General features: G+C 68.8%; 34 protein-coding genes and 1 pseudogene (1 of these 35 cut by a window edge). 14 read left to right on the top strand and 21 right to left on the bottom strand.

The features are described 5' to 3' along the window. The 5 genes and pseudogenes from AB0K28_RS44215 to AB0K28_RS44235 form a co-directional block, all read left to right on the top strand. Positions 1-718: the 3' portion of a hypothetical protein gene (locus AB0K28_RS44215; protein ID WP_364382561.1), read on the top strand. The gene continues 542 nt to the left of window position 1, outside the view; only the last 718 of its 1,260 coding nucleotides appear in the window; its start codon lies off the left edge, out of view; it ends in the stop codon at positions 716-718. Between the two features lie 20 nt (positions 719-738). Continuing rightward, positions 739-930, top strand: a pseudogene (locus AB0K28_RS44220) (hypothetical protein); the annotation flags it as partial. Positions 931-1,046: 116 nt separating this feature from the next. After that, positions 1,047-2,039, top strand: coding sequence for a hypothetical protein (locus AB0K28_RS44225; protein ID WP_364382564.1), 993 nt, complete (start codon positions 1,047-1,049; stop codon positions 2,037-2,039). A 71-nt stretch (positions 2,040-2,110) separates the two neighbouring features. After that, entirely contained in the window at positions 2,111-2,968 is an 858-nt protein-coding gene (locus AB0K28_RS44230; protein WP_364382567.1) for a maleylpyruvate isomerase N-terminal domain-containing protein, read from the top strand. 766 nt (positions 2,969-3,734) lie between these two features. Further along, on the top strand, positions 3,735-4,508 hold the full coding sequence (locus tag AB0K28_RS44235; RefSeq protein ID WP_345408298.1) for an AraC family transcriptional regulator: 774 nt from the start codon (positions 3,735-3,737) through the stop codon (positions 4,506-4,508). A gap of 181 nt (positions 4,509-4,689) precedes the next feature. Here AB0K28_RS44235 and AB0K28_RS44240 read toward each other — a convergent pair whose 3' ends face one another. The 9 genes from AB0K28_RS44240 to AB0K28_RS44280 form a co-directional block, all read right to left on the bottom strand. Further along, positions 4,690-5,415, bottom strand: a complete 726-nt coding sequence (locus tag AB0K28_RS44240; RefSeq protein WP_345408296.1) for an SDR family NAD(P)-dependent oxidoreductase — start codon at positions 5,413-5,415, stop codon at positions 4,690-4,692. Between the two features lie 291 nt (positions 5,416-5,706). Next, complete coding sequence (locus AB0K28_RS44245) at positions 5,707-6,117, bottom strand: SgcJ/EcaC family oxidoreductase (protein WP_345408294.1); 411 nt, start codon at positions 6,115-6,117, stop codon at positions 5,707-5,709. Between the two features lie 146 nt (positions 6,118-6,263). Next, positions 6,264-7,697: an MFS transporter gene (locus tag AB0K28_RS44250; RefSeq protein ID WP_364382572.1), complete on the bottom strand. Its 1,434-nt coding sequence runs from the start codon at positions 7,695-7,697 to the stop codon at positions 6,264-6,266. Between the two features lie 184 nt (positions 7,698-7,881). Beyond that, positions 7,882-8,520, bottom strand: a complete 639-nt coding sequence (locus AB0K28_RS44255; protein WP_364382575.1) for a helix-turn-helix domain-containing protein — start codon at positions 8,518-8,520, stop codon at positions 7,882-7,884. Between the two features lie 108 nt (positions 8,521-8,628). Next, positions 8,629-9,885 (bottom strand): styrene monooxygenase/indole monooxygenase family protein, encoded by a 1,257-nt coding sequence (locus tag AB0K28_RS44260; RefSeq protein WP_364382578.1) that lies wholly within the window; start codon positions 9,883-9,885, stop codon positions 8,629-8,631. 93 nt (positions 9,886-9,978) lie between these two features. After that, complete coding sequence (locus tag AB0K28_RS44265; protein WP_364382581.1) at positions 9,979-10,860, bottom strand: SDR family NAD(P)-dependent oxidoreductase; 882 nt, start codon at positions 10,858-10,860, stop codon at positions 9,979-9,981. Between the two features lie 14 nt (positions 10,861-10,874). Beyond that, a complete protein-coding gene (locus AB0K28_RS44270) occupies positions 10,875-11,501 on the bottom strand; it encodes a peroxidase-related enzyme (RefSeq protein WP_345408284.1) in 627 nt (208 codons plus the stop codon). Between the two features lie 46 nt (positions 11,502-11,547). After that, the gene (locus AB0K28_RS44275; RefSeq protein WP_364382584.1) at positions 11,548-13,101 is read right to left on the bottom strand and encodes a GMC family oxidoreductase N-terminal domain-containing protein; all 1,554 of its coding nucleotides are present in this window, start codon (positions 13,099-13,101) and stop codon (positions 11,548-11,550) included. 9 nt (positions 13,102-13,110) lie between these two features. Next, complete coding sequence (locus AB0K28_RS44280) at positions 13,111-13,950, bottom strand: SAM-dependent methyltransferase (RefSeq protein ID WP_364382587.1); 840 nt, start codon at positions 13,948-13,950, stop codon at positions 13,111-13,113. 246 nt (positions 13,951-14,196) lie between these two features. Here AB0K28_RS44280 and AB0K28_RS44285 point away from each other — a divergent pair, with 246 nt between their 5' ends. After that, the gene (locus AB0K28_RS44285; protein ID WP_345408277.1) at positions 14,197-15,741 is read left to right on the top strand and encodes a GMC family oxidoreductase N-terminal domain-containing protein; all 1,545 of its coding nucleotides are present in this window, start codon (positions 14,197-14,199) and stop codon (positions 15,739-15,741) included. 64 nt (positions 15,742-15,805) lie between these two features. Here AB0K28_RS44285 and AB0K28_RS44290 read toward each other — a convergent pair whose 3' ends face one another. Genes AB0K28_RS44290 through AB0K28_RS44300 form a run of 3 tightly spaced genes read right to left on the bottom strand, consistent with a single transcriptional unit; the run spans position 15,806 to position 19,016 of the window. Next, positions 15,806-17,164: a cytochrome P450 gene (locus AB0K28_RS44290; protein WP_364382591.1), complete on the bottom strand. Its 1,359-nt coding sequence runs from the start codon at positions 17,162-17,164 to the stop codon at positions 15,806-15,808. Continuing rightward, positions 17,161-18,141 (bottom strand): DUF1702 family protein, encoded by a 981-nt coding sequence (locus AB0K28_RS44295; protein ID WP_364382594.1) that lies wholly within the window; start codon positions 18,139-18,141, stop codon positions 17,161-17,163. Before AB0K28_RS44295 ends, AB0K28_RS44290 begins: the two co-directional genes overlap by 4 nt. After that, positions 18,102-19,016, bottom strand: a complete 915-nt coding sequence (locus tag AB0K28_RS44300; RefSeq protein ID WP_364382597.1) for a helix-turn-helix transcriptional regulator — start codon at positions 19,014-19,016, stop codon at positions 18,102-18,104. Before AB0K28_RS44300 ends, AB0K28_RS44295 begins: the two co-directional genes overlap by 40 nt. A 647-nt stretch (positions 19,017-19,663) precedes the next feature. On the opposite strand from AB0K28_RS44300, the gene AB0K28_RS44305 reads away from it, so the two are divergent. The 4 genes from AB0K28_RS44305 (at position 19,664) to AB0K28_RS44320 (ending at position 25,916) form a co-directional block, all read left to right on the top strand. Beyond that, entirely contained in the window at positions 19,664-21,448 is a 1,785-nt protein-coding gene (locus AB0K28_RS44305) for a tryptophan 7-halogenase (RefSeq protein WP_364382600.1), read from the top strand. Positions 21,449-21,534: 86 nt separating this feature from the next. Continuing rightward, positions 21,535-23,517: an ASPIC/UnbV domain-containing protein gene (locus tag AB0K28_RS44310; RefSeq protein ID WP_364382603.1), complete on the top strand. Its 1,983-nt coding sequence runs from the start codon at positions 21,535-21,537 to the stop codon at positions 23,515-23,517. Beyond that, entirely contained in the window at positions 23,514-24,569 is a 1,056-nt protein-coding gene (locus AB0K28_RS44315) for an enediyne biosynthesis protein (protein ID WP_364382606.1), read from the top strand. Before AB0K28_RS44310 ends, AB0K28_RS44315 begins: the two co-directional genes overlap by 4 nt. Positions 24,570-24,602: 33 nt before the next feature. After that, positions 24,603-25,916 (top strand): cation:proton antiporter, encoded by a 1,314-nt coding sequence (locus tag AB0K28_RS44320; RefSeq protein WP_364382609.1) that lies wholly within the window; start codon positions 24,603-24,605, stop codon positions 25,914-25,916. 17 nt (positions 25,917-25,933) lie between these two features. Here AB0K28_RS44320 and AB0K28_RS44325 read toward each other — a convergent pair whose 3' ends face one another. The 5 genes from AB0K28_RS44325 to asnB form a co-directional block, all read right to left on the bottom strand. After that, positions 25,934-26,644 (bottom strand): alpha/beta hydrolase family protein, encoded by a 711-nt coding sequence (locus AB0K28_RS44325; RefSeq protein ID WP_364382612.1) that lies wholly within the window; start codon positions 26,642-26,644, stop codon positions 25,934-25,936. Positions 26,645-26,924: 280 nt separating this feature from the next. After that, positions 26,925-27,365, bottom strand: coding sequence for an acyl-CoA thioesterase (locus AB0K28_RS44330; RefSeq protein WP_345408255.1), 441 nt, complete (start codon positions 27,363-27,365; stop codon positions 26,925-26,927). Positions 27,366-27,371: 6 nt separating this feature from the next. After that, positions 27,372-33,308 (bottom strand): type I polyketide synthase, encoded by a 5,937-nt coding sequence (locus tag AB0K28_RS44335; protein WP_364382616.1) that lies wholly within the window; start codon positions 33,306-33,308, stop codon positions 27,372-27,374. Between the two features lie 129 nt (positions 33,309-33,437). Next, the gene (locus tag AB0K28_RS44340) at positions 33,438-34,133 is read right to left on the bottom strand and encodes a TetR/AcrR family transcriptional regulator (RefSeq protein WP_364382619.1); all 696 of its coding nucleotides are present in this window, start codon (positions 34,131-34,133) and stop codon (positions 33,438-33,440) included. Positions 34,134-34,277: 144 nt separating this feature from the next. Further along, positions 34,278-36,113, bottom strand: a complete 1,836-nt coding sequence (asnB, locus tag AB0K28_RS44345) for an asparagine synthase (glutamine-hydrolyzing) (RefSeq protein ID WP_364382622.1) — start codon at positions 36,111-36,113, stop codon at positions 34,278-34,280. 299 nt (positions 36,114-36,412) lie between these two features. Here asnB and AB0K28_RS44350 point away from each other — a divergent pair, with 299 nt between their 5' ends. From AB0K28_RS44350 to AB0K28_RS44360, 3 genes are all read left to right on the top strand, one after another. Next, positions 36,413-38,131, top strand: coding sequence for an acyl-CoA carboxylase subunit beta (locus AB0K28_RS44350; protein WP_364382625.1), 1,719 nt, complete (start codon positions 36,413-36,415; stop codon positions 38,129-38,131). A gap of 133 nt (positions 38,132-38,264) precedes the next feature. Continuing rightward, positions 38,265-38,825 carry a hypothetical protein gene (locus AB0K28_RS44355; protein ID WP_364382628.1) on the top strand — a complete coding sequence of 187 codons (561 nt, stop codon included), beginning with the start codon at positions 38,265-38,267 and terminating at the stop codon, positions 38,823-38,825. Then, positions 38,822-39,307, top strand: a complete 486-nt coding sequence (locus tag AB0K28_RS44360) for a hypothetical protein (RefSeq protein WP_364382631.1) — start codon at positions 38,822-38,824, stop codon at positions 39,305-39,307. The genes AB0K28_RS44355 and AB0K28_RS44360 overlap by 4 nt, the downstream gene beginning before the upstream one ends. A 105-nt stretch (positions 39,308-39,412) precedes the next feature. On the opposite strand, the gene AB0K28_RS44365 is transcribed toward AB0K28_RS44360, so the two are convergent. The 4 genes from AB0K28_RS44365 to AB0K28_RS44380 all read right to left on the bottom strand — a co-directional run bounded on the left by AB0K28_RS44365 (position 39,413) and on the right by AB0K28_RS44380 (position 44,121). After that, the gene (locus AB0K28_RS44365) at positions 39,413-41,068 is read right to left on the bottom strand and encodes an FAD-binding oxidoreductase (protein ID WP_364382634.1); all 1,656 of its coding nucleotides are present in this window, start codon (positions 41,066-41,068) and stop codon (positions 39,413-39,415) included. Between the two features lie 400 nt (positions 41,069-41,468). Further along, positions 41,469-42,803 carry an AarF/UbiB family protein gene (locus AB0K28_RS44370; RefSeq protein ID WP_364382637.1) on the bottom strand — a complete coding sequence of 445 codons (1,335 nt, stop codon included), beginning with the start codon at positions 42,801-42,803 and terminating at the stop codon, positions 41,469-41,471. Positions 42,804-42,855: 52 nt separating this feature from the next. Further along, positions 42,856-43,404 carry a flavin reductase family protein gene (locus tag AB0K28_RS44375; RefSeq protein WP_345408234.1) on the bottom strand — a complete coding sequence of 183 codons (549 nt, stop codon included), beginning with the start codon at positions 43,402-43,404 and terminating at the stop codon, positions 42,856-42,858. 207 nt (positions 43,405-43,611) lie between these two features. Beyond that, positions 43,612-44,121 (bottom strand): hypothetical protein, encoded by a 510-nt coding sequence (locus AB0K28_RS44380; RefSeq protein ID WP_364382640.1) that lies wholly within the window; start codon positions 44,119-44,121, stop codon positions 43,612-43,614. A gap of 134 nt (positions 44,122-44,255) precedes the next feature. Between AB0K28_RS44380 and AB0K28_RS44385 the strand changes: the two genes are divergently transcribed. Continuing rightward, positions 44,256-44,672 carry a VOC family protein gene (locus AB0K28_RS44385; RefSeq protein WP_364382643.1) on the top strand — a complete coding sequence of 139 codons (417 nt, stop codon included), beginning with the start codon at positions 44,256-44,258 and terminating at the stop codon, positions 44,670-44,672. The last annotated feature ends 91 nt before the right edge of the window (positions 44,673-44,763 follow it).

Genomic DNA, 44,763 nt, shown 5'->3' on the forward strand with positions numbered 1-44,763 from the left:
GTTCAACGTCATCGGCGTCGCCCTCGCCGCCTCCCCGCTCGGACCGTGGACCATCGTCGCGCAGCCCGTCGTCGACATCGACGAACCCGACTACAACGCCGCCGGCTACGGCGTGGGCCAGCCCAGCGTGACCAGCGTCGACCAGCAGGGGAACCTGCTGTTGTTCTACAGCGGCCTGGACTGCGCGGCCCTGGACGCACCCGACCCGTCCTGCGACGTCGCCGACCGCGGCACCGCCGTGCGCACGCTCGACCTCGGCGACGCCGGCGCGCCAGTGCTCGGCGAGAGGCGCTTCGTCACCACCGCCGGGCTGACGCCGGAGCCGTTCCTCCCCCATTCCGGACGTTTCCTGCACAACGCGTCGTGGGCCTACGATCCCAGCCGGGCCTCGTTCGTCGTCTCCCGCGACACCGGGCCGCTCGACGGCAACGAGATCCAGGCGAACGTGGAGGTCGACCGGATCGCGGGATCGAGCGTCTGGGAGGGCGGGGGCACCTGGACGGTCGTCGGCCAGATCACCGCCGGCCAGTCAGGCCACCGCTGGAACCACAACTCCGGCCTGGTCCGCGACTCCTACGGCGGCCTGGCCTTCCAGCGGCCGCTGGACTACTCGGGGGCCGACGTGTACTTCGCCACCGAGCCCGGCTCCGCGGGCACCGTGCCGCCCTGGGACGGCTACTTCACCTACCGCCTCCAGCACGGCACCGCCGCGCTGTGACGTGACACCGGGCGGCCGGCTTCGTCCCGGACGACCCGCGGCTGGCCGAGCTCCTTCGCGATCGCGCCGGGCGGAGCGCGGACTTCTCCCGGCTTTGGAACGCCCACACCGTGCAGGGTAAGACCCAGGACGCCAAGCAAGGGCCAGGGGCGCGCGTACGCGACCTCACCGCACTCGTGGCCGTTACAGGAACCGGCGCCCGCCGCGAGTAACAGAGCACTTTGAAAGAAGGTCTCGTGTTCCGCCTGCTTCAAGCTTGAGGAGGCGCTCTGGCGGGTCACTTCTGTCTCGGCGCCGTCCTGTGAGCCGGTTCCGAAGGGAGAGGCACATGACGCAAGCACGCAGCAGCGGACGAGCACGGCCTGCGGTCGCGGGGGAAGCGCCCGACACCAGCGCCTCGTCCATGTTCGTGACCGGAGCGATCCCGCGCCGGCGCGGACTGATCGTTCTGCTCGCGAGCCTCATCGGGTTCGTGCTCACGACGGTGTGGTCGGCGGAGTTCGTGGACCAGACGATCGGCGGCAACGTCGCCGGCACGCTGCTCGGGCATGAGCCTACGGAGGCGCCGATCGCCGGCATGGCGGCCGGGATCGTGTTCGCGTTCGTCAGCGGGCTCGCGGGGTCATTCACCGCGTGCAATATCGCCTGCTTCGGGGCGGTGGCGCCGATGATGGGCGGGGTCGGCAGCCGGTGGGGGCGGTTGCGGCAGTCGTTACGGCCACTGCGGTGGCTGGCGGTGGGCATGGTCACGGTCTCGGCGGTCTACGGCGCGATCGTCGGTTTCGTCGGGACGAGCATGCCGCAGTTCTCCACCGCGCCGACCGTGCCGGGAACGTTGTCCGCGCGCAGCGTGCAGTCGATGGTGGTGTTCGGGCTGATCGGGCTATGCATGCTGTACATGGGGCTGGCCGCACTGCGCCTGGTGCCCGATCCGTTCGGCCGGATCGCACGGCGGTTCCCGAACGCGCCGATGGTGTTCATGGGCGCGCTCATCGGCGGCTTCCTCGTCGGACGGCCCTATCCACTGTTCCGGCAGATGTTCCGGGACGCCGCCGAGAGCGGTAACCCGCTGTACGGGGCAGCGGCGTTCGTGCTGCAGTCGGTGGGGAACATCGTGATCATGGCGGTGCTGTTCATCGTGCTGTCCGTCGTGGCCGGCGGCCGGCTACAGCAGTGGCTCACGGCCAAGCCTGGCCGGATCGCGGCTCTGACCGCCGGATCGCTGATCATCGCCGGTGCGTTCACCTTCTTGTACTGGGACGTCCGCCTGCTCGCCCGCCGCGAGATCATTCCCTGGTATCCGACCGCGCCCTGGTCCTGACCGGCCGGCTTCGAGCGCCGGTTCACGGACTCAGCACATCGGGACGGCTCTTCGCCATGGGGGAGTAGGTCATGATCGTGCCCATCACTCCGGACAGCTGGATGCGGGTCCGCCGTGCCCTCGACGCCACGGCGGATCGGTTCGCCGAGCTGCTCGTGGCAGCTCGTGCTGTGCCGGCGAGGGCGACGGTGCACTGGTCGGTGGGGGAGACGGCGGCCCATGTGGCGACCCTGAGCAAGCTCCTGGTCGCCATGACCGACCCCGGGGCCGGCCCGTTTCCGTTCTCGGGCGGCAAGGAACTCGTACGCGAGACCGTCGTCGACTCGGTTGCCCAGCTGAACGAGGTGCTGCTGGGAGAGTTCACCGAGCGGGATCCCGCGGTGCTGGCCCGGTTGATCCGGGCCGACATCTCCAGAACCCTGGAGGCCACTGAGGCGGTCGATCCGGTCGCAGTCGTCCCCTGGCTGGGCGGAGCCCGGCTCCCGTATGCGGGTCTGCTCGCCCACATGGTGAACGAACTGCAGATTCACGGCTGGGACATCGCCAGAGGGGCGCGGCTGCCTTGGACGGTGCCGCCGCAGGAGGCCGGCCTGTTCTTCGACCTCTTCCTGCTCGGGGTGATCCATCACGGCTATGGCCGGCTGCTGGAAGGACATGGGCCCGTCCCGAAGGGCCGCATCACCGTGGAGTTCAGCTCTCCCTACACCGCCACCAGAGTCATGGCGCTGACCGGCGGTTCCGTCACGGTCGAGCCGCCCAATGGCAGGCCTGACGTGCGGCTGTCCTTCGACCCGGTCACGCTCAACCTGATGTTGTTCGGACGCATCAGCAAGTCCCGCGCGGCGCTGACGGGCAAGGTCGCCGTGCGGGGCGGGCGCCGCCCTTGGCGGCTCCCCGCGTTCATGCGGATCGTCCGCCTCCCTTCGTGATCAGTTGGGCCCAGGGAGGTCCGAGCCCGCGGCAGGCGAATGGGATCAGCCGCGCGGATTACCTGCGTTCGCGACGCAATCTGTGCCCGGTCTCCGGTGAATGACCGGAGGCGTTTCTTCAAACGTGCTCAGATCGCCGCCGGCTTGAGATGAGCGGGTCAGGGTCTTGTCGTACGCCGCCCGCACGCATTATCAAGGATGAGTCCGGAACGCAGGGACGCGGCTCGGCATGAAAGCACCGGAAAATGATCGCCTACGAACAGTCATGGAAGCTGTCCACGGGTAATGGATTGAATGGTCAATCATTAAGTCGATCTTCGCTGCCGCGCTTGAGAATGTCGGCGAGGGTCCTTTTCTTCGAGTTCCGGCTCATCACTTATCAGTATTGACGATGTCCTTGTGGCGGGGAAACCGCCGGCTGTCATGCCGCCGAGTTCGGCCTGGCGCCTCTCGGGCCATCGCCATCTGAGGTGTGCCCCCGGCGTGGTGGCCCAGCTCTTCATGCCGCTTGACCAGGGTGAATGTCGTCTATTTCGGGCGAGGTGTCGGCTGTGCCGCGCGCCGCCCGTGCCCCTCGCCCGCTTCGGCCTGTCAGCGGTTCGGCGACGCCCGCCGTTCGACGGAGCTGGCACAAAAAGGACATGGTTCAACACTTGCAGCGGACGGTTGCATAAATTAAGAAAGAGGGGGCGCGCGGCAATTCACTGGGGGAGTGGAGCCGGCAAGCCGCCGATCACCCACGACTAGTAGTTACGGGGGTTGCTCTGTGGGCAGCAGCATCGAGGACTCGATTGTGTGCGTCATCGCAGCCATGCAGGAGAACCTTGGCGAACGATTCACAATCGATGACATGGCGCGCATCGCCATGTTCAGCAAGTTCCACTTCTGCCGAGCCTTTCGCGCCTCCACCGGAATGTCCCCGGCGAGGTTCCTGGCGGCGCTGCGGCTCCAGGAAGCCAAGCATCTGCTCGTTTCGACGTCGGACGGTATCGCGGAGATCAGTAACAAGGTCGGCTATACCAGCGTCAGCACCTTCACCACCCGGTTCAGCGCCTCAGTAGGGGTGACTCCTGGAGTCTTCCGCGCCCAGCGCGGCCGGACCTCGCATCCCCGCACCTGCGATGAGCGGACGCCGGCCAAGGGGAGCGGCGCGGTCATACAGGGCAAGGTCTCGGCGAGTGCTCCGTACGATGATTCGACCGTGTATCTCGGCCTCTTCCGCCACGTCGTGCCGGAGGGCACGCCCATCCGGAGCTTAGCCCTCGACAAACCAGGGGTCTTCGAGATGGGGCATGTACCGGACGGCACATGGCACCTGCTGGCGTACACCGCGACACCCCCTCGGGTGCCCGGCTCGGACGGCGTCCGGCTGAGCGTGCCGCGATCCGCGATCGCCGCCCAGGGACCGTTCCATGTCAGCCAGGGATCGGTGCTCAGCTGCGTGGACCTGCGTCTGCGGTCCGCGCGCGCGACCGATCCGCCCGTCCTGGTCGCCCCGTTCGATCTTCGGTGGGAGCCGGCCATGGCGACGGTCGGCTGAATCGCCAGGACCGCGCTGGTCGGCGCGTCACTCGTTCTCCAGGGCGGCGGCTCCTCGGTGGCCGGCCCCCGCCATCACGCCTGATCGATCGCCCGCTGAGGGCCGTACACCCGGACCGCACGTGGCGATCCGGGTGTCGTGCCGGAGACCTGTTCCGGCCAGGGGCCGCTGCTCGTCAGGTTCAGGACGAGGCAGGCGCTTCCTGGACGAGGGCCGCGAACTGCTGCTCGAGGAGCTTGTCCGGGCTGTTGGCGTACAGTTCCGCCAGAGGCGCGACCGTGGCGTCGGGAAAGATGTCCTCCTCGCCCTTGGCGACCGCGTCGAAGATGGCCTGCGCGGCGGATTGCGGGGTGGCCTTGGGAACCTGCAGTTCCCGCACCATGTCGGTGTCGATGGGGCCGGCCAGGACCGCGTGGAACGTGACTCCCCGAGGCCCGTAGAAGGCGCGCAGCGTCTTGGTCAGCGAGTACGAAGCCGCCTTCGAGATCGAGTACGACGGGAAGGGCGGCAGCGGCGCCAGCGCGACCACGGACATCATGGTGATGACGGCCCCGCCCGCATTGACGAGCGCCGGCAGGAAGGCCTGGGTGACGGCGTTGGTGCCGTGGAAGTTGACCGCCATGTGGCGGTCGAGCACGGACGGGTCGAACGGAACGTCGGGCAGCATGATCCCGGCGTTGTTGATCAGGATGTCCAGCGACTCGATCTGACTGGCCGCCGCCTGGATCTGCGCGGGGTCGGTGATGTCGAGCGTCACCGGGGTGACGCGCTCGTCGGAGTGGTCGAGCGGCTTGCGGGTGCCGCAATAGACCTGCTTGGCGCCCCTGGCCAGAGCTTCGGTGACCAGCGCCTGGCCGATGCCGCGGTTGGCCCCTGTCACCAGCAAGGTCTTGCCTTCGATGCTCATGTTGCTGCTCCTTTTGATCGGTCAGGCGAGAATCACGTGCATTCGGCCATTGATGACGGCTCGGAAATCAGCAGAAACCGGTGAAACGGCTTTCTCGATATACCGCCGAGGCTAACAGCCGTCCGATAGTCGTGGCCACGGCTCGGATCGAACTCGGCAATATGGAAGAAGCGAAGATGTGGATGGCTGAACGCGGGGCCCCGGCGGCCCCGCATCATTGTTCGGATCGGGCCGCCGGCAGTGCGCCCCGTCCGTCGGATCAGGACGGGGCACGGTCGCGGCGGCAGGCGGTTACTGCGGGCCGGGTCCGATCATGGGGCTGTTGCAGTAGGCCGCGATCTTCCACCCGTCGTCCCGCTTGGCGAGCACCCAGGTCGCGTACGAGGTGCGCTGCGGTGGAGCCTCGCTTTCTCCAGGGAGCAGCACACCGGTCTCGGTGACGACCACCGCGGTCTCGTCGTTGACGAAGCGGACGCTCCGGACCTTCTCCGATGCCCCGGTGCCCTTCATCGGGCCGCTGAACAAGAAACCGATGGAGCCCTGGATCTCCCCGCGCGATTCCATGTAAGAACCGGGCAGGGTGGCGGAGGCGTCATCGAGGTAATCCGCGACGAAGAGATCCGCGTCGTTCTTGTTCCACGCATCGTGGACGCCCTTGACGACGGCGAGGACGGCAGTCTCGTCGCTCTTGTTTATGGCCATGCTTGACCTCATTCTGCTCGTGCACCGAGAACACCGCGGACGGCCGCTTCACAGATGCGGAATTCATCGGCGCTGGGAATGGACTTCGAAAGAATGGGGAAGTTTTTCAGCCCTCCTTCTGTCGTTGAGGTGCGGCCGTTCGCCGGTCACGACGACACGGACGGTTCTTCCGACAGGCGGTGCATCTGGTGCTGGACGGCGCTGTGCGCCGGATACGCCAGCGACATCAGCGCGCCCACCGCGGAAAGGCCCGCGCACAACCACATGGCGTCGCCGAAGCTGGAGATGAAGGTGGCGGGGGAGGTGTAGTTGCCCGGATGGGCGAAGACGCTCGCGGTGAGCGCGACCCCGAAGACGCCCCCCAGCTCTCGCAGCGTCGCGCTGGTTCCCGAGGCGATGCCGATCTGGTTCGGGCCGACCGAGGTCATCACGCCGTTGGCGACCGTCGGGAAGACGATGCCGATGCCCACGCCGGCGACCAGCAGCGGACCGAGGATCTCACCGAAGCTCATCCCCGGCTCGACCGTGAACGCCACCCAGCCGAACCCGATCGCCTGCAAGGCCATGCCCATCGCCATGAACACCCGGTTGCCGTACTTGTCGGCCAAGGGGCCGACGACGGGCCCGATGAACATGGAGACACCCGTCCAGGCCAGCAGATGAAGGCCGGCCATGAGCGGGGAGTCGCCAAGTCCGTCCTGGAAGAACTGGGCCATCAGGAACAAGGCCCCGAACAGCGGCGCGTACATGAAGAAGTTGACCCAGCTCGCGGCGTTGAACGCCTTGTTGCGGAAGAGGTCGAGGCGCACCATCGGTGTGCGTCTGCGGCCCTCGACCACCAGGAACACGGCCAGGACGACCCCGCCGGCGATCAGCGACGCGATCACCTGCACGTGTCCCCAGCCGACGCTGCTGACTCGCACCAGCCCCCAGGCCAGCAGGAAGGAGCCGGCGCTGCCCAGCGCCAGCCCGTACAGGTCGAGTGACTGGCGTGGCCCGTAGCTTTCTGTCAGCCGCGTGAGCGTCAGGACGGCGGCCACCAGGCCGATGGGGACGTTGACCCAGAAGATCCAGTGCCAGTCGAGGCCGGTGACGATGGCGCCGCCGAACACCGGCCCGATCGCGACCGCGAGACCCGAGACCGCGCCCCAGGTGCCGATGGCCGTGCCCCGCTTCTCGACTGGGAACGCGTCGCTGATCAGCGTGAGCGAGACGGGCATGAGGATGGCGCAGGAGAGCCCCTGCACGGCGCGGGCCGCGATGAGCACGCCGATGTTCGGTGACAGCGCCGCCACGACCGACGTCGCGGCGAAGATGACGAGCCCGATCGCATACACCTTGCGGCGGCCGAACCGGTCGGCCAGCGCGGCCATCAGCAGCAGGACGCAGGCGAAGGTGAGGACGTAGGCGTTGATGGTCCACTCGAGGGCGCTGAGGCTCGCCTGGAAGCTGGTCCGCAGCTCGGTCAGGGCGGTGGTCACCACAAGCGTGTCCAGGGCGGTCATGAAGACGCCGACCGAGCTGAGAACGAGGGTCCAGCCTTTGTGCGGCGCGGCTGCTCCGGTGTCAGCGGATGCCATGGCGTGCCAACTCCTCCGATGAAGGTTCTGCACTGCGGCGAAACTAGGTTCGCATTTTCAACTAGCTACTTCAATTTTTGCACCTGTGAGCCTACAGAGGGCCGCCGAACACGCGCAACAACGTCACGCCAATCGGTGTGGCGAACATGCCCCTTCGATGACCCGGCCCGGTGGGGCGACCGGACTACTTGATCACGGTCCTGATCAGCCGGTCGTCACCCTCGAGCCGCACGCGCCCCGCCGCGATGGCGTCGTCGAGCGTCTCGTCGCGATTGACGAGCGACTTCAGCGTGCGGGCGTCCATCTGCACGAGTGCGTCGGCCTCGTAGGCCGCAGCGCGCGCGATGGCCAGCCCCGCCTCGTCGAAGCGCAGGGTGAAACGGTCGTCGCCGACGCGCATGTCGCAGACACCGGTGACGGGCATGCCGCCGGGGAAGAAGAACTGAGCCTGCGAGCGCAACGACAGCAGCAGCGAGTCGACGGTCGAGGGGGCGTGCTTGTCCCACCACGGCGACATCACCGCCCAGTTGCCCAGAGCGAACAGGACCGGCTCCAAGGACCGGCCCCAATCGGTCAGCTCGTACACGGTCGTGCTCACCGGGACACCGGCGCGCTGCCTGCGCAGCACGCCGATTCCCTCCAGATCGCGAAGCCGTCTCGTCAGGATGTTGGAGCTGGCGCCGCACAAGCCGTCGCGCAGATCGCTGAAGCGCTTCGGCCCGAGCATGAGCTCGCGAACCACCAGGAGCGCCCAGCGCTCACCCACGAGATCCAGCGCATGGGACACCGGGCATCCCTCGCCGTAGCTGCGCCTCTTCTCCATGCCGCTACGATACTCCGTCATGTTCATGCCTCTTTGCGCACGATAAAAGGGCTGACAGCGCACCCCTGTCCTGGTGCCATCGGCAGGGCCCGCGGCCTCGGACGGCTTTCAGCGGACCGGCCCGGCAGCGGCGCCGGCGACCTCCGCGAGGTAGGCGGCCGCCTTGTCAGGGTCGAGGAACCACTCGGTGAAGTCGTTGGGGTCGTCGAACCCCGCGATATAGCGATCGCCGATCGCCGGGAACCGGCTCGCGGCACCCAGGATCTCCTGCACGTGCGGGGGCGGCGGCGCCAGCGCCATGTTCGACCACTCGGTGGTCACCCGTCCGTGCCGCACCCAGAACGTCTCGAAGACACCTTCCATGAACGTGCCGTCGAACGGCCGATCCCCGTGCTCGATGATGGCGTCGAGGTAGACGGCCGCGGACCTTGCGGCCATGTTCGCCCCTTGAGCCGTGATGGGGTCGTTGGCGACGACCACGTCGCCCATGCCCAGCGCCCGGCCGCCGGAGGGCAGCGTCGCGACCGGCCGCCGCACGGTGGGGGCGAAGCCGCCGCGCAGCGTGCCGCCCGCGTCGGTGAGCTCCAGCTTGCCGTACTGCTCGCACACCCAGGGCACATGCCGCTCCAGCAGCTCGACGAAACGGTCCAGATGCTCCTGCGGGGAGGAGACGTCGCCGAACACGTCCAGCGCGCCGCCGGGTATCGCCTCGAAGAACAGGATGTGGCACGGACCGGAGGTGGTGATCGCCGGCATCACGATCAGTTCGCCCCGTCCCGGCAGGAGATGGAAGTCCACCGAATGATCGCCGGGGCCGGCCGGATCGGGCTGGAAGCCGTTGACGTAGACGACCGAGAGCATGCGCTGCGGCCGGGTGTAAGGCGAACGGGCCGCGTCGCGCTCGAACATCTCGGCCAGCGGGCCCTTGCCGGCCGCGACGACGACGAGATCGTAATCGGCCGCCCACCTGTCGAGGTCGGAGACGGTGGCGGCCCCGATGACCACGTTGCCACCGCGTTCTTCGAACAGCCGGAGCCAGCGCGACATCTTGACCCGCTGGTCGATGTCGGCGCCCGGCTTCTTCAGCGGGGCGCTCCACTCGAGCGCAGGAGCAGGACCGTCGCCGCCCAGCATGAAACGGGTGCCAGGGGTGTGCGGCGGCTGCCCGTCCCAGAAGAAGATCCCCAGGTCGCGCTCGTACCTGAGCGTGCTGTCGAACTGGAACTGCGTGGACATCACGTTGCCGTGCTCGATCTCCCCGGCTGTGCGCGCCGACACCACGGTCACGTCATATCCGTGCTGCTGCAGCCCGAGCGCCAGATGCAGCCCGGCCTGCCCGGCGCCGACGATCAGTATCCTGCGCATACCACGTCACCTTCTCTGATGGCGGCCGACGACTCGTCCGCGTCCTTCATGTCCCTGTGTCATGTCCCTGTGTCCTCCTGTCGTGAGCACCGGCTACGGCGTGGGGAAGAAGGTCCGTACGAACTTTTCCCAGGCTCGTTCACCGAAGATCACCCGCTGCGGGCGGAGCAGCCGTACCGGGATGCCGATGCGGTACCGGATACGCGGATTGCGTACGCTGATCGCTTTTTCGATGACGGCCGCGACGTGGTCGGCGCGCAGCGACATCCGGCCTCGGCCCTTGGGATGCTCGACCTCCCGGTACGCTCCGTGCCACACGACGAATCGCTCCCAGAAATCGCCGTAGGGATCCTCTTCGTCGGTGCTGGGGGCGAGCCCCAGGTCGCCCACGGTGGTGGGGACGAACGCGCCGAGGATCGGGGACGGCTCGATGACGACGACCTTGATGCCGAAGCGATGGACCTCCAGCCGGAGCGAATCACCGATCGCCTCGAGCGCGTGCTTGGTGGCCTCGTAGTAGCCCCGCCCCGGCGTGGCGAAGAGCCCGAAGATCGAGGACATGATGACGATGCGGCCGGCTCCCTGTGCCCGCATGCCCGGGAGCACCAGCTGGGTCATCCGGGACAGGCCGAAGACGTTGGTCTCGAACTGCTGGCGGACCGAGTCCATCGGGGTCTGCTCGATCGTGCCGTTGAGGCTGTAGGCGGCATTGTTGATGAGCACGCCGACCGCGCCGTGCTCGGCGGTGATCCGGTCGACCGCCTCGACCATCGACTTCTCGTCGGTGACGTCGACCCGCAGGGTGGTGATGCCCTCCTGCTCCAGATCTTTCAGGCCCTCCAGACTGCGGCCGCCGGCGTAGACCGGCCATCCCGCCCGGTGCAACCGCAGTGCCAGTGCTCGTCCGGTTCCGGAGGAAAGGCCGCTCAGCGAGGAGATACCGGTGATCAGGACCGCGCGCGATGGTCGTTGCATGATGGGCTCCGGCATCAGTCGGCCGCGACGGCCGTGACCGTCGCGGAGGCGTCCGGCACACTCTGCTGCGAGATGCGGCTCCGTTTCACGGTGGTGCCGAGCCCGAGCCCGTCGACGAGGCGGGTGATGAAGTTGAACAGGGCCGCGCAGAAGAACGCCTCGAGCAGATCATCGGCCGTCCAGCCGGCGTCCAGGGCGTGCTGCCAGTCCGCGTCCGTGATCCGATAGGCGCTGACGCTGAGCTTGGTCAGCAGGTGCAGGAGCACCCGCTCGCGTTCGTCCACCGGCAGGTCGTCGGGCGACTGCGCCCTTTCGATCGCGTCGGCGAGCTCCTTGGAGCCGCCGAAGACCTGAAGGAAGAAGTTGTGCGTGCCGACGCAATACGGGCACTGGTTCACTCTCGAGGTCCAGGCGGAGATCAGTTCCCTGGTCTGCCGCGGTAGCCGGCCGTGATTGAACACGCCGTTGTAGCCGGCCAGCATGGTCTCCAGGAGTTCGGGCCTGGAGGACACCAGCCGGAACATGTCGGGCACGAAGTCCAGTCCGGTCACCTCCTTGGCTCGCTCGTAGAGCTCCGACAGCCGTCCCGTCGCGTCCGCCTCGTCGATCAGCGGAACGCGAACCCCTGCGTTCGAATCCATCTGCCTACCCCTCTTCTCCTCTGTCGGCCGAAGCGCGTTCCCCGGGTCAGCGATCGCGCAGCAACGCCGCCGCGCGTTCGCCGATCATGACGACGGACAGGTGCGTGTTCGCGCAGACCATGCTGGGCATGATGGAGGCGTCCACGACGTGCAGGCCGTCCACTCCGTGCACGGCGCAGTGCTGATCGACCACCGCGTCCGGATCGCCGGCCGGGCCCATGCGCGCGGTGCCGACCGGGTTGTAGGCGCTGTCGACGCCCTTTTCGATGTAGTCGCGCAGGGCCTGGTCGTCGTCCATGATGCGCTCGTCGACCGCGACCAGCTGCTCACCCTTGTCGAGGATCTTCGGTGAGCTCGCCAGCTCCCAGCAGCCTCGGACGCCGTCGGCCAGCAGGCCGTAGTCGCGCTCGTCGGACAGGTATCCCAGATCGACGGCGGGCGCGATGTACGGGTCGGCGGAGGCGAGAGTGACCCGGCCGCGCGAGAACTGCCGGCGCAGCACCACCATCACGCCGAACACCGCTGTGGCCCCGGCGACCCGCCGCAGTTCGGGGAAGTGGTGGGTGAGGTCGAAGCGGTTGACCGCCGCGTAGTACTGGTCGTTGAAGCGGTCGGCGGTCGTGCGGGTCACGATCTGGCCGGTCGACTTGCCCTCGTTCTCGTAGCCCGGCTTGGGCGTCATGAAGACACCGATGCGCGGCTGGTCGGTCAGCCCGGCCCCTACGCCGGGCAGATCCTGCCGGACGTCGATGCCGAGGGCACGCAGGTCCTCCGCGGGCCCGATGCCCGACCGCAGCAGGATCGCCGGCGAGCTGATCGCTCCGGCCGCCAGGATCACGCGCCCCGCGCGGATCGTCTCATAAGCGCCGCCGTCGATGGCCACGACCACGCCCGCCGCACGATCCCCCTCGAACACGACCCGGTCGACGCTGGAGCGGGGCAGGATCGTGAGGTTGTCGCGCTCGGCGGCCGGCCACAGGTACGACATCGCCGTTGAGATGCGGATGAGCGGATCGCGGCGGTTCGACGGGATCGGCCCGACTCCGGTCGAGTCGGGGTGGTTGTGGTCCTCGGCCCACGGGTGGCCGGCGGCGAGGCAGGCCTCGCGGAACTCCTGCTGCAGTTCGGTCAGCTCCTCCGGCCGCCACCGCCGGATGGGCACCGGGCCGCCGCGACCATGGCATGCGCGGTCGCCGAAGTCCAGGTCGTCCTCCAGGGACCGGAAGAACGGCTGCACGTTCTGCCAGGACCACAGCGGGTTGCCGGCGGACGCCCACTCGTCGTAGTCGTGCGGCGTGCCCCGGATCGCGACGGTGTTGCCCACGGCCGAGGAACCGCCGGTGACCTTCGCGAGCGGGAACATGACGCGGCGGTCCCCGGTGAGCCGGGCAGTGAAGCCCCAGCTGTGATCCACCAGCGACATCGTGTTGGCGTCCAGCAGGTCGGGCGGGGTGGTCCCGGTCGCCCGATAGTGTGGTCCCGCCTCGATCAGCAGCACCCGGCGGCTCGGGTCCTCGCTCAGCCGTGCCGCCAGCACGGCGCCCGCGCTGCCCGCCCCTACGACGATGTCGTCAACGTCAGAAGCCTTCCACGGCGACATGAGTGCTCCTCAACGCTTCCTGGCGAGTCCGCACCACATGGGCAGTGGCTTGGGCCCGGAGGCGCCGGCCGGCGGTCGCCACAGCTCGGTCTCCACCACGCCGGGCGCCACGATCTCCATGCCGTCGAAGAACCGCTCGACCTCGGTACGGGTCCGCCGGGTCACTGCCTCACCGGTCTGCTTGTCCATTTCGGTGAGCATCGCGTTCATCGCCGTGTCCGCCTCGTCCTTGGCGAAGTGGGACAGCGCCAGGTAACTGCCGGAGGGCACCGCGGCGAGCAGGTCGTCCAGGATCCGCTGGGGGCCGTCGGCGTCGTCGACGAAGTGGAGCACCCCGAACAGGACGAGTCCGACCGGCTGGGAGTAGTCGAGCGTGGTGGCGGCTCGGGTGAGGATGTCCTTGGGGTCGTTGAAGTCGGCCTCCAGGAACACTGTGTCGGGGTCGGAGGCCAGCAGGTACTGCCCGTGCGCGACGACGGACGGGTTGCTGTCGACGTAGACGACACGGCAGCCCGGCGCTACCGCGCGCGCGGCCAGGTGGGTGTTGCCCATGGTCGGCAGCCCGCTGGCGAGGTCCAGGAACTGCCGTATGCCGCACTCTCCCGCCAGATGTCCGACGATCCGGCCCAGGGCGTCGCGCGCGGCGTGCAAGTCGACGCGCACTCCCTCGATGCCGCCGGTCTCGCCCGGCCAGTTGACGAACGCGTTGTCGCCGATGGCGCGGTCGGGTGCGTAGTGCTCGGTCCCGCCGAGCAGATAATCCATGATCCTCGCCGTGTTGGGGATCATCGGGTTCACGCCGGCCGGAGCGTGGCCCGGATCCTTCATCGTCGGCTGGCCCTCTCGCATGCTGAAGCCTCCTTACGCGCCCCGGTGCCGGAGCTCGCGGCGTTGACGAAGACAGCGTGCCGCTCCAGCGGGGGCGAGGGCTTCTCTCTGCGTGCCCAGCCCGCCCGGCGGTGCCGGGCAACGCGGGAGTAGTCCGCCCGGTCCGGCCGATGCGACGCTCAACAGGACAGACGCCCCGCGTCCAGAAGCGACGTGGCCACCGTTGCGCGTCGCGCCATCCGCAGCCCTGATCAGCGAGGATCATCTATGACGCCCCAGTACGATGACATCGTCGTCGGCGCCGGTTCGGCCGGCGCCGTGCTGGCCGCACGATTGAGCGAGGACGGGGCCCGCCGCGTGCTTCTCCTCGAGGCCGGCCCGGATTACCTGACACCACAGGAGACTCCGGTCGACATCCGCTCCGGCAACGCGATGTCCTTCAGCGACCACGACTGGCAGTTCAGAGCCGACATCCGGGACGGCCGCCGGATCCGCTTCCCACGCGGCAAGGTGACCGGCGGCTCGTCGGCCGTCGGCGCCACGGTCGCGCTGCGCGGCATCCCCGACGACTACGACCAGTGGGCGAGAGCCGGGAACCCGTCCTGGTCCTGGCAGGAGGTGCTGCCGTACTTCCGGCGTCTGGAAGACGACCTGGACTTCGGCGGCGAGTATCACGGGCAGGGCGGCCCGTACCCGATTCGCCGCTGGCGCCCGGACGAGCTGCTCCCCGCGCAGTCGGCATTCGTCGAGGCCTGCCTCGAGGCCGGCTTCCCCGAAGCCAAGGACCACAACCACCCCGAGTCCACCGGCGTCGGGCCCATTCCGTCGAATCGCCGGGACGCCGCGAATCGGGTCACGACCGCGATGGCCTACCTGGCGCCGGCCCGCGGCCGCCCCAACCTGGACATCAGAGCGAACACGATCGTCGACAGGGTCGTCTTCGAGGGCGGCCGCGCGGCCGGCGTGGTGGCCGGCCGGACCGGCGGCGGCTACGAGACGATCAGCGCACGCCGGGTGATCCTGGCGGCCGGGTCCGTGGCGTCACCGATGATCCTCATGAGGTCCGGCATCGGCCCGGCGGCGGAGCTGCTGCGGCATGGCATCGACTGCCTCGTCGACCTCGTGGGCGTCGGCGCCAACATGGTCGATCATCAGCGAACCGGCGCGTTCCTCACCCCGAACCCCGGAGCGTGCGACCCGTCGGTGCCGTTCCTGCAGCAGATCCTGCGTACGACCGCGGCCGGCTCGGACGAGACCAACGACCTGCAGTACTACATGGTCAACCATTTCGATCTGACCCACTTCCCCGAGCTGCAGATGCTGTCGGGCACCACCATGATCTTCGGTGTCATGGTGGTGTCGCAGCGGCCCCGCTCCCGCGGCAGCCTCAGGCTGACCTCCTCCGACCCGCTGGCGCCGCCGGAGATCGACCTGAACTTCCTCGGCGACGACGGCCGCGAACTCGACCTCCTCGTGGACGGGGTGCGCACCTGCTGGCGCCTGGCCGACCACCCCGGCATCCGCAAGCTGGGGCAGAGCTTCGTGATCCTCCGCGAGGCCATGATCGATGACGACGACATGATGCGGCAGTACGTCAGGACCAGCATCGACAGCGCCTACCACCCGGTCGGGACGGCGCGCATGGGCCCGGCCGCCGACCCGTCGACGGTCGTCGACGAGCGGTGCGGGGTGCACGGCGTACAGTCCCTCTACGTCTGCGACGCCTCGGTGATGCCCGGCACCGTCCGCGCCAACACCAACCTCACCTCCATCATGATCGGAGAGCGCACGGCGGACTGGCTGCGCACCTAGCGAACACGCCGAACCGGCCGGGCGGATCTTCCGCCCGGCCGGTTCGATGTTCAGCCGATCGGCCTCAGCGCACCCGCCGCACGGTCATGGGCAGGCCACCGCGGATCTGCAGGGTCAGCATCGCCTCGCCGGTCACCCGGAAGCCGGGGCTCTTGGTCAGCCGCAGGTCACGGGCGATGGTCGCGAGCGCGACGGTCGCCTCCATCATGCCGAGGTTGTTTCCGACGCAGAAACGCGGCCCGGCGCCGAACGGGATGTAGGAGTAGCGGTTCCGGCCCGCTGAGGCCAGAGGGGTGAAGCGATCAGGGTCGAAACGGGCCGGCGCGCTCCAGAACTCGGGGTGCCGGTGCAGCAGGTAAGGGCTGAGCAGCACGTCCGCTCCGGCCGGGACCGGGTAACCGCAGATCTCGTCGGCTGCGCGGGCGATCCGCGGCAGCAGCCAGACCGGGGGATACAGGCGAATCGTCTCGTCCAGGACCTGCTTGGTGTAGGTGAGGGCGTGCAGGCTCTCGACGGTGAGCGGTCCGCCGGCGAACACCTCGACGGCCTCGTCGTGCACCCGCTCCCATACCTGCGGATGCTCATCCAGCATGTGGAAGGCCCAGGTCAGCGTGCTGGCCGTGGTCTCGTGGCCGGCGAGCAACAGGGTGACCAGCTCATCTCGCATGCGGACGCGTCCGGCCCGCTGGTCGCTTTCGTGACGGACGGATTCGATCAGCCGCGAGACGATGTCGGCGCCGGACGGCATGGCCGCGCGATCCGTGGCCAGCTTGTCCACGATCCGCTGCAGGTCGCGCCTGGCCCGCCGGAACCTGCTCTGCAGGGGCAGCGGCAGCCACAGAGGCACCGTGCCGAGCGTGAGGGCGTCGAACATCGCCTGGTTCTGGACCGCCTCGAACGAGGCGCCGATCGAGTCGAACTCGCCGAGGTCGGCGTCGACCAGCGTGCGCCCGAGCACGCCCAGCGTGAAGGAGGTCATCTCCTCGCGCATGTCCACCCGGCCGCGGGCGCGCAGCCGCGCCGTCAGCTGCTCGGCCTCATCGGCGATGGCGCCGAGCTGACCGGCGATCCGCTTGCTGTGGAAGACCGGCTGGATCGTCCTGCGCTGCCTGCGCCACAGCTCTCCCTCGCTCGTGAGCAGCCCGTCCCCCAGAGCGCGCCGGGCGTGAACCATGCCCAGCCCCTTGGTGTAGTTGCCCGCGTTGTCGGCCAGGACGTGCTTGGCGTGATCGGGGTGGTTGAAGAAGTAGAGCGTTTTGGGGCCGAGCGGCAGCCGGACCGCGTCACCGTACCGGGAGGCCGCCCAGGCCATGACTTCGAGCCGGCTGCGCATCATCTTGCCCAGGACGGCCAGGGTGGCGGTACGGGGCGGCCCGGGGAGCCGGCGGCCGCCCCGGGCGGCCGGTCGCCTCGTCGTGGTCATGGCGCGGTTTCCAGATCGGCGAGACCGGAGACGATGCGCCGCCGCCACAGCTCGTAGCTGGGGACGTCCGAGACCTCGAAACGCTGAGCGCGGCTCGAATCGGCCAGATCGGAGGCCTGCTCCGGGGTGATGCCGCACAGCAGGCCGGCCGCCATCGTGGTGTGCGGCATGACCAGACCGGCCCGGAAACGGGCGGCGCCGGCGAACACGCTGCCCTGCGCGACGTGCGGCAGATAGTGGCGGGCCCGCCGCTGGAAGGCGCGCAGCTCTGCCTCGTCCGCCGCGCCCGCATAGGTGGCCGCCAGGCCGGCGCCACTGTACAGATCGGCTCGCCGGCTCTCGTCGAAGGCGTCGATCAGGTCGGCGGCAACGTCGGGGTCGGCTCCTCCGACGAACCAGATGGCCCGCCCGATGCCCTGGTCGATGACCCGGCCGGCGTACCAGGCCGGGCCTCCGGCGGGCCAGGGGAAGTCCGGCTCCTGGTACTGCCGGCGCACGTACCGGTAGGTGTGGAAGTAGGCCTGGTGGAATCCGTAGCCGTCCAGCACGAGCCAGCGCAGCAGGGGATCGGCCGCCGCGGCCGATGCCCTAACCCAGCGGAACCGGGGCAGCCGGGCGAGGGCCCAGCCGATTCCCACATAGACCATGTACACGTGGTCTTTGCCCTTGCCCTGCAGGAAGCGGCGCACCAGCCCGCCTCCGAACGGCAGGCCGTCGCGGATCGCGAAGCCCATGCCGGCACCCTCGTAGGCGAAACCGCGATACTGCGGCGGTATCAGCTCCAGACGGGCCTCGGCCTGCGCCGGATGGCGTGCCTCAGCGGCATAGGCGTAACCGGTGAGGAACATCTCGCCCGTCGTCTCCAGCATCGTCCGTGCGGCGGCGTCCTTCGCGTGGAACCCGCGGACGGAAAGCTGCGCTTCCTTCTTGTTCGGCGTCAGGATGCGGCGTCTGAGCGCGCGCCACGCACTGGCCAATTTCCCGCTCCTTTCAGCGGATCACCTGAAGGCGGCAAGCCCGGGCGGGATCTCACGGCCCGGGAGTTCAGCGGACCCGCGCCCTGCTTACCGCTGTGACGCTGCAGCCGGCCCGGGGTGAACCCGAGGTGGTGCACGGTCGGCTCGGGCTCGGGAAGACCCCGCTGGTCGAGCTCCGGGAGCGCCAGCAAGATCGGCAGGTCGGTGAGATCGACGCCGCGCATCGGGATGTCGAGCTCGATGCTTTGACCGGCCCGCATGGTGAACGGCTTCGGATCACCCACGAAGCCGGGCCTGGCCCACGGCCGCGGATCGATGTCGTCGCCGCGCATCGCGACGGCGACGGACCGGACGTGCCACTGGCCGGCGGGCACCGAGCCGAGCCGGTACTCGCGCACGCGGCAGCTGTCGGCGGGGCTGTCGAGGATGTCGCAGGAGATCGGCATGCCCTCGACGAGAGGGCTGCTGAACACTCCCACGTAGACGCGGAGCGGCGTGCTGCTGTGCGGCAGGACCATCTTGCCGTGCACCTCGCCGGATGCCTGTCCCGCGTCCATCCTGGGCGGCAGGAACGACAGCGTGCCGCTGCGGAACAACGTCCGGAACTGGGCCGGCGTCACACCGACGCTCTGGCGGAACCGGGTGGTGAACGTCCCGAGGCTGTTGTACCCGACCATGTAGGCGATATCGGTGACGCTCATCGGTGTCTCCAGCAGCAGGCTCTTCGCGCTGTACAAGCGGATCGCGCTCAGGAAACGCCTTGGTGACGTGCCGGTGACGGAGCGGAAGACCCGGGAAAAGTAGAACTTGCTCAATTGGGCGCTGTCGGCGATGTCGTCCAGGGACAACGGTTCACCGTAGTGCTGCCACATCATAGTTATGGAACGCTCGACGGCCTCTCGACAGATCTCTTTCACAGAACCCCGTCCCCTGGAAACATCAGTGTGATCGCTTGTACGACACCTCAACAGTTATTGATCCGGTCGTTCGATCTCTCGAGAAAACACTCTCGGTGACTGCAAGGTAGCTGTGGGAGTGGACCCGTCCATTATGCGCACGCGGGTCGCCGATGCACTTCTTTGAACTTGCTTGCATGGATCCGCCGGCGGCCTGCCGACGCCTCTTATGGTGCCCTGCCTGCCGATCTCCGAAATTACGGGCGCAATTTGGAAGAAGCCGTGTGCGGCCGAGATGCCTAGGCTGTCCGGGGGTTCCGGCTCGCCACGGGGCCCCTGTTGCGGGAACTCCAGGTCGCTTGCTCGCCACTTCCAGGTATTCGCCGTGAGTTTTAGCGGCGGCTCCTGGATTGCGCCGTGTCTGCTTTTCGTGATGCGCCGGCGCCGTTGCTAGGTTCTCGCTACGGCAAGGCGGGAGAAGACGAGCCCGGACCTCGGTGCCATGCTGGCCAGGGTGAGCGCAGGTGCTCTCCGGAAAACCCAATCACAAGCCGTCCTAATTATGGGGAACGATGCTGACCAACCGATTTGATGTGGCAATCCTGGGGTCGGGAATCGGTGGCTCGATGCTCGCGTGCATCCTTGCCAAACAAGGCGTCTCGACTCTCCTGCTCGAGGGGGCGAGCCATCCGAGATTCACCATCGGCGAGTCGCTGATACCGGAGACCGGCCTGCGGCTGCGCATCGTCGCCGACAAGTACGGCGTTCCGGAGATCGGCTGGATCGGCACATTCCACAAGCTGCGCGATCACGTCAGCAGCAACTGCGGCGTCAAGCGCTCGTTCGGCTTCATGTATCACCGCGCCGGCGAGGAGAACCGCCCCGAGGAGATCAACCAGTTCGGCACGCTCGCCCCGCCCGTCGGCCCCGACTCGCACCTGTTCCGCCAGGACACCGACGCCTACCTCGCGGCGATGGCGGTCAAGTACGGGGCGACGTTCCACTCCCAGACGCGCATCTCGGAGATCAAGTTCGGTGACGAGGTCGAACTGCTCGCCGACTCCGGCCGTACGTACCGCGCCAAACTCCTGATCGACGCCTCAGGAATGCGGTCCATGGTCTCCGACCAGCTCGGCATGCGCGATGAGGTGCCGCGTTTCCGGACCGACACGCGCGCCATCTACACCCACATGACGGGGGTCAAGAGCGCCGATCTGCTGCTGGACGCCGGAGACCGGCGCCGCCTCATGACGCCGCTGGGCCAGTCCACCATGCACCACATCTTCGACGGCGGCTGGATGTGGGTCATCCCGTTCAGCAACCACCGCGACGCCACCAATCCGCTGACCAGCGTGGGCCTGATGCTGGACCGGCGCAAGCACCCGAACCCCCAGGGAGAGCCGGAGCAGGAGTTCCGCCGGATCATCTCCGCCTACCCGACGATCGCCCGCCACTTCGCCGAAGCGGACGCGGTACGCCCATGGATCAGGTCCGGCCGCATCCAGTACTCCTCGCCGCACCTGATCGCACCCCGCCTGATCCAGCTTCCGCACGCGGCCGCCTTCATCGACCCCCTGTACTCCAGCGGCATGTCGGTGCTCATCGTCGCGGTGGATCTGATCGCCGAAGCCCTGCTGAAGGCCGTCGCCGACGACGACTACGACCTCGAGCGGTTCCGCTTCGTGGAAGAGGTGGTCAACCGCGGATTCGACCACTACGACGCGATCGTGTCCGGCTCGTTCGACTCGTTCGCCAGCTACGACACGTGGAACGCCTGGAACCGCAATTGGGTGATGGGCAGCCTGCTCGGCACGTTCGGCCCGCTGTCGCTGTGGATGCGCTACCGCAAGACCAAGGACCCCGCCTACCTGCACAAAACGACCGAACCGAGCCGCATGGGCGTGCTGGGAAGCCATCTGCCGGGCGTGGTCGATGTCGTCCAGGCCTCCCGCGCCGACCTGGACGCGGCGATCGCCGGCGAGATCAGCCACGCCGAAGCGAGCCAGCGCATCTTCGCCCGGTTCCGGAGGGCCGAGTTCCTGCCGCCTTACATGGGCTTCGGCGATCCCCGCAAGACAGGGACGGCCACCTTCACGCTGCTGCCAGGTGCCCGCCACGTCATGTGGTACCGGCGTCACGGCGATCCGATCTACCGGGAGAACTGCGACTTCCCGCTGCTGGCCTACGCACGCGATGGCGCGGGCTTCGTGCTGGGGGAGGCCCGTCAGTCGGGACGGCGTACGCTGTCCGCCCTGCGTGACGTCTTCTTCGCCGGTAACCGCGACGGGCGCCACATGGCACCGGCGCTGTCGGCGCACCGCCACCTCCTGACGCCGGTCCAGGCGGCCGCCGCCTTCGACGACGAGCTGACCGGGATCGACGCCGCCGACACCCCCCGAAGCATGGCCTGACCGGTACGCATCGGTGCGACCGCCATCCATCGCGATGCGGAGGACGCCCACCTCGTCATGAACGTTCACTTGGAAGGGAGATCGCAGTGAGGCTACGTGAGCGTCTCCGCCGGCTGGTACCGGGAGCGCTGGCCATCGTGGTCGGTACGTCGCTGTGGTTGGCCGCCGGCGCCGCCGTCGCGGTTTCCGGCGCCGCAGACACGGCCACGAAGTATAAGTTCCAGGAATTGCCGATCGCGCTGCCGCCCGGCTACGACACGCTGCCCAAAAGCACGATGCGTCCGGTCAACCCGGCCTATTACAAGATCCGCTCCTGGGTCTCCGCAGTCGGGGCCAGCGTCGCCATCAACGACGTCACCGGCAACGGCCGCCCGAACGGCATGTGCATCGTCGACACCCGGACCAACAAGGTGATCGTCACCCACACGCCCACTGCGCCGGCGGAAGATCAGTTCACGCCGTTCACCCTGGAACCGGGACCGCTGCCCTACGACGACACGATGGCGCCGACCGGCTGCGCCCCCGGCGACTTCATCGGCGACGGCCGCATCGGCTTCCTCGTCATGTACTGGGGACGCACCCCGATCCTGTTCCTGCCCAAGTCGGATGCCACGAAGCCGGAACCGAGCGCGTACGTGCCGCGGGAACTCGTACCCTCGCAATCGCTCGACGGCAGATACCACGGCGCGCGCTGGAACACCGATGCCGTGCACGTCGGCGACCTCGACGGCAGCGGGCACCCGTCGATCATCATCGGGAACTACTGGCCCGACTCCGACGTGCTGGACCCCGACGGCATCAACAACGTGGCGATGCCCAACAGCATGTCCTGGGGCAACAACGCCGGTGGCGCCCATGTGCTGCGCTGGGTCGGCGCCACTTCGGGCACCGATCCGCAGGCGAACTACGTCGAGGAGAAGAACGCGATCCCGTTCGAGAACTCCACCGGCTGGACGCTCGCGATCTCCGGGGCCGACCTCACCGGTGACGGCCTGGCCGAGATCTACCTCGCCAACGACTTCGGGCACGGCTTCCTGCTGTACAACGACTCGACGCCGGGCCGCATCAGGTTCAAGGAGGCCAAGGGGATGCGCTCCCCGACGACCCCGAAGTCGTTCGTGATCGGGAACGGCTCCTTCAAGGGAATGGGCGTCGACTTCACCGACCTGAACCGCACCGGCAAATTCGACTTCCTGGTCAGCAACATCAACGTTCCGTGGGGCCTGCAGGAGAGCAACTTCGTCTTCGTCAACCAGGCCAAGGACGAGGCCGACATGAAGCGGCAACTCAGCGACGGTGTCGCCCCGTTCACCCAGGAGGCCCAGCAGTACGGGCTGGCCTGGACCGGCTGGTGCTGGGACGTCAAGGCCGACGACTTCCTCAACAGCGGTGACAGGGAAGTCGTCCAGACCACCGGCTTCGTCCAGGGCACCGCCAACCGGTGGAACTGGCTGCAGGAGGCCGCCACCATGAACGACGAGCTCCTGCGCAGCCCGGCGATGTGGCCCAACTTCGAGCCCGGCGACGACATCTCGGGTCACGAGGCCATCGCCTTCTACGCCAGGAACGCCGAAGGCCAGTACGTGGACATCAGCGCCGAGCTGGGCCTGGCCGTGCCGATCCCGACGCGCGCGGTCGCCACCGGTGACACGACCGGCACCGGCACCCTCGACTTCGCCGTGGGCCGGCAATGGGGACCGCCGGCGTTCTACGCCAACCAGTCGCCGAACCGCGGCAACGCCCTCACACTCAAGCTCTACCGTCCCTCCACCGGGACGGGGGAGACCGGCGACGGGCTGAAGGGGATCGGCGCTCCCGCCTACGGCGCGACGGTGAAGATCACCACGCCGCAGGGCACCCAGATCTCGCAGCTCGACGGCGGTGGCGGCCATGTCGGATTCCGCAGCTTCGACGTCCGCTTCGGGCTCGGCTCCCACACCGGTCCGGTCTCCGCTCTGGTGCGGTGGCGTGACATCAACGGCGCCATGCGCCAGCAGACGCTCTGGCTCACGCCCGGCGTTCACAGCCTCATGCTCACCGACTCCGCCGAGGAGGTCTCCAGCCGATGACCGCCGTCCTGAACCACCCCACCGGCGACAGCGCCCCGGCGAGCGAACCGGCCGCCCCCGCCAAGCCGAAGCCCGATCCCCGGTACCTCGCGCTGCGCAACTTCGCCTTGTCGATCAGTGTCCTGAACGTCTTCGGCTACACCCTCCTCGGTTTCGAACAGCCCTGGCTATGGCCGTTCATCGCCGTGCTCACGGGATACACGACCGAGATCGGTCTCGAAATGGTCAGCGCGTGGGCGCAGCGGCGCCGGCCGCGCTTCCTGGGATCGGGACCGCGCGGCGTCTACGAGTTCCTGCTCCCGGCGCACATCACGGCGCTGGCCGTCAACATGCTGCTCTACGCCAACAACCAGATCCTGCCCATCATCTTGGGCGTGTTCGTCGGTGTGGCCGGCAAGCATGTGTTCCAGGCGCCCATCGCCGGGCGGATGCGGCACTTCATGAACCCGTCGAACTTCGGCATCACCGTCGTCCTGGTCGCCTTCAGCTCCTGGGTCAGCATCGCCCCGCCGTACGAGTTCACCGAAGAGGTGAACACCTTTTTCAGGCTGATGATCCCGTTGATCATCATCACCGCCGGGACCGTGCTCAACGCCATGCTCACCCGCAAGGTGCCCCTCATCCTCGGCTGGATGGGCGGCTTCGCCATCCAGGCCTTCGTCCGGCACTGGGTCTGGGACGTCGCGCTCTTCTCCGCACTCGGCACGATGACCGGAGTCGCGTTCGTCCTGTTCACCAACTACATGATCACCGACCCGGGCACGACGCCGTTCAAGGCGCGCGCCCAGTTCATGTTCGGCGGCTCAGTCGCGGTCGTCTACGGAATCCTCATGCAGTTCAACATCACCTACACCCTGTTCTTCGCGCTCGTGATCGTCTGCGGGGTGCGTGGCCTGGGCTGGTGGGTTCATCACTTCCGCAACCGCGGCCGGTCCCGGCTCACGATCGACGCCACCCCGGTCGCAGGAAGGGACCCGGTCCTGACCTCGGGGACGGCGAACCCGGGGTTGCGCGGCCCGGAGCGAGCACCGCAGGTGTCCGCGGAACCGTGATCGGCGACCGACGGACGAGCACCCGAGGAGATCATGTCGCAGAGTTCCAGCTCGGTGCTGGCCGTCGCCGACGTGGCGGTGGTGCTGGCGGTGGGAGCGGCCCTCGCACCGCTGATCCGCCGCCTGCGCCAGCCCCGGGTCATAGCCGAGATCGTCGCGGGCATCGCGCTCGGCCCGAGCCTGCTCGGCCTGCTGCCGGGCGAGCTGACGACACACCTGTTCCCGGCCGGGGTCCGCCCCCTGCTGTCGGCCATCGCCCAGGTCGGTGTCCTGCTCTTCATGTTCCTGGTGGGCTGGGAGATGGACCTCGGCCACGCCCGCACTCGCGGCCGCGCCGTGCTGGGCGTCTCGCTCGCGTCCATCGCCTTTCCCTTCGGGGCCGGCGCCGTGCTGGCCACCTGGCTCTACGGCAACCACGCCATGATCGACGGGCACCGGGTCGACCAGGTGGCGTTCGTCATGTTCGTCGGCACCGCGATGGCCATCACGGCCTTCCCGGTGCTGGCGCGCATCATCGTGGAGCACCGGCTACAGCTGACGCCCGTCGGCGTCATCTCGCTGTCCGCCGCCGCGGCCGGGGACGTGCTGAGCTGGTGCATGCTCGCGCTCGTCTCGGTCGTGGCGACCTCCGCCCATCCTGGGCGCCTGCTCGAAGTCCTCGGCTACTCCGCTCTGTACGCCCTCGTGCTCTGGGCCGCCGTACGGCCGCTCCTCAGGGTCCTGATCCGCCGCATGAGCCGCAACGGCGGCGTCTCACCTCAACTGCTCACGATCATCGCCGCCGGCGTCTTCCTGGCCGCCTACACGACCGACCGGATCGGGATCCACGCCATCTTCGGTGCGTTCTCCTTCGGCCTGATCATGCCTCGCGACTCCGTCGAGATCCTCGCCTCACACGTGCGGATCCCCTTGGAGCACGTCACCGGACTGCTGATGCCGATCTTCTTCATCACCACCGGGCTGTCCGTCGACCTCAGCGAGCTCGGCGGCAGCGGCATCGTGGAGCTCCTGGCCATCATCGCCGTGGCCTGCCTGGGCAAACTCGCCGGCGTCATCCCGGCGGCACGGGCGGCCGGGATGACGTGGACGGACTCGACGACCGTCGGCCTGCTCATGAACACGCGCGGCCTCACCGAGGTGATCATCCTGAACGCGGGACTCAGCCTCGGCATCCTGGACACCCGCATGTTCACGATGATGATCGTCATGGCTCTGGTCACCACGGCGATGGCGGGGCCTTTCCTGTCCTACCGGCCCCACGCCAGAGCCGGCGGACGGGCCACCGCCGGCCGCACCGCGCCGGGGAGCCGTCTCAGCGAGGCCGCTTCGCCCGGTCCGGCGGAGTGAGCGCCGTGAGATCACGCTCAGGCGATCTCGAACGCTATCTCGTCGAGCAGGGCCGCCAGCTGCCCGGGAACCGACACCATGGGCCAGTATCCGGCGTCCAGGGTGCGGAAGGTCCAGCCGGGCTCGGATCGCAGCGCCTGGATGGCGGGGCACAGGAGTCCATGGGTGTGGTCGAGGTCACAGACGACGTAGGTCGCCGGGCCGATCGGGTGCTTCACGGTGACCGGCTCGATGAGCGTGCGGCCCGGGTGGGGGACGAGTCGTTCGGCGAGCCGGCGGGCGTCCCGGTCGGAGAGGTCGGGCACGTCGGACAGGAGCTCGTGATCGGGGGCGGGCCAGAGCCCCCCGGCGGCCTCGATGAGCGCCCGTTCTGCGGCCAGCTGGTTGTCGGGCAGTCCGTCCAGCGTGGACAGGCCGTCGCGGGGCACGAATCCTTCGATGTAGATGCTGTGGGTGACCTGTTCCGGCACGTGGTCGGCGACCAGCCCGGCCACCATGCCGCCGTAGTCGTGGGCGACCAGGATGACGTCGTCGAGGCCGGAGAGCATCGCCAGCCCGTCCTTGACGTGGTCGTCGAGACCTACTCTGGACGGCTCCTCCGCGTCCGGTTCGAGCCCGGTCAGCGTGACGCTGTGCGCTCGGTGCCCCCGCTCGCGTAAAGCGTCGGCCACCGGATCCCATACCCAAGCGCCCGACCAGGCACCGGGGATCAGTACGAAGTCCGTCATCGTGAGCACCTCTCTTACGTCACGGCAGCGCGGGGGCGCCTGCCCGGGTACGGGAACGGGGAGGTACGGGGGAACGCGGTCAACGTCGGGCTCGGTCGTCTTCACCAGGGAGGTGCAGGGCAGGGCCGCCATCGTCGGCCCGCCACCCCTCCATCATGCCCCGCGAGCGCGTTCCCAGGAAGGAACCTTCACCGCCTCTGCCGCTCTCCCGGGTGCCGCGCCGGACGCCCAGGAGGGGCGCCGCATCCGCGAGCCGGCAGGCGGATGCGGCGCGCCCTGCTCAGACGGGGACGGCCGCCGTGTAGGGCTGCAGGGCCTTCACGAGGGACTCGGGCACGCGGGCCGGGACGGTACGGGTGTTCGGCCCGCGCATGCAGGCGACCCGCTGGCGACCGCGCGCGACGAGCTTGTCGATGCCGTCAGAGTGCGTCACCACGTAGTCGAAGCCGAACTCCAGCTGTGTCTGGGCCAGCTCGATCAGCCGCATCCGGATGGACAGCTCGTCGAATGCGGTGATCTCGGCGAAGAACTCGCAGTCGACTTTGAGGGTGAACAGTTTCAGGTCGTCCTGCAGATCGGAGAGGACGTCCGGTGCGTGGGTCTTGAGGAACAGTTCCCGGCACCGGCCTTGCCAGCGCAGGTAGTTCACGTAGTAGACGTTGCCGACGAGGTTGGTCTCCTCGAAGCCGACGGTGTGCTGGTACTCGAAATAGTCCGTCATGGCGATCTAGGCTCGTCCTTCCGTGAGGATCGCGAACACGATCGGCTCGTCGTGTCCGGTCAGGAACGTGGCGAAGGTGGCGATGAGCAGGTCGCCGGACACGAACACCGCGCAGCCGCCCGGCGTCCCGGGGGCGAGGGTGAGCGGGGCGTCCTGTGCGAGGCCCGCCTTGCGCAGGCATTCGACGGCCGACCACACCCGGGTGCCGGCGACGGCGGCGCTCTCGTCCAGCTCAGTGGCGACGAGACCGGCCACGGCCTCGTACGGGCCGAGCAGCCCGCCCCACTGCGCGGCGGTCCGTTCGGCGGCGATCTCGACGTCGCAGCTCACGGTCGTCGCGGCCGTGACGACGAGCGTCAGCCCAGCGCCGTGGGAGGCCGAGATCAGCCGGTCGCCGTCGATCTCCGGACGGCCGTCGGGCCGGTAGCGGATGTCGACGTCCTCATTGAGGGCACGCGCCGCGGCCAGCGCGGTGAGGCGGCGCCGCCGCGTCCCGGTGGCCGAGTCGTCCGCGCCGTCCGGGGTGTCGGCGCCGTCGGGCTCCACCGCCACGGCGACGCGTCCGCCGGTAGCGTCCTGCACGGCTCGTTCGAGGAACGGGCCCAGCAACGGGGCCGCCGGCCACGGTCCGCGCCCGTCGCCCTTGCGCACCGCCCGCAGCCGCAGGCCCTCCCACCGTTCGACGACCTCACCCGCCTCGTCGCGGACCGCGATGTCGTAGACGTAGTCGTCGCCGGCGTGGAAGCGCTCGGTCGCGCAGTACCGCAGCATCCCGGCGGCGCTCAGCCGATCGCCCCCGGGATGGACCCGCTCGATCCCGGTCGGCAGGAGGGTGGCGTCGGGGACGCACACCTGGTTGCCGTGCATGAGGGCGTCGCGGACACCGGGGTCGCCCAGCAGCAGCTCGCCGGGCAGGAAGCCGGCGAACCACCCTGGCTCCAGCGCTTCCACCTCGACGTCGACATGCAGCGCGGACGCCCGGTGGTACCGGCGCAGCCGCTGGAACCGGCCGCCCTGGAACAGCACGGGACCGTACAGCTGCGTGGCCGGGTCGAGCGGTACCGGCGGCACGTGTGCCGTGGTCTGGTCCGGCGGGCCCTCAGGAGCGGCGGGCTGCCCGAAGCGAAGCCGGGCGCGGAAGTGGTCGGCGGCGAAGCCGGTCTCGGAGCTGCGGATCGCGGCGAGGACGGTGTCGTCGCCGGTGACCACCACCGCCACGCGGATCGTCGTGGTGCCCGCGGGCGGGATGATGATGGGCCGCGCGAACTGCGCGTCCTCGATCACCGGAGTTTCCCTGCGGCCGGTGACGGCCGCGGCGGCCTGCGCCATCGCTTCCATGCCGAACACCGCGGGGAACAGCAGATTGCCGTCCAGCAGATGATCGGTCAGGTAGGGGTCGGTGCCCTCGTTCAGATCGATCTCGGTGACGAGCTCGACTCCGTGGTAGCGGACGAGGGTCTTGCCCACGAAGCGCAGCAGCGGAAGCTGCGGCGCGTCGCGATGGATGGTGTCGATGTTCCCCGTCCGCCCGCTGACCACCACGATCTCAGGGGTGGTGGGGTCGTCGAGCAGCCGGCGCATGATCTGCACGCCCTGTTCAGGAGTGATGGCGGTGATTCCGTCCTGGGCCAGGGACTCCACGACGGACAGTCGCTCACCCATGCCGACTCCCGACCACACCGACCATTCCAGGCACAGGGCCCGGCAGCCGGGGTACCGGCTCGCGGTTTCCTGGGTGAGGGCTGCGAGCCACTCGTTGGCCATCGCGTAGTGCGCCTCGCCGCGCAGCCCCGACCGGCCGATGATGCTGCCAAGGGTCAGCAGGAGCCGCAGCCGCTCGGGCTCAACCGCGTCGAGCACGGCGCGCAACCCGCCGATCTTCGGTGCGAAGGTCGCGCGTACCTCGTCGAAGTCCAGATCCGCCAGGCCGTGCGGCTCGTTGCGGCCGGCCCCGTGCACGATCGCGGTGATCGGCCCGAGGTCCCGGGCCGCCGCGGCCACGGCCTGCCGCACGTCGGCGGCGTCGGCGACGTCGGCACGGTAGTAGCCGACGGTGACGCCCGCGTCCTGCATCCGTCGCAGGTTGGCGGCGAGCTCGGGGGTCTGGCCGGGATCGGACCGGCCGAGGATGGCCAGCCGGGCGCCGCTGTCGCCGGCCAGCGCCAGCGCGCATTCCGCGGTGATGCCCTTGCCTCCGCCGGTGACGAGCACGACATCGGTGCCGTCCAGCCGCACGGCCGGTTCGCCGGTCAGGGCGGGGGCGGTGGGCGCGGCCACGGGCATCGCCCGCAGGGTCGGAACGCGGCGCAGACCGTCGGCGTCGTAATGGGCTTCGGCGTAGTCGCCGGTGGCCGCCACCTCCGCCGTCGCCCACGCGACGGCCTCGGCGATCGCAGGCGCCTGCACGATGGTGACCCGCAGCTGCGGGGCTTCCAGCCGCAGTGTCTTGGCCAGCCCGGCCGCTCCCCGCCCGTGCTGGAGCAGGACGAACCGGTCACCGCTCCCGTTCGACAAGGCGGCCTGGGCACCCTCGAGAGCCGATCGCAGGTCGTCCTCGGCGCAGTCCTCCGACAGGCAGACCAGGACACCGGATCCCACGCCGGCGGCCCGCAACGCGGCTCGCAGCGGTTCGGCGAGCGGGTTGTCCGCTGCGGCGTACAGCAGCCACTCCGAACGTCCGGCCAGGTCCTGCGGTGGCCGCACCGGGGCGGAGCCGTGCGGCAACGGCGCCTCGACCAGGTCGACGGTGAACGGCCGCGCCCACGCGGCGGCACCCTCGACGATGGGGGAGGGCCCGGTGCCCTGCCCGGAGGCGGCCAGGCCGTCGAGGGTCTCGGCCAGTTCCCGCAGCGTCGCCGTGGCGAAGTTGGTCGGTGGCTGCAGGATGCTGACGCCGCGGGTCTTGGCGGCCGCGTCCATCACCTGTCCCACGGTGATCGAGCTCAGGTGCAGATCGTCGAGCAGGCGGCTGTCGTCGGAGACCAGCTCGACCGGCAGCTCGACGCGTTCGGCCACCAGCCGGCGAAGCACTTCCAAGGGGTCGCCATCGCTCTGGCCGCCGGCCTGCGCCCCGCCGTCCGCCCCGCCGTCCGCCCCGCCGTCCGCCTCGTCGGAGGTGGTATCGGCAGCGGGCGCCGGAACACTGGCATGCCCCTCGAGGCCGACCTCCGGGGCCTGCTCGCAAGGGCTGGCGAAGAAGCGGAACTGCGCACCGATCTCCAGCGGCCGGATCAGGCGGCCGTGGAACAGCGCTTCGTGATCGACGGACGCGCCGACGGCGAACGCCGCACCGACCACCCGCAGCAGCCCGCCGATCGACTCACTGTCGGTGTCCAGAGCAACAGCGGGGACGTCGGTCGTCTCGGCCGTCAACCGGCTGAGCACCCGTCCTGGACCGACCTCGACGAACAGGTCGATGTTCTTGGCGGCCAGCTCCACCGCCTGGGTGAACAGCACCGGGTCGGTGATCTGACGGTGCAGCAGGGCCGGGATGTCGGCGTCCTCGGCAAGAGTCTCGCCGGTGATGGTGGAGCAGATCGGCGACTGGATCCGGCCGAACTCCATGCTGCGCAGCCTGTCGGCGAAGACGGCCGCGGCCGGCGCCACCAGCGGCGAATGGAAGGCATGGGAGACGGCCAGCCGCGTCCACGACACGCCTGCGCGCTCGGCCCTGGCGCCGACCGTCGCGATCGCCTCGGCCGTGCCTGCGACGACGGTCTGTTCCGGCCCGTTGTAAGCACCGATGACGACCGGCAGGCCGGCGATGAGCGCGGCGGCCGCCTCCGGGGAGGCGGTGAGACCGGCCATGGTGCCGGATTCGCTGTGCTCGGCCATGACCCGCCCGCGGAGGCCGGCGATGCTCAGCAGCGCGGAGTCGTCGAGTGCGCCGGCCCAGTGCAGCGCGGAGATCTCGCCGAGGCTGTGTCCGACGCCGACGCTCGCCTCCACTCCGAGCAGTGACAGGGCGCGCAGCCCGGCCAGGGAGCCGGTGACGATCCGCGGCTGAGCGACGGCGGTCGCCACCGTGTCGCCTGTCCGCGGCAGCGCGGCCCGCTCGTACACCTCTTCGACCTCGGCGAAGCGCCGGCGCAGCGCGCCGCCGCTCAGCCCCCGGCCCGAGCCCTGCCCGGGGAACAGGTAGCCGATCCGGCCCTCGCCGCCGGCGTGGCCGAGAAAGCAGCCGCCGTCGGCGTCGAACAGGGTCGTCTCGCCGGCGTCCAGGACGTCCAGCAGCCGCCGCAGCCGCCGTTCCGCGTTCTCCGGAGACTCCACGACCGCCGCGGCGCGGTAGGGCAGGTCGCGCAGCCGGCGCTGCAGCGTGGCGGCGAGGTCGCCGAGCTGCGCGTACGACAGCGCGGGAACCCAGCCGGCCAGTTCCGCGAGCCGCTCGCGCAGCTCGCCGGGCGAGCCCCCGTCGACCAGCAGCAGCTCGGCGTCCTGGACGGATGTGGCCAGCTCACGCGTGCGCCGGTTGAACGACGCCGCCCGCAGCGATCCGACGCCCTCCACCACCACGTGACTGTTGATGCCGCCGAATCCCATGGACGTGACGCCGGCCCGCAGCGCGGCCTCTTGCGGCCACGGCTCGGCCTTGCGCAGCACCCGCAGCATCGCGGGGTCCCGCGCGAGCAGCGGATGCGGATCCGCGCAACCGACGGTCGGCGGCAGGACGCGATGGTGCACCGCCAGCACCGCCTTGATCAGGCCGGCCACTCCGGCGGCCGCCTTGGTGTGGCCGATCATGGCTTTGACGGAGCCGAGCGCCGCCGGCGCCCCGGGGGTGCCGGCACCGGCCGCCGCGATGGCCTCCGCCCGGGTCTCGGACAAGGCCGTCAGCTCCGCCGCGTCTCCGACCGCCGTCCCCGTGCCGTGGCCTTCGAACAACGCCACCGTGTCGATGCCGAAACCGGCCCGCTCGTAGGCGCGCCGCAGCGCCAGCCGGTGGCCGTCGATCTCTGGACGCGTGATGCCGCCGCTGCCGTCGGAGGAGATGCCCCAGCCGGCGATGGTGGCATAGACGCGGCGGCCCATCTCGGCGGCGTCCTCTTCCCGCATCAAGACGACCATTCCGCAGCCCTCGCCCGGCCAGAAGCCGTTGGAGCCGCGGTCGTACACGCGCATCTCGGTCCTGGCCAGCGCCCCGGTCTTGGCGAAGCCCACGACCTCGAACGGGTCGATCGACAGATCGACCCCGCCCGCGATCGCCATGTCGAGGTCCCCGTCCAGCAGCGCCTTGCACGCGGTCGTCACCGACAGCAGCGAGGAGGAGCAGGCTCCGTCCACCGCGTAGCCGCCGCCGTTGAGATCGAAGTAGTTGCAGATCCGGCCGGCGATCGTGTTCGACAGGGCCCCGGCGAGGGTGTCTTCGTCCGGCGCGGGGAACGGGCTCTTGTAGGAGCGTTCGAGACCGTCCAGGAATTCGCCCAGAGGGTCGTCCTCCCAGCCGAGTTCGCGCAGCGCCGCGCCGACCGTGCGCCGTACGTACGGCCAGCGCAGCCGCATCAGGTTGGCGCGGGCGAATTCGCCCGTGAGGGTGTTTCCGACGATGACGCCGGTGCTCTGTCTCGGCAGCCCTTCGGCGCCGGGAAAACCGGCGTCGGCCAGCGCCCGGCCCGCGACGTCCAGCGCGAGCCAATGCGTGAGATCGGTCGATCGGAACGTGCTTCCTGCGATCCGGTGCGCCACCCGATCGAAGTCGTAGCCTTCGATGACCGCGGCGTTCCTGGAGTAGAAGCTGTCCGGGGCGGACGGGTCGGCCCGCCAGTAGTCGGTCAGCCGCATGCGCTCGTCAGGCAGCCGCCTGAAGGCCCGGCGGGCGGCGACGGCGTTCTTCCACAGTTCGTCCGGTGAATCGGCGTCAGGATAGACACATGCCATTCCGACAATGGCGATCTTCTGCATGTCCTGGCTCGCCCCCTTCGCTGTTGCACTGAGCGCAAGCATGCCGCGTCGCGACCGGCGAGATTTATTCCAGAGTGCCCTGGCGCCAATTTAATTCGAATAACATCGTTTGATAATGGCGTCATTTAATGAATTAGTTTTGTTCCCGGTATTCCTGCCGGATGTGGGACTTCACGGTGCGGGCGATGCCGCGCCATGCTGGTCGGCGAGGTGGGGGGCGAGTTCGTACGCCATGCGTCGCTTGGACGCCTCGACCGATCCACCGGCGGCCGCGATGGTGTCTCCGGCGCCGACCATCAGGCTGATGAGCTGGTTCTCGAAGCACACCTCCGCATCGTAGGGCGGGATGAGGTAGCCGCCGAGCTCCAGCGTGACGAGGCCGTGCATCGCGCTCCACATCTGGTGGGCCACCAGTTCCTCGTCGGCTGCGCGGAACCTGCCCGCCGCGACGCATCGGGCGGCGCAGCCGACGACGTCCACGAGGGTGTAGCGGCCGTACTGGCGGTCCTCTTCGGACAGTTCGAACCCGGCGAGCGCGGAACCGCCGAACATGGCCGCGTACAGGTGCGGGTTCGCCAGAGCGTTGTGGCGGTAGGCGCGGCCCAGCAGGGCCATGTCGCACACGGGGTCGTCGGAGGTGCCGACGAGGCTGAAGTACTGCTGCATGCGCGCGAAACCCTCGTGAACGATCGCGCGTACCAGGCCGCTCATCCCGCCGAAGTAGGTGTAGACGGGCATGGTCGAGCTGCCGGCCTCACTGGCGATGCGCCGTACCGTCATGGCCTGCGGCCCGTCTTGCGCGAGGAGCCGTGCGGCGACGTCCACCAGCTGGGCGCGGAAAAGCGGGTCCGTCTTGCGCGGTGACATCCGGCGGGACTTCCTTCCATGAGACGAAACCGGTCAGTGGTCATCCGGTGGTCATCCGGTGGTCATCCGGTGGTCATCCGGTGGTCATCCGGTGGTCACCGCGCGGCCGGCCTCGGCTGCGGTTCGAGCTGCCGGGACCCTGGGTCACGGAAGTTTGAGCTCGGGCCGGTAGACGTCCAGCCAGGCAGCCAGGTCGAGGACGCGCTCCAGGCCCAGGCGCGTCAGCCGGTCCACCGCGGCCGGATCGCGCTTCGTGGCGCCTTCGAGCCAGTCCCGGTCCACCAGGGCGAACACGTCGTGGTCGCGGTCGGCCAGCAAGTCCTTGCCCTGGTTCTGCAACTCCTGGCTGTAGTAGGGGTCCTGGGTGGAGGGGTAGGGGCTCTTGGGCCGCCAGGCGACCGAGTCCGGCAGCAACTGCCGGGTGGCGCCGCGCAGCAGGCTCTTCTCCCGGCCGTCGTGGGTCTTCATCGACCAGGGGGCGTTGTAGACGTATTCGACGAGCCGGTGGTCGCAGTACGGCACCCGGACCTCGAGCCCGACCGCCATGCTCATGCGGTCCTTGCGGTCGAGCAGGTATTTCATGAACCGGGTCACGTGCAGATGAATCATGATCCGCATGCGGTGCTCGAAGTCGTCGTCGCCGTCGAGACGCCCGACCTCGCCGATGGCGGTGTCGTACGCGTCCAGCCGGTAGGCGTCGAGATCCAGCCGCGTCAGCAGGTGCGGGTCGAGCCCGGTGGAGTCCTTGTCGAAGGGGCCGACGTTGACGGCGATCCACGGGAACGCGCGTGCGGCCTGGATCTGCGGGATGTGCATGTGCCGGTATCCGCCGAAGATCTCGTCGGCCGCCTCGCCCGACAGGGCCACCGTTGATTTCCCGCGGATCGCCTTGAAGAGCAGGTACAGCGACAGGTCCATGTCGCCGGTGCCGACAGGCAGGTCGCGCGCGAGGGCCACGGCCCTGCGCACGCCGGGATCGGCCAGCGTCCTGGGGTCGAGCACGATGTCGGCGTGCTGGGTCCCGACGTGCCGCACGACGTCCTGGATGAACGGCGTGTCCGGGGTGTCGCGCAGGTCGTCGGGCCGGAAGTTCTCCGCCTGACCCATGAAGTCCACCGCGAACGTCCGCACCTGTCCGGCGCCGAGGTGGGCCGCGGCCAGGGCGGTGAGGGCGCCGGAGTCCAGCCCGCCGGACAGCAGCAGGCACCGTGGCACGTCGGCGACCAGTTGCCGCCGCACGATGTCGTCGAGGAGCTCCCGGACGCGGCCTACGGAGGTGCCGGCGTCGTCGGTGTGCGGCCGGGTCTCCAGCCGCCAATAGGCGCGCTCGCGGACGCCGGTGACGTCGACGGTGACGATCGTGCCCGGTTCGACCTGCCGCATGTCCGCCCATATGGCGTGTCCTGGGGTGAAGGCGTAGGAGAACGCCTCGCGCAGCCCATCGGCATCGACGACGCGCTTGGCGAGCGGGTGGGCGAGTATGGCCTTCTGCTCCGAGCCGAACAGCACTCCGTCAGGCGTCCGGTAGTAGTAGAGCGGCTTGATCCCCATCCGGTCGCGGATCATGACGAGCTTCTGGTCCCGTCCGTCCCAGATCGCGAAGGCGTACATGCCGTTGAGTCGTTCGGCGACCGCCGGCCCCCAGTGCAGATATCCCTGGAGGACGACTTCTGTGTCGCTTGACGTCCTGAAGCGCTTGCCCTGCCGGGTGAGTTCGTCGCGCAGCTCGGCGAAGTTGTAGACCTCGCCGCTGTAGACCAGGGTGACGTCGCCCGCGTCCGTGCGGGCGGTCATCGGCTGCAGCCCGCCGGGCAGGTCGATCACGGCCAGTCTCCGATGGCCGAGCGCCGCATGCCGGTCGACCCAGCTGCCGCGGGCGTCAGGTCCGCGGCACGCCATGGTCTCGGTCATCGCATCCAGGACCTTGTGCTCGCGTGCCAGGTCGCGATCGAACGAGATCCAGCCGGTGATACCGCACATCCCGTGCTCCTCCTGTGGCCGTCGAAGAGGTTCGCTTCTGGTTCGATCGACGCGCAGCCGCCTTGGAAGCCGGTGCGGTTCCGTGCGCAATCGGATGGGATCCAGCATCGCGCCGCCACACCGGGGGGTCTTCTTTCCTCGTGCTCAGCTTGCTCCCGGCAGGCCGGCGGTGAGCCCCTGAAGGCGCCGCATCGGGCAATCTGGGAGTGGCCGCCCCTCGTCACCGCCTGCCTAACCTACGCACGTTGCTTTCTTGCTCGTCCGGGTGGCGGATGCTGCTCATGAGAGAGGTAGGCGGGATGACCGGAGCACATGCCGGCAACTCTGGACCGATCGCGGCTCATGCTCCGGCTGCGCCTCCCCACGGAAACGGCCATCAGCCGGGCAACGGGCACAACGGCACCCGCACGCGGGTCGCCGCGCCGGGGGCGAACGGCCACGTCCTCGACGACCCGGCGGCCGGCCGGACGAACACGCTGCGGGAACTGGCCGAGCTGCTCGGCCGCCGGCGCGAGTCGATCAGGGACGGAGACGCGGAAGCCACCAGGCGCCAGCACGCCAAAGGCAAGCTGACGGCCCGCGAACGGATCGATCTGCTGCTGGACGAGAACACCTTCACCGAGATCGAGTTGTTCCGGCGCCACATGGCAACAGGGTTCGGCCTCGAACGCAAGCGGCCCCCGACGGACGGCGTCATCGCCGGTTCCGGCCTGGTTCTCGGCCGCCGGGTCTTCGTGTACGCGACGGACTTCCGGCTCTTCGGCGGTTCTCTCGGCCATGCCCATGCCGCCAAGGTCCACAAAGTGATGGATCTCGCCATCTCGATGGGGGCACCGCTCATCGCCTTGAACGACGGAGCCGGCGCACGCATTCAGGAAGGGCTGAACGCGCTGGCCGGGTATGGAGGCATCTTCCGCAGGAACGTGCAGGCTTCCGGCGTGATCCCGCAGATCAGTGTCATCCTCGGCCCGTGCGCCGGCGGCGCCGCCTACTCCCCGGCCTTGACGGACTTCGTCTTCATGGTCAAGGACACCTCCCAGATGTACGTCACGGGCCCGGACGTCATCGGTGCGGTCACCGGTGAATCGGTCACGCACTCGGCTCTCGGAGGCGCCGAGGTGCACGGCTCCGTCTCCGGCGTGGCCAGTTTCGTCCACGACAACGAGGAGTCCTGCCTGGAAGAAGTCCGGTATCTGCTGTCGCTGCTGCCGTCGAACAACACGGAGTTCCCCGCCGTCGTGGACGCCGCCGATCCCGCCGATAGGGCCTGCGACGCCCTGCTCGACCTGGTGCCCGCCGATGGACGCCGGCCGTACGACATGCGAAAGGTCATCGCGGAGATCGTCGACGACCGTGAGTACCTGGAGGTCCAGGAATCGTGGGCGCGGAACATCATCTGCGCCTTCGCGCGGATCGACGGGCATGTCGTGGGCGTCGTCGGCAACCAGCCATTGGTCAGGGCAGGAGTGCTCGACATCAAGGCGTCGGAGAAGGCGGCGCGGTTCGTCCGCACCTGTGACGCGTTCAATGTCCCGCTCGTGACGCTCGTCGACGTGCCGGGTTTCCTGCCCGGAGTCGATCAGGAGCATCAGGGCATCATCCGGCACGGGGCGAAGCTGCTCTACGCCTACTGCGAGGCGACCGTCCCGCGCGTACAGGTCATCCTGCGCAAGGCGTACGGGGGCGCCTACATCGTCATGGACTCCCGGTCGGTCGGTGCTGACCTGTCGTTCGCCTGGCCGACCAATGAGATCGCGGTCATGGGCCCGCAGGGCGCGGTGGACGTTCTCTTCCGCAAAGAGCTCGCCGCCGCCGCGGATCCCGCGGAGCTGCAGCGGCAACTGCTCGACGACTATACGGCCGAGTTCCTGCACCCGTTCTATGCCGTCGAGCGCGGGCTGGTGGACGACGTCATCGATCCCCGCGAGACGCGCAAAGTGCTGGCCGACGGGCTGGCGATGCTGCGTAACAAACGCGAGTTCCAGCCGCAGCGCAAGCACGGAAACATCCCTCTCTGACTCGCGTGGTATTCGGTTTTCGCAGTGAGCAATTTGGGAGAGGCCGCCGGCTCGTGATCCGTGGAGAATCGGTCCGGGACGCACCGCGGGTGACGCCCATCGAATTGTTTTGACCGGTCGAACGGGAGGTCGGATGACAAGCGCCTCTGTAAACCCGCCGTATGGCCTTGTTGCGAATCTGAACGGGGAGAGGCACAAGCCGGCACTCGGTTTCTTCGCCTTCATCGTCGTTGCGCATTGGGCCGAGCACATCGCGCAGGCGTATCAGGTCTACGTGCTCAACTGGCCGCTTCCGGAAGCACGTGGGGTCCTGGGCCTTCCCTTCCCGTGGCTGGTCACCTCGGAATGGATGCACTACGGTTACGCGCTGCTCATGCTCATCGGTCTCGTACTGCTGAGGCGCGGCTTCACCGGGCGCTCGCGAACATGGTGGAACATCTCGCTGGGCATCCAGGTCTGGCACCACTTCGAGCATTTCCTGCTGCTCATGCAGGTCATCATCGGCGCCAATCTGCTCGGCGGCCCGACGCCGCGCAGCATCATCCAGCTCCTCGTGCCCCGGCTCGAGCTGCACTTGTTCTACAACGCCATCGTCTTCGTCCCGATGGTGGTGGCGATGCTGCTGCACCGCAAACCCAATTCCCAGGAACGGGCGACGATGGCCTGCGCCTGCGCCCCCGAGAGAGTGTCTTGAAAGCAGCGGGAACCCGAGGCAGGCGGCTGCCGCCCGGATTCGCCTTCCGGGCGACGGTCGCTCTCATCGGCGCGTCCCTGACGTTCTTCACGGCGCCGAGTGTCTGGCCCGCCATCCAGGCGGCGCGTGCGGACGGAGTGCCCGGAATCTTCACGGCCGAGCACATGGAATGCGTCCAGCACCCCGGCCACGAGTCCTGCCAGTGGTACGGGGACTTCCGCTCCGAGGACGGCACGGTGAGCCGGACGGACATCTTCATGTACGGGATGGGGAAAGGACAGCTCCAGGCGGGCCGGCAGACCTCGGCGGTCGACATCGGCTTCCCCAACAGGGTGTACGGTCCCGGAGGGTCGAACGAATGGGTGTTCACCGTCGCGCTGCTGCTTGCCGGCGCCGCGCTGACGCTCAGTCAATTGCGGAGAATCCACAGATCCATGAAGAACGACGAAGCCGGACCTGAGGGCCGGCGTGCGGGCCCGTAGCGCTGTCACGGCCCGTCCGGCCGGCTCGGTGACGACTGCGCCGAGCCGGCCGGTGGCCATGCGAACCTGGAAACGGTGATTCCCGGCCCTGGCGGGGTGATCCGGTCAGCCCGCTGATTTCGAGGGCGGGAGTTCGACCGACTGACGGTGCCGGAAGAAGTCACGTGGATCGTACTTCTTCTTCACCTGCTGGAGCCTTGGGTAATTGTCTTTGTAGTAGAGGTCGTGCCATGTGGAGGTGGAGCGGTTGAAGGTGGGATCGCTGAGGTCGGCGTCGGGGTAGTTGACGTAGCATCCATCGGTCACGTCATTGGGAACGGGCACGCCGCCGGTGGCGGCGTAGGTGTCCTGGTAGCTCTCGCGGGCCCAGGCGATGTTCTTGGCGTCGTCAGCGGGATCGCTCCAATTCGCCGCCCAGAGCATCTTGAAGGCCGCGCCGCGGTGGACCGAGGCGGTGTCACCCGGCTGTACGGCGGCGGTCATGCCGCCGAACGGCGACAGCTGGACGCTGAGATTCGGGTTGTCGATGTCGGTGCGCGCCAGATGCTTGTACAGCGCCTCCGCCTGGTCCTGGGGGAAGGCGGCCTTCATGTAGGCGGATTTGTACTCCCCGCGCAGCGTCGGGTCGTTGAGCAGCGGGTTGGTGGTGCCGGTCAGGCGGGCCGCCTGCAGCCATGGGAGCCGGACCTGGCTGATGAACGGCTGAGCCACGCCGTTGCTCATGAAGGTCAGGTAGTCGTTCAGGATGGTTTCGGCGTTGGGTGCGCCGGCGTCCACCTGCGTGAGCAGGACGACTGTGCCGTTCGAGACGTGGTTGAGCACCATGAAACTGCTCAGGAACCGGGTCGGGCTGGTCGGGGCCGCGTTGGTGACGTGCCAGTTGGCGTAGTTCTGGATGAGCTGGATGAACCTGTCCTTGTTCAGCTGGTCCCACCCCCAGGCGGCGACCGCGTACAGCACCTTCGACGGCGGCCTGGGCAGCAGGCGGGTGGGGTCGGTGCCGGTGGCGTCCGGCGAGCGGAAGAAGTAGCGGGTGACGACGCCGAAGTTTCCTCCGCCGCCGCCGGTGTGCGCCCACCACAGGTCTCGGTGGGGGTCGTCGGCCTCCCTGGTCGCCACCACCTTGCGGACGACGCCCGAGGCCCTGACCGTCACGACCTCCACCCCGTACAGGTGGTCGATGATCAGGCCGTCGCGGCGAACCAGCCAGCCCCAGCCGCCACCGGCGACGTGGCCACCCATGCCCACGGAGTAGCAGATGCCGCCAGGAACGGTGACGCCCCAGGTCTGGTACAGCTTCTCGTAGACGTCCAGCAGCGTGGCGCCCGACTCGACGGCTATCGCGTTGCGCGCCTCGTCGTAGTAGACCCGGTTCATGTTGGACAGGTCGATGATCATTTGAACGTCGGAGTTGTAGACGAAGTCCTCCAGGCAGTGCCCGCCGCCTCGTACCGTCAGCCGCTTGTTCGCGCTGACCGCCTGCTCGACGATCGCCCGCACCTGCCGCGGGGCGTCCACCACGTGAACCGAGCGCGGTGCCGCCGTGTAGCGGGCGTTGAGCGCCCGGACCAGGTCCGGGTACTGCGGGCTGTCGGGGCCTACGGTCGTGGCCGTGCTCGTCCGGCGGGCCACCACCGCCGGGTCGGGCTCCGTGGCCGCCGCGGCGCTCGAGGCGAAACCACCGGTGATGATCCCCCCGCCGACGCCGGCAGCGGTTCCCGCCAGGAACTTCCGCCGGTCCAGCCCCCGTCGTTGTGCCATAGTACGTTGTCCCTTTCGCTCGGTAAGGAGCGTCAGCGTCAGCCGTCCGCTGACGGCCAAGGCGCGCCGGCAGCCCGCACGCTCGTCCCCCCGTATGGCGGTCCATGGAATACGCAACGTTTTTTTCGGATAAATCCTGACGGGTCGGTATTCCACGGGACGCTTTCCTCGCGTCGGCATCACCACGGCTTTGTTCCGAAGTTCGCCGGTCGCCTGTTGCTTGCCCTTCGCGTTACAATCTGGGCGCCGTGCAGAAAAATGCCCATTTCGCCTACGATTCGAGCAAGCCCATGTTCGCTGACGGAGCCAATTATGGGGAGAAAGCGGAGAAAGCGTCTTCTTCCAGATTGCTCTGCGGATCGTCAGCCAGAGCGAACGGGCCGGCCGGCACTGTGGATGCTCACTTGTGCAGCTGTGCCGTACGGTCGCGCAGCATGTTGCGGCGCCGCAGAACCGGCACGGCCTCGGCCTGGAAATCGACGCCGCTGTCGAAGTCTTTGATCATTCCCTCGATGACCAGCAGTGACAGCAGAGGGAAGGCGAACTCCGGCGCCGGGAACAGACCGAAGCGCCGCTGCAGGTCGAACAATCTGCCGGCGAAGGGCGCGAGCGCGAACTGGCCGGACTTCGCTCCGGACGCCTCCTGGACGAGCTCGGTCAGGCCGGCGCGAAAGCCCGCCACGTCGCAGTCGTCGGCGACGTGCGCCGCGCTTTCGATCACGATCTGCGCGCAGGTCCAGCCGTCGCCCATCGCCATGTGGATGAAGAAGTCGGCGAAGGAACGGCGCACCTCGTCGGGCAGCCGGATGACGAACCCCGCGTCGAGCATCACCAGGCCGGCACGCTCGTCGAAGTACAGGTTGCCCGGATGCAGGTCGCAGTGGACGACGCCGTCGATGAACAACATCTCATAGACCGCGGCCAGCACCGCCTGCACCACTTGACGCCGCGTGCCGGCGTCCAGGTCACCGGGGGCGAAACGCCTGAGGCCGATGATGTACTCCATGACCACGACTTCGGGCGTGCACAGGTCGGCCAGCGGTTCGGGAATGCGTACGTTGCCGAGCCCGGCCAGGTTGGTCCGCAGCTCGGCCAGCGCCGCGGCCTCCGCAGGGAAGTCCAGCTGCCGCAGGATCGCCGAGCCGACCTGCTCGTGCATCACCTTGAACGGCATCTTGCGCAGTTTCGGGACGGCACCGAGCGCACGCATCATGGCCAGCGTCAGCGCGAAGTCGCGCTCCATGACCCACTGGATTCCGGGCCGGCGCACCTTGACCGCGACCCGCCGCCCGTCCAAGGTCACGGCCTCGTGCACCGTCGCGATGCTGCCGCAGGCCACGGGCTCCCAGGTGAACTCCCTGAAGGGCCAGCGCGTCCCGGCGTAAGCGGCGAGGACCGCCTGCCGGACCCGGCGCCTGCTGGGAGGCGGTGCCGCATCGGTCAACCGCGAAAGCGGTCCGGTCACCGCCGGCGGCAGGAGATCCCGGCGGGTGCTCACCAGCTGGCCGATCTTGATGTAGGACGGGCCCAGGCGGGTGAGCATCCTGACCCACCTGTCTCCGTCGTGCAGGCCTCCGGCCCGCGCACCGTGACCGGCGCGCCGCGGTCCCAGGAGGCGACGGGCTTCCGCCGCGCCGAACAGCAGGGCGTAACCCGCCATGATGCCGCCCACGTGCACGGCCCGCACCGCCATGCCGACCGCTCGGAGAACGCGGCCCATGAATCCGTTCACCATCGCCCCCAGACTGATCGCCGTCGGCGGGATGTCGCCGGCCGCGTGGCCGTACTCATAGAAGGATGTGGTCGCGCCAGTCGGCAGGGGTGTTGATGCGCTGGAACGCGCCGGCATGGAACAACAGCGCGTCCTCACCGGAGCCGCGCTCCAGGTTGACGATCTCGCCGAGAAAGATCGAATGGTCCCCGCCGTCATAGACCGCGGCAAGGGAGCACTCGAACCACGCCAGCGCGCCGGGCAGCACGAGGCACCCTGTGCGCGGCCCGGGGAAGCAGGCGACGTTCGCGAACTCGGCCAGGCCACGGGGGCGGTGGCGGTCGGCGAAGTGCCGGGCCACGCCTTCTTGCCGGTCGGACAGGATGGAGACCGCGAAGGCACTGTGCCGCAGGATCATCTCGTGCATCGCGGCGTCGCGCAGGACGCAGACCAGGACCATCGGCGGATTCAGCGACACGGACGTGAACGAGTTCGCGGTCATGCCGCGCGGCTCGTCCCCGCCGGCGGTCACGACGGTGACACCGGTCGCGAAGCTCCCCAAGATGCGTCGTAGTTCTCGGGGCTCGAAAGTGGTGCTCGCCGGGACGTTGTTGGCCGTCGCCATTCGCCTTAGCTCCCTTCCTCGGGCCTCGGCACGCTGCCGCGCAGCTCAGCCCCGCAAGAGCAGGCGGGGACGCTTCCGCCCCGGTGATCCGATGCGTTTCGCGCCGAAGCCTCTTACCGAGATGGAATGAGTATTCGACCTCAGGTGTGGCGCGCGCTTCTCCGACCGTGCCCTGCCCGCGCAGGGCACCACTTGGCCAGGTGTCGGTCAGGCGGGGGAGGTGCGGCCCATGGTGCTTTCTCGGACATTCAGGGTAAAGCCGGTGTCGTTGGCCGGCAGATCCGTTTTGCTTCGGGCGCGGGCCAGGAGGCGGTCCACGGCGGTCTCGGCGATCTGGCGTTTGTCGGGGAAGATGGTGGTCAGGGCCGGGGTGCTGTAGCGGTCTTCGTCGATGTCGTAGGAGGTCGGTGGCGCAGAAGAGGGCGTCGGGGCGGGTGCCCGTTCGCTTGAGGAGTTTGCGCATGGCGGCACGGTGTCGTCGGTGGCGGCGTTCATGCGAGCGCGCACTGCGGGGGAGAGGGCACCTGCTGCGGGCCGCTGGGCTTGGAGGATGACGCGGGACTTCAGCTGCTTACCGAGCAAGGCGGCCAGAAAGCGGGTAGTGGAGCCGTCGAGGCTGCGAAGGACATCGAAGATCTTGTCGGCTTCGTGGTGGCCGACGAGGGGTGTTTGGCCGGAGAATTCGGAACCTCGCTCGCGACCGCGTGGCGCTCGCACGCGGTGCTTGCCGGACGTGCTGGCCCTGGTCTGGGGACATCGAAGCGGACAGAGCCCGACATAGCAGATCCAGTACGACAGAGCAGGATACGACAGAGCCGGATACGACAGCCCTCGACACTACGGAGCCCGACATGACAGACCAGCAGGTCATCCCCTACCTCACCTACCAGGACGCGGCGGCGGCCTCGGAGTGGCTGGCCAAGGCGTTCGGGTTCGAGGAGGTCAACCGCGTCGCCATGCCCGACGGCAAGGTGGGGCACCTGGAGATGCGCACGGCGGGCGGCGGCCGGATCATGATGGCCGAGGCCACGCCCGACTACCATGGGCCCCGGCGGCACGCCGAGGAGTGCGAGGCGGCTCGCCGCTGGCTCTCCGTCCCGTACGTGATCGACGGCGTGCTCGTCCACGTGGACGACGTCGACGCCCACTACCGGCGGGCCCGCGACGCCGGCGCCCGCATCCTGTCCGAGCCGGAGACCTCCGGCGACGGCAAGGTCTACCGGGTGGAAGACATCGAAGGCCACCGCTGGCTGTTCACCCAGGCGTGACGCGCACCCGACCGCCGACCGCCGACCGCCGACCGCCGACCGCCGACCGCCGACCGCCGACCGCCGACCGCCGACCGCCGACCGCCGACCG

The organism is Nonomuraea sp. NPDC049504 (genome assembly GCF_040676845.1).
GTDB lineage: Bacteria > Actinomycetota > Actinomycetes > Streptosporangiales > Streptosporangiaceae > Nonomuraea > Nonomuraea salmonea.

What these genes read in the sequence shown, in the direction of transcription:
- AB0K28_RS44225 (WP_364382564.1), top strand. Translation starts at nt 1,047, where the DNA reads ATGACGCAAGCACGCAGCAGCGGACGAGCACGGCCTGCGGTCGCGGGG.
- AB0K28_RS44230 (WP_364382567.1), top strand. Translation starts at nt 2,111, where the DNA reads ATGATCGTGCCCATCACTCCGGACAGCTGGATGCGGGTCCGCCGTGCC.
- AB0K28_RS44240 (WP_345408296.1), bottom strand. Translation starts at nt 5,415, where the DNA reads ATGAGCATCGAAGGCAAGACCTTGCTGGTGACAGGGGCCAACCGCGGC.
- AB0K28_RS44245 (WP_345408294.1), bottom strand. Translation starts at nt 6,117, where the DNA reads ATGGCCATAAACAAGAGCGACGAGACTGCCGTCCTCGCCGTCGTCAAG.
- AB0K28_RS44250 (WP_364382572.1), bottom strand. Translation starts at nt 7,697, where the DNA reads ATGGCATCCGCTGACACCGGAGCAGCCGCGCCGCACAAAGGCTGGACC.
- AB0K28_RS44255 (WP_364382575.1), bottom strand. Translation starts at nt 8,520, where the DNA reads ATGGAGAAGAGGCGCAGCTACGGCGAGGGATGCCCGGTGTCCCATGCG.
- AB0K28_RS44260 (WP_364382578.1), bottom strand. Translation starts at nt 9,885, where the DNA reads ATGCGCAGGATACTGATCGTCGGCGCCGGGCAGGCCGGGCTGCATCTG.
- AB0K28_RS44265 (WP_364382581.1), bottom strand. Translation starts at nt 10,860, where the DNA reads ATGCAACGACCATCGCGCGCGGTCCTGATCACCGGTATCTCCTCGCTG.
- AB0K28_RS44270 (WP_345408284.1), bottom strand. Translation starts at nt 11,501, where the DNA reads ATGGATTCGAACGCAGGGGTTCGCGTTCCGCTGATCGACGAGGCGGAC.
- AB0K28_RS44275 (WP_364382584.1), bottom strand. Translation starts at nt 13,101, where the DNA reads ATGTCGCCGTGGAAGGCTTCTGACGTTGACGACATCGTCGTAGGGGCG.
- AB0K28_RS44280 (WP_364382587.1), bottom strand. Translation starts at nt 13,950, where the DNA reads ATGCGAGAGGGCCAGCCGACGATGAAGGATCCGGGCCACGCTCCGGCC.
- AB0K28_RS44285 (WP_345408277.1), top strand. Translation starts at nt 14,197, where the DNA reads ATGACGCCCCAGTACGATGACATCGTCGTCGGCGCCGGTTCGGCCGGC.
- AB0K28_RS44290 (WP_364382591.1), bottom strand. Translation starts at nt 17,164, where the DNA reads ATGACCACGACGAGGCGACCGGCCGCCCGGGGCGGCCGCCGGCTCCCC.
- AB0K28_RS44300 (WP_364382597.1), bottom strand. Translation starts at nt 19,016, where the DNA reads ATGATGTGGCAGCACTACGGTGAACCGTTGTCCCTGGACGACATCGCC.
- AB0K28_RS44305 (WP_364382600.1), top strand. Translation starts at nt 19,664, where the DNA reads ATGCTCGCGTGCATCCTTGCCAAACAAGGCGTCTCGACTCTCCTGCTC.
- AB0K28_RS44315 (WP_364382606.1), top strand. Translation starts at nt 23,514, where the DNA reads ATGACCGCCGTCCTGAACCACCCCACCGGCGACAGCGCCCCGGCGAGC.
- AB0K28_RS44320 (WP_364382609.1), top strand. Translation starts at nt 24,603, where the DNA reads ATGTCGCAGAGTTCCAGCTCGGTGCTGGCCGTCGCCGACGTGGCGGTG.
- AB0K28_RS44325 (WP_364382612.1), bottom strand. Translation starts at nt 26,644, where the DNA reads ATGACGGACTTCGTACTGATCCCCGGTGCCTGGTCGGGCGCTTGGGTA.
- AB0K28_RS44330 (WP_345408255.1), bottom strand. Translation starts at nt 27,365, where the DNA reads ATGACGGACTATTTCGAGTACCAGCACACCGTCGGCTTCGAGGAGACC.
- AB0K28_RS44335 (WP_364382616.1), bottom strand. Translation starts at nt 33,308, where the DNA reads ATGCTTGCGCTCAGTGCAACAGCGAAGGGGGCGAGCCAGGACATGCAG.
- AB0K28_RS44340 (WP_364382619.1), bottom strand. Translation starts at nt 34,133, where the DNA reads ATGTCACCGCGCAAGACGGACCCGCTTTTCCGCGCCCAGCTGGTGGAC.
- asnB (WP_364382622.1), bottom strand. Translation starts at nt 36,113, where the DNA reads ATGTGCGGTATCACCGGCTGGATCTCGTTCGATCGCGACCTGGCACGC.
- AB0K28_RS44350 (WP_364382625.1), top strand. Translation starts at nt 36,413, where the DNA reads ATGACCGGAGCACATGCCGGCAACTCTGGACCGATCGCGGCTCATGCT.
- AB0K28_RS44355 (WP_364382628.1), top strand. Translation starts at nt 38,265, where the DNA reads ATGACAAGCGCCTCTGTAAACCCGCCGTATGGCCTTGTTGCGAATCTG.
- AB0K28_RS44365 (WP_364382634.1), bottom strand. Translation starts at nt 41,068, where the DNA reads ATGGCACAACGACGGGGGCTGGACCGGCGGAAGTTCCTGGCGGGAACC.
- AB0K28_RS44370 (WP_364382637.1), bottom strand. Translation starts at nt 42,803, where the DNA reads ATGGTGAACGGATTCATGGGCCGCGTTCTCCGAGCGGTCGGCATGGCG.
- AB0K28_RS44375 (WP_345408234.1), bottom strand. Translation starts at nt 43,404, where the DNA reads ATGGCGACGGCCAACAACGTCCCGGCGAGCACCACTTTCGAGCCCCGA.
- AB0K28_RS44385 (WP_364382643.1), top strand. Translation starts at nt 44,256, where the DNA reads ATGACAGACCAGCAGGTCATCCCCTACCTCACCTACCAGGACGCGGCG.